Source organism: Mycobacterium sp. Marseille-P9652, from assembly GCF_902652685.1.
Taxonomy (GTDB): domain Bacteria; phylum Actinomycetota; class Actinomycetes; order Mycobacteriales; family Mycobacteriaceae; genus Mycobacterium.
The window spans coordinates 57205-113880 of record NZ_CACRUY010000005.1 but is presented as its reverse complement, the minus strand read 5'-3'; the positions used below and the strand labels follow the sequence as shown (position 1 = coordinate 113880).

General features: G+C 70.3%; 53 protein-coding genes and 1 tRNA gene (2 of these 54 cut by a window edge). 23 read left to right on the top strand and 31 right to left on the bottom strand.

Features of this window, described 5'->3' with window-relative positions:
- Window positions 1-627, top strand: partial view of a glycosyltransferase family 4 protein gene (locus GPY60_RS05135; RefSeq protein ID WP_156686588.1) — the 3' portion only. It extends 417 nt beyond the left edge of the window; 627 of the gene's 1044 nt are visible here — the last part of the coding sequence; its start codon lies beyond the left edge, outside the window; it ends in the stop codon at window positions 625-627.
- On the opposite strand, the gene GPY60_RS05130 is transcribed toward GPY60_RS05135, so the two are convergent.
- From GPY60_RS05130 to GPY60_RS05095, 8 genes are all read right to left on the bottom strand, one after another.
- Entirely contained in the window at window positions 624-2324 is a 1701-nt protein-coding gene (locus GPY60_RS05130; protein ID WP_156686551.1) for an FAD-dependent oxidoreductase, read from the bottom strand. The two genes, GPY60_RS05135 and GPY60_RS05130, sit on opposite strands and share 4 nt — an antisense overlap.
- Window positions 2321-3277: an aldo/keto reductase gene (locus tag GPY60_RS05125; RefSeq protein WP_197283537.1), complete on the bottom strand. Its 957-nt coding sequence runs from the start codon at window positions 3275-3277 to the stop codon at window positions 2321-2323. The genes GPY60_RS05130 and GPY60_RS05125 overlap by 4 nt, the downstream gene beginning before the upstream one ends.
- On the bottom strand, window positions 3264-4247 hold the full coding sequence (locus GPY60_RS05120) for a glycosyltransferase family 4 protein (protein ID WP_156686586.1): 984 nt from the start codon (window positions 4245-4247) through the stop codon (window positions 3264-3266). The genes GPY60_RS05125 and GPY60_RS05120 overlap by 14 nt, the downstream gene beginning before the upstream one ends.
- A 35-nt stretch (window positions 4248-4282) precedes the next feature.
- Entirely contained in the window at window positions 4283-5722 is a 1440-nt protein-coding gene (locus GPY60_RS05115) for an O-antigen ligase family protein (RefSeq protein WP_156686585.1), read from the bottom strand.
- A gap of 32 nt (window positions 5723-5754) precedes the next feature.
- Window positions 5755-7215: a polysaccharide biosynthesis tyrosine autokinase gene (locus GPY60_RS05110; RefSeq protein ID WP_156686550.1), complete on the bottom strand. Its 1461-nt coding sequence runs from the start codon at window positions 7213-7215 to the stop codon at window positions 5755-5757.
- A gap of 135 nt (window positions 7216-7350) precedes the next feature.
- A complete protein-coding gene (locus tag GPY60_RS05105) occupies window positions 7351-9030 on the bottom strand; it encodes a hypothetical protein (RefSeq protein ID WP_197283536.1) in 1680 nt (559 codons plus the stop codon).
- A gap of 1 nt (window position 9031) precedes the next feature.
- Window positions 9032-10699: a hypothetical protein gene (locus GPY60_RS05100; protein WP_197283535.1), complete on the bottom strand. Its 1668-nt coding sequence runs from the start codon at window positions 10697-10699 to the stop codon at window positions 9032-9034.
- An 11-nt stretch (window positions 10700-10710) separates the two neighbouring features.
- Window positions 10711-12585 (bottom strand): putative bifunctional diguanylate cyclase/phosphodiesterase, encoded by a 1875-nt coding sequence (locus tag GPY60_RS05095; RefSeq protein ID WP_156686549.1) that lies wholly within the window; start codon window positions 12583-12585, stop codon window positions 10711-10713.
- 301 nt (window positions 12586-12886) lie between these two features.
- Between GPY60_RS05095 and GPY60_RS05090 the strand changes: the two genes are divergently transcribed.
- The 4 genes from GPY60_RS05090 (at window position 12887) to GPY60_RS05075 (ending at window position 17530) form a co-directional block, all read left to right on the top strand.
- Window positions 12887-14074, top strand: a complete 1188-nt coding sequence (locus GPY60_RS05090) for an NAD(P)/FAD-dependent oxidoreductase (protein ID WP_156686548.1) — start codon at window positions 12887-12889, stop codon at window positions 14072-14074.
- A complete protein-coding gene (locus GPY60_RS05085) occupies window positions 14071-14982 on the top strand; it encodes an RNA polymerase sigma-70 factor (protein WP_156686547.1) in 912 nt (303 codons plus the stop codon). The genes GPY60_RS05090 and GPY60_RS05085 overlap by 4 nt, the downstream gene beginning before the upstream one ends.
- A gap of 34 nt (window positions 14983-15016) precedes the next feature.
- On the top strand, window positions 15017-16270 hold the full coding sequence (locus GPY60_RS05080) for an aminodeoxychorismate synthase component I (RefSeq protein ID WP_156686546.1): 1254 nt from the start codon (window positions 15017-15019) through the stop codon (window positions 16268-16270).
- Between the two features lie 135 nt (window positions 16271-16405).
- A complete protein-coding gene (locus GPY60_RS05075; protein ID WP_156686545.1) occupies window positions 16406-17530 on the top strand; it encodes a hypothetical protein in 1125 nt (374 codons plus the stop codon).
- A gap of 4 nt (window positions 17531-17534) precedes the next feature.
- Here GPY60_RS05075 and rsmI read toward each other — a convergent pair whose 3' ends face one another.
- On the bottom strand, window positions 17535-18371 hold the full coding sequence (gene rsmI / locus GPY60_RS05070; RefSeq protein WP_156686544.1) for a 16S rRNA (cytidine(1402)-2'-O)-methyltransferase: 837 nt from the start codon (window positions 18369-18371) through the stop codon (window positions 17535-17537).
- Between the two features lie 25 nt (window positions 18372-18396).
- On the opposite strand from rsmI, the gene GPY60_RS05065 reads away from it, so the two are divergent.
- Window positions 18397-19956: a dolichyl-phosphate-mannose--protein mannosyltransferase gene (locus GPY60_RS05065; RefSeq protein ID WP_156686543.1), complete on the top strand. Its 1560-nt coding sequence runs from the start codon at window positions 18397-18399 to the stop codon at window positions 19954-19956.
- A gap of 109 nt (window positions 19957-20065) precedes the next feature.
- Here the strand turns inward: GPY60_RS05065 and arcA are convergent, their stop codons facing one another.
- A complete protein-coding gene (gene arcA, locus GPY60_RS05060; protein ID WP_156686542.1) occupies window positions 20066-21277 on the bottom strand; it encodes an arginine deiminase in 1212 nt (403 codons plus the stop codon).
- 67 nt (window positions 21278-21344) lie between these two features.
- On the opposite strand from arcA, the gene GPY60_RS05055 reads away from it, so the two are divergent.
- Window positions 21345-21941: an alpha-ketoglutarate-dependent dioxygenase AlkB family protein gene (locus GPY60_RS05055; RefSeq protein ID WP_197283534.1), complete on the top strand. Its 597-nt coding sequence runs from the start codon at window positions 21345-21347 to the stop codon at window positions 21939-21941.
- Here the strand turns inward: GPY60_RS05055 and GPY60_RS05050 are convergent, their stop codons facing one another.
- From GPY60_RS05050 to GPY60_RS05040, 3 genes are read right to left on the bottom strand one after another with little or no spacing between them, the layout of a single operon-like run.
- Complete coding sequence (locus GPY60_RS05050) at window positions 21942-22595, bottom strand: DUF5642 family protein (protein ID WP_156686540.1); 654 nt, start codon at window positions 22593-22595, stop codon at window positions 21942-21944.
- A 27-nt stretch (window positions 22596-22622) separates the two neighbouring features.
- The gene (locus GPY60_RS05045) at window positions 22623-23297 is read right to left on the bottom strand and encodes a DUF5642 family protein (RefSeq protein WP_156686539.1); all 675 of its coding nucleotides are present in this window, start codon (window positions 23295-23297) and stop codon (window positions 22623-22625) included.
- A 20-nt stretch (window positions 23298-23317) separates the two neighbouring features.
- Window positions 23318-24310: a GNAT family N-acetyltransferase gene (locus GPY60_RS05040; RefSeq protein WP_156686538.1), complete on the bottom strand. Its 993-nt coding sequence runs from the start codon at window positions 24308-24310 to the stop codon at window positions 23318-23320.
- 198 nt (window positions 24311-24508) lie between these two features.
- Here GPY60_RS05040 and GPY60_RS05035 point away from each other — a divergent pair, with 198 nt between their 5' ends.
- On the top strand, window positions 24509-25321 hold the full coding sequence (locus GPY60_RS05035) for a WecB/TagA/CpsF family glycosyltransferase (protein ID WP_231639340.1): 813 nt from the start codon (window positions 24509-24511) through the stop codon (window positions 25319-25321).
- On the opposite strand, the gene GPY60_RS05030 is transcribed toward GPY60_RS05035, so the two are convergent.
- From GPY60_RS05030 to GPY60_RS05020, 3 genes are read right to left on the bottom strand one after another with little or no spacing between them, the layout of a single operon-like run.
- Window positions 25293-25853 carry a D-glycero-alpha-D-manno-heptose-1,7-bisphosphate 7-phosphatase gene (locus GPY60_RS05030; RefSeq protein ID WP_156686537.1) on the bottom strand — a complete coding sequence of 187 codons (561 nt, stop codon included), beginning with the start codon at window positions 25851-25853 and terminating at the stop codon, window positions 25293-25295. The genes GPY60_RS05035 and GPY60_RS05030 overlap by 29 nt on opposite strands.
- A complete protein-coding gene (locus GPY60_RS05025) occupies window positions 25854-26471 on the bottom strand; it encodes a D-sedoheptulose-7-phosphate isomerase (protein ID WP_197283533.1) in 618 nt (205 codons plus the stop codon).
- Window positions 26459-27475: a GHMP family kinase ATP-binding protein gene (locus GPY60_RS05020; protein WP_156686535.1), complete on the bottom strand. Its 1017-nt coding sequence runs from the start codon at window positions 27473-27475 to the stop codon at window positions 26459-26461. Before GPY60_RS05020 ends, GPY60_RS05025 begins: the two co-directional genes overlap by 13 nt.
- Before the next feature lie 157 nt (window positions 27476-27632).
- Here GPY60_RS05020 and GPY60_RS05015 point away from each other — a divergent pair, with 157 nt between their 5' ends.
- On the top strand, window positions 27633-28388 hold the full coding sequence (locus GPY60_RS05015; RefSeq protein ID WP_156686534.1) for a class I SAM-dependent methyltransferase: 756 nt from the start codon (window positions 27633-27635) through the stop codon (window positions 28386-28388).
- Here GPY60_RS05015 and GPY60_RS05010 read toward each other — a convergent pair.
- Entirely contained in the window at window positions 28385-28627 is a 243-nt protein-coding gene (locus tag GPY60_RS05010; protein WP_156686533.1) for a hypothetical protein, read from the bottom strand. The genes GPY60_RS05015 and GPY60_RS05010 overlap by 4 nt on opposite strands.
- Window positions 28628-28836: 209 nt before the next feature.
- Window positions 28837-29955, bottom strand: coding sequence for a M20/M25/M40 family metallo-hydrolase (locus tag GPY60_RS05005; RefSeq protein ID WP_156686532.1), 1119 nt, complete (start codon window positions 29953-29955; stop codon window positions 28837-28839).
- 108 nt (window positions 29956-30063) lie between these two features.
- Here GPY60_RS05005 and GPY60_RS05000 point away from each other — a divergent pair, with 108 nt between their 5' ends.
- Entirely contained in the window at window positions 30064-30672 is a 609-nt protein-coding gene (locus tag GPY60_RS05000) for a hypothetical protein (RefSeq protein ID WP_156686531.1), read from the top strand.
- 47 nt (window positions 30673-30719) lie between these two features.
- On the opposite strand, the gene odhI is transcribed toward GPY60_RS05000, so the two are convergent.
- From odhI to GPY60_RS04985, 3 genes are all read right to left on the bottom strand, one after another.
- Window positions 30720-31148, bottom strand: coding sequence for an oxoglutarate dehydrogenase inhibitor Odhl (gene odhI, locus GPY60_RS04995; protein ID WP_156686530.1), 429 nt, complete (start codon window positions 31146-31148; stop codon window positions 30720-30722).
- A gap of 139 nt (window positions 31149-31287) precedes the next feature.
- On the bottom strand, window positions 31288-33225 hold the full coding sequence (gene asnB / locus GPY60_RS04990; protein WP_156686529.1) for an asparagine synthase (glutamine-hydrolyzing): 1938 nt from the start codon (window positions 33223-33225) through the stop codon (window positions 31288-31290).
- Window positions 33226-33341: 116 nt separating this feature from the next.
- Window positions 33342-34043 (bottom strand): class II aldolase/adducin family protein, encoded by a 702-nt coding sequence (locus GPY60_RS04985; RefSeq protein WP_197283532.1) that lies wholly within the window; start codon window positions 34041-34043, stop codon window positions 33342-33344.
- A gap of 206 nt (window positions 34044-34249) precedes the next feature.
- On the opposite strand from GPY60_RS04985, the gene GPY60_RS04980 reads away from it, so the two are divergent.
- Both GPY60_RS04980 and GPY60_RS04975 read left to right on the top strand, forming a co-directional pair.
- Window positions 34250-35476, top strand: coding sequence for an amidohydrolase family protein (locus GPY60_RS04980; protein WP_156686527.1), 1227 nt, complete (start codon window positions 34250-34252; stop codon window positions 35474-35476).
- Between the two features lie 548 nt (window positions 35477-36024).
- A complete protein-coding gene (locus tag GPY60_RS04975) occupies window positions 36025-36372 on the top strand; it encodes a WhiB family transcriptional regulator (RefSeq protein WP_156686526.1) in 348 nt (115 codons plus the stop codon).
- Window positions 36373-36445: 73 nt separating this feature from the next.
- Here GPY60_RS04975 and GPY60_RS04970 read toward each other — a convergent pair.
- The 5 genes from GPY60_RS04970 to GPY60_RS04950 form a co-directional block, all read right to left on the bottom strand.
- Window positions 36446-36518, bottom strand: a tRNA-Ala gene (locus GPY60_RS04970).
- A 47-nt stretch (window positions 36519-36565) separates the two neighbouring features.
- Window positions 36566-37594, bottom strand: coding sequence for a divisome protein SepX/GlpR (sepX, locus tag GPY60_RS04965; protein ID WP_156686525.1), 1029 nt, complete (start codon window positions 37592-37594; stop codon window positions 36566-36568).
- A gap of 150 nt (window positions 37595-37744) precedes the next feature.
- Window positions 37745-38398 (bottom strand): GNAT family N-acetyltransferase, encoded by a 654-nt coding sequence (locus GPY60_RS04960; RefSeq protein ID WP_197283542.1) that lies wholly within the window; start codon window positions 38396-38398, stop codon window positions 37745-37747.
- 21 nt (window positions 38399-38419) lie between these two features.
- Window positions 38420-39709, bottom strand: a complete 1290-nt coding sequence (gene glp, locus GPY60_RS04955) for a molybdotransferase-like divisome protein Glp (protein WP_156686524.1) — start codon at window positions 39707-39709, stop codon at window positions 38420-38422.
- A 60-nt stretch (window positions 39710-39769) separates the two neighbouring features.
- On the bottom strand, window positions 39770-40678 hold the full coding sequence (locus GPY60_RS04950) for a UTP--glucose-1-phosphate uridylyltransferase (RefSeq protein ID WP_156686523.1): 909 nt from the start codon (window positions 40676-40678) through the stop codon (window positions 39770-39772).
- A gap of 76 nt (window positions 40679-40754) precedes the next feature.
- Between GPY60_RS04950 and GPY60_RS04945 the strand changes: the two genes are divergently transcribed.
- The 4 genes from GPY60_RS04945 to mscL all read left to right on the top strand — a co-directional run bounded on the left by GPY60_RS04945 (window position 40755) and on the right by mscL (window position 43064).
- On the top strand, window positions 40755-41345 hold the full coding sequence (locus GPY60_RS04945; protein ID WP_156686522.1) for a 5-formyltetrahydrofolate cyclo-ligase: 591 nt from the start codon (window positions 40755-40757) through the stop codon (window positions 41343-41345).
- 89 nt (window positions 41346-41434) lie between these two features.
- Window positions 41435-41773 (top strand): FmdB family zinc ribbon protein, encoded by a 339-nt coding sequence (locus tag GPY60_RS04940; protein WP_156686521.1) that lies wholly within the window; start codon window positions 41435-41437, stop codon window positions 41771-41773.
- A gap of 66 nt (window positions 41774-41839) precedes the next feature.
- On the top strand, window positions 41840-42520 hold the full coding sequence (locus GPY60_RS04935; RefSeq protein WP_156686520.1) for an SAF domain-containing protein: 681 nt from the start codon (window positions 41840-41842) through the stop codon (window positions 42518-42520).
- A gap of 70 nt (window positions 42521-42590) precedes the next feature.
- Window positions 42591-43064, top strand: a complete 474-nt coding sequence (mscL, locus tag GPY60_RS04930) for a large-conductance mechanosensitive channel protein MscL (protein ID WP_156686519.1) — start codon at window positions 42591-42593, stop codon at window positions 43062-43064.
- Here the strand turns inward: mscL and GPY60_RS04925 are convergent.
- The 5 genes from GPY60_RS04925 to rpmF form a co-directional block, all read right to left on the bottom strand.
- Window positions 43061-43561 (bottom strand): MogA/MoaB family molybdenum cofactor biosynthesis protein, encoded by a 501-nt coding sequence (locus GPY60_RS04925; RefSeq protein WP_156686518.1) that lies wholly within the window; start codon window positions 43559-43561, stop codon window positions 43061-43063. The two genes, mscL and GPY60_RS04925, sit on opposite strands and share 4 nt — an antisense overlap.
- A gap of 59 nt (window positions 43562-43620) precedes the next feature.
- Complete coding sequence (locus GPY60_RS04920; RefSeq protein ID WP_156686517.1) at window positions 43621-45075, bottom strand: S1C family serine protease; 1455 nt, start codon at window positions 45073-45075, stop codon at window positions 43621-43623.
- 81 nt (window positions 45076-45156) lie between these two features.
- Entirely contained in the window at window positions 45157-46686 is a 1530-nt protein-coding gene (locus tag GPY60_RS04915; protein ID WP_156686516.1) for a HAMP domain-containing sensor histidine kinase, read from the bottom strand.
- Window positions 46686-47372, bottom strand: coding sequence for a two-component system response regulator MprA (gene mprA / locus GPY60_RS04910; protein WP_156686515.1), 687 nt, complete (start codon window positions 47370-47372; stop codon window positions 46686-46688). The genes GPY60_RS04915 and mprA overlap by 1 nt, the downstream gene beginning before the upstream one ends.
- 117 nt (window positions 47373-47489) lie before the next feature.
- On the bottom strand, window positions 47490-47663 hold the full coding sequence (rpmF, locus tag GPY60_RS04905; RefSeq protein ID WP_156686580.1) for a 50S ribosomal protein L32: 174 nt from the start codon (window positions 47661-47663) through the stop codon (window positions 47490-47492).
- A 278-nt stretch (window positions 47664-47941) separates the two neighbouring features.
- Between rpmF and GPY60_RS04900 the strand changes: the two genes are divergently transcribed.
- The 7 genes in view from GPY60_RS04900 to GPY60_RS04870 are tightly spaced (at most 59 nt apart) and all read left to right on the top strand, a layout consistent with a single transcriptional unit that may run on beyond the window.
- Window positions 47942-49645 carry an acyclic terpene utilization AtuA family protein gene (locus GPY60_RS04900; protein WP_156686514.1) on the top strand — a complete coding sequence of 568 codons (1704 nt, stop codon included), beginning with the start codon at window positions 47942-47944 and terminating at the stop codon, window positions 49643-49645.
- Window positions 49642-50790: an acyl-CoA dehydrogenase family protein gene (locus GPY60_RS04895; protein ID WP_156686513.1), complete on the top strand. Its 1149-nt coding sequence runs from the start codon at window positions 49642-49644 to the stop codon at window positions 50788-50790. Before GPY60_RS04900 ends, GPY60_RS04895 begins: the two co-directional genes overlap by 4 nt.
- Window positions 50787-52382 (top strand): acyl-CoA carboxylase subunit beta, encoded by a 1596-nt coding sequence (locus GPY60_RS04890; protein WP_156686512.1) that lies wholly within the window; start codon window positions 50787-50789, stop codon window positions 52380-52382. The genes GPY60_RS04895 and GPY60_RS04890 overlap by 4 nt, the downstream gene beginning before the upstream one ends.
- Before the next feature lie 5 nt (window positions 52383-52387).
- Complete coding sequence (locus GPY60_RS04885) at window positions 52388-54364, top strand: acetyl/propionyl/methylcrotonyl-CoA carboxylase subunit alpha (protein ID WP_156686511.1); 1977 nt, start codon at window positions 52388-52390, stop codon at window positions 54362-54364.
- 11 nt (window positions 54365-54375) lie between these two features.
- Window positions 54376-55542, top strand: coding sequence for an acyl-CoA dehydrogenase family protein (locus GPY60_RS04880; protein ID WP_156686510.1), 1167 nt, complete (start codon window positions 54376-54378; stop codon window positions 55540-55542).
- Entirely contained in the window at window positions 55542-56369 is an 828-nt protein-coding gene (locus GPY60_RS04875) for an enoyl-CoA hydratase family protein (RefSeq protein ID WP_156686509.1), read from the top strand. The genes GPY60_RS04880 and GPY60_RS04875 overlap by 1 nt, the downstream gene beginning before the upstream one ends.
- A 59-nt stretch (window positions 56370-56428) precedes the next feature.
- Window positions 56429-56676: the 5' end (the start) of a DUF1707 SHOCT-like domain-containing protein gene (locus GPY60_RS04870; RefSeq protein WP_156686508.1), read on the top strand. It continues 361 nt past the right edge of the window; only the first 248 of its 609 coding nucleotides appear in the window; its start codon is at window positions 56429-56431; its stop codon lies beyond the right edge, outside the window.

Here is a 56676-nt window from a genome sequence, read left to right as displayed (position 1 = left end):
GCCGGGAACCGTGACGTCGCGGGCACGCCCGTGCACGTGGTCCCACTGGCCAGTGACATCGACCCGCACCGCGTGCCCCCACTGGTGGGCGCCGACGGGCGCCGGGACTTCGTGATGTTCGGCCGGCTCAACCCGTACAAGAACGCCGATGTGGTATTGCGGGCGTGGCAGCGGCACGTCACCGGCGGAGGCTGGCGCGGGGACAACCTGGTGCTCATCGGGGACGGCACCCTGGACGCCGGCGCCCTGCCCGAGCACACGGTCTGGCGCCGGGGCAGTTACCGCTACGCCGACGTCATCCCGATTCTGGCCGCCGCCAAGGGATCGGTCTCGCACTACCGACGCGCGTCGCAGAGCGGGGTCCAGGTGCTCTCGATGCAGCTGGGCGTGATGCCGATCGTATCCACGGCCGGCGCCCTGCCGGAGTATCAGCCCACGGAGTGCCCGCCGATCGGCATCGACGACGTCGCCGGCCTCGCCGCCGCGTTCGACCTGCTGGCCGACCCGGCCGTGGCGGCGCGCCAAGGCGCCGCGGCGGCGCAGCATTACGCCCGGCGGTGCGCCGTCGACCTGGTGGCCGAACGGTTCCTCGAAATCATCGCCGAGGTGCTGGCGCGCCGACGTTAACCCGCCGAACTCGTTGGCTTGCACGCCTTTCGAGCGTCCGCCAGGTGATCGGCCAGGCGCACCCCCAGCGCGATCCCCAGCAGCGTCGGATTGGCCTGACTGGACGTGGGCAGCACCGACGTGCTGGCCACGTAGAGGCCGCGCACCCCGTGGACCTGGAGGTCCGGATCCACCACGCCGCCGTCCGGCGTGGCGGCCATCCGCGTCGTCCCGGCCTGGTGGTAGCCGGCGTAGCCCTTCATGAACGCGCGCACCGAACCCTCGACGTCGTCGGTGAGCCACTCGACGTACCCGACGCCGTGGCGCCGCAGGTGCTCGTCGATCACGCCGATGACCGTGCGCACGCTCGCGTAGTCGGCCTCGGAGAAGTGCATGTGCGTGCGCACCCTGCGCATGCCCAGGGCGTCCCGCTCGTCGGTGAGCTCGATCCGGCTCTCCCGGTGCGGCAGGTGCTCGCCGTGAAAGTGCAGCAGGTAGCTGTTGTCGGCGCTCTTCACGAAGAACCCGGGCGCCTTGCGGCCCCTGCGCAGGAAGCGTGCATACGTGAAGGCGACCGCGAACCGGATGGACGGCAACAGGTCTCGCACGATGTTGCGCAGGTGCGCCAGCACGCGTGGCGGGCCGTCCGTCTTCGTGTGCGTCTCGCGGATGGCCTGGGCAAGCAGGAAGCGGCCGAGCGGCGAGATCAGCGTCAGGTAGACCCCGGAGAGGATCCCGCTGCCGTGGCCCGGGTCGCTGATCGGTGGATTCACCAGCCAGACGGCGGCATTCGGCACCCCCAGCTCACGCTGGGCCTCGGCACTGAGCGTGAAGCGCCGGCGGACGTACACCCCCTCGTCGTCCCGCTCGTGCTCGTGGATGACCGGGTCCGCGGTGAAATGCACCCGCGCGACCCGCCCCTCGACGTGCGACATGTACCAGCGCCCCAGGTGTCCGCCGGCGTTGCCGAGCCCCGCGGGATGGTGCCGGTCCGACGCCAGCAGCAGCCGGGTCGCCTCCACGCCGCCGGTCGCGATCACGTAGTCGGTCGCGACCACCCTGCCTTCCCGGCCGTCGAGGGCTTTCACGACGAGATGGTCGACCGAATCGCCGGTGTCGGTCGTGACGATCTCCGTGCACGTCAGGCCGGTCCACACGGTGAGGCGGGTGGCGTCGCGCAGGTCGTCGCGGTACGCGCGCCCGAAACGCGTTGGCAGCGCCCACCGTTCGAGGTCGGTCGTGCGCAGCGCTCCGTCGGGCAGGCCGGGAACCATGTCGTGGCCCGCGATCTCGGGGATGTCCCGCGCGTTGAACGCCGCCCTGCCGCACGCGGCCCAGTCGCAGGCCCGCTGCAGGTAGGGCTCGACATCCTCGTACCGGATCGGCCAGCGCGCCTGCGCGGTGATCGGACGGTCCTCGAAGTCGATGGGGTCGTAGGGGACACAGCGCCCGCCCCACAGCGCCGACGTGCCCCCGACCTGCCGGCGCACCATGAGCTCGCTGCGCGAATGGAAGTAGTCGTCCTGCCGCGAGTCGAAAGACGCCAACTTTTGCGCCGCGTGGTCGATGCGCGAAAGACCGCTTTCGATCAGCGCGACCCGCACGCCCGCGCGCGCCAGTTCGAGCGCCGTGGCGATCCCGATCGGGCCGGCGCCGACCACCACGACGTCGGTCTCGATCGTCGCGCCCGCGGCGAAGTCCTGCGGGGCGCGGATCACGCGGCGGTGCCCTCTCGAAACTCCTTGACCAAAGCCAGGAATCGGGTCAGGGTGTCGGCGTCCACCGGGGCGTCCACGGCGTCCGCCGCCTCGGCGACGCGGCGCGGACGGGTGGTGCTGTACAGGATGGCGCGGCACCCCGTCGCCGCCGCGGACGAGCCGAGGATCAGCTTGGGCAGCGCACCGGCGGCCAGCGGATCGAGCTGGAGTGCCTCGCGCCAGTGGGCCGCCAGCCGCGCGTCGGCGTGCAGCGCGCCCGACAAGGTGGCATACGACCGGTTGAGCACCCCGAAGACGAGATCGGCCGGGCGCGGCGGCGGACCGAGCAGGTCGCCGCGCACCTGGCTCACCCCCTGGGGGGCGAACTCCGCGGCGAAGTCGGTGTCGAGCCCCTCGTCCTGCGAGACGCCCCACGCCCGGATCTTGCCCTGCCGGTGGGCGCGTTCGAAGAACTCGCGCAACTCGCCGGCCGCGACCGTGTCGCCGGGCCGCGGGCCGTGCACGAACAGGATGTCGACGTGGTCGACGCCCAGCGCCGCCAGGCTCTGGTCCAGGCCGCGCGCGGCGGCCGCCGCGTCGTAGACCCGCGGTGCCTCCGGCGATCCCTGCCGCCGCTTGACGGCGCGGCGCAGCGCCGGCGCCGCGCGGAGCAGCGCCCGCGCCGGCGCCTGGAATCGCGCGAGCCTCGCCACGGCGCCGCCCACGTTGATGCCGAACTTGGTCGCGATGGTCACGGAGTCGCGGTCGACCGTGCGCAGGAACGCCCCGAGCTCCGACTCCGCCCGTCCGAGGCCGTACATGCGCGCGGTGTCGAAGTGGGTGATGCCGTTGGCGACGGCGGCGCCCAGCACCGCCATCCGCTCCCTGCGCGACGGCGACTGCAGCAGGCCGCCGCACCCGAAGCCGACCGCGCTGACCGTCAGCCCCGGTCCCGGGAGCTCAACTCGCCGCATCGAGGCAGCTCTCGTAGATCCGCCGGAGCTCCGCGCCGATGACCTCGGGGCTGCGGGTGGCCGCGATGTGCTGCTGGCCGCGCAGCCCGTCGCGCTCGGCGAGGTCCGGGTGGCGCAGGTAACGGGCGATGCCGCGGGCCAGCGCGGGGACGTCGCCGACGGGCACGAGCATGTGCGGGTCGGAGGCGATTTCCGTCGTGCCGCCGACGGGCGTCGCCACGATCGGGCGCGCGCCGGCCAGCGCCTCGGTGAGGATCATCGGCATGCCCTCGGCGAACGACGGCAGCGTCACCACCCGCACGGTCCGGAGCAGTTCGCGCACCCGGTCGGGGTGGACCGGCGGTTCGACCGACAGGCGTTCGGTTGGCGGCGGGGAGTAGTCGTCGATGGGACCGACGATGCGACACTGCCCTTCGATGCCCTCGGCGAGCAGCAGCCGCCACGCCGCGACGAGCTTGTCGACCCCTTTGCGTAAGCCGATGGTCCCGGCGAACAGCACGACGGGAGGCGTCGTGCTCGCGCCGGGGGCGTCGCGGTCGATCGGGATCGGGTTGGCCACCACCGAGGTGGGGACGTAGGGCGCCACCCACGCGGCCGCGGCGCGCGCCTCCTCCGACAGCAGGATCAGGTGGTCCGCATGACTCAGGATCGCGCCCACGAAATGCTTGTGGGACCAGGCGAACCGGTGAAAGTCGGATCCGTGGATCGTGATGACGACGCGCAGTCCGCGTGCGTCGGCCAGCCGGATCAGCGGTCCCTCACGCAGCCACGCTCCGCCGTTGGACATGTGAAAGTGCACGATCGTGGTGCGCGGGGTTCGGGCCAGCGCCGTCCCCGCGCCCCCGGTGAGGAGCAGGTTCTTCAGGTGCCGGCGCCCGTCCCACGTCGAGAGGACGCGGATCTCGTCGGCGCCGATCTGGTTGTCGCGGATCACCCGGATGACGGACTGCGTGCCGCCGAAGCTGTACATGTCCGGCCCCACGTGGGTGACCGCGAGGGGCGCCATCAGCGGACACCCGGCGCCCCGGCCTGAGCCGGCGAAGCGCCGGCGGGAGCCGCTTCGCGCTCCCGGCGCCGCAGGCCGGCGAATCCCATCGCGGCCCCCAGGCACAGCCCCAGCGCCAAGGCGTCCATCGGCATTTCCGGCAACGGCCAGACGGCGGTGATCGCCAGCAGGCCCGCGCTGACGGCCGCGCTGATCTTGGCCGGCACCGTCGCGCAGCGCACCGCACGAACCACCGGCGTCAGCGCGAACCACGCGAACGCCGCCAGGCCCACCGCCCCGGCCTTCGCCAGGAACCACTGGTAGAAGAGGTGCGAGTAGGTGGGCCCCAGCTTCCAGGCGAAGGAGTTCGGGTCCTTGCCGGACGGCAGCTGGTAGGCGTAGCCGAGGCCGTGCCCGAACACCGGCGCCTGGGCGATGGCCTCGTTGAGCCGCGCGACCTCCCGCAGCCGGTCGAGCGTGGATTCGTCGGTGGCCAGCGCACTCGCCGAAACCCCGCCCAGCACGCGCTGGTTGAACGCGGTGAACTGGTCGCTGAGCCACGCCCCCGCCTCGGAATGCTGCAGCACGAACAGCGACCCCGGCACCGTCACCGCGAAGACCGCGGCGCTGAAGACGGCCACCATGGCCGTCCGGCGCAGGGCCGCCCAGCCGAAGCTGGTGAGGAAGGCGACCAGGGCCGCGACGGCCACGGCGATCAGCGTGTTGCGGGCGAACGACAGGAGCGAGATGACGAGCGCGGGCGGCCCGAGGGACAGGTAGACGGCCGGCCTGACGCGGCCGATGATCGCGGCGGCGACGAGTCCGCTGAGCACGGCGGTCGCCGGTGTCTGGGTGGACAGGACGATGCGCAGGGCCTGGCCCGCGCCGGTCGACTCTTCCAGGCTTTCGGCGCGCCCGGCCAGCCGGATGGCGTGCAACGAACTCACGATCGCCATGCCCGCCGAGAACCACAGGATGGGCACCATCACGCGGATGATCCAGCGGACGTAGCCGCCGTACACGAGCAGCAACGCCAGCACGAACCCGACGATCATTTCGAACAAGGTCGTCGATTCGCGCATCACCATCGTGGCGTCGTGCCCCATCTGGAACCCGACGACGGTGAAGACCACGACCGTGAACGCGAACATCCCCGGTAGCAGCCAGTCGTAGGACCGGAGCTTGACGATCGGGAGCAGGTAGCAGATCGCGAGGATCGCGGCCACCTGGTAGGCGTAGACCGCCACCGGCCCGAACACCTTGCCGATGTGCAGCCCTTCGGGCAGCGCGGCGAACGCCCCGAACAGCATGACCGCCGTCATCCCTTCGGGCTTCACCCAGTACACGACCAGGCAGAACAGCGCCGCGATGAGCAGCACGCCCTCGGTCGTTCGGCGCACCGAGAGCACGCCGAACACGAAGCACCCGAACAGGAAGAGGGCAAGCGCGGCTCCGTCCATCGCCAGGCGATGTCGGCCCCGCAGCTCGAAGATCACGCCGTCCCCCGCACCTTTCCGCGGTACGCGCGTGCCGAGGCCCGGCTGCGCACCGACGGCCGGGCGTCGGTCAGCACGGTGCCGACGACGTTCGCGCCGCCCGCGCGCAGCGCGGTCAAGGCGTCGGTGAGCTCGTCGACGGTCGTGCGCCTCGCCCGGACCACCAGCACCGTGGCTTGCACGGCGCCGGCCAGCAGGACGCTGTCGGCCGTGGCCAGGATCGGTGGACCGTCGACCACCACGCGGTCGAACCGCGACGACAGCTCGCCGAGCACCCGGTCGATCGCCTCGGGGGCATACGCGCTGCACGGCAGGGCCTCGCGGCGGGCCGACCGAGCGGCGAGGATGAACAGGTTCGCGATCGCGGTCGGCTTCACGGCCTCCGCGGCGATGTCGGGGTTGCCCAGCGCGTTGGCCAGGCCCTCCCCCGATTCGACGTTCAGCAGGCCCGCGACCACCGGCCGGCGCGTGTCACCCTCGACGAGCAGCACGTCCTCGCCGATCTCGGCGAGCGCCCGCGAGAGGTTCAGCACCGTCGTCGTCGTTCCCTCGCCGCCGAAAGGGGCCGCCAGGAGCAACCGGCGGGCGTCGGGTCCGACGGCTCGGCGCAGCCGGGCCCGCATGCCGCGCACACCGTCGTCGAACGTGACGTCCGTACCGAATCTCGGTGCCGCGCCGCGCTTTCCGGGCAGCTCGGCCAGGGTCGGCAGCCCGGACAGCTCCTCCAGCTTCTCGCGCGTGCGCACGCTGCGGTCGGTGGCCTCGCGGACCAGGGCCACGGCGATGCCGAGCAGCAGTCCGGCGGCGAAGCCCATCACCATGTTGCGGGCCGGCACCGGCGTGATCGGGTGGTCGGGTACCCGGGGCGGTTCAACCACCTTCGCCCGGGCCACCGCCAGCGTCTTGCCGGCCGGCTGCCCGGGGGCGGCTTCGGGCGGCTGACCGGGGGCCGGGGTCGTCTCGCCCGGTTCGGTCCGCGGCCCGGCGGTGGCGGGAGCCGAAGGACCGGTGGACCCGACGGTGGCTCCCAGCGTCGGCACGATCGCCGCGAACTGATCCGCCATCGCCCCGGCCAGCGCCGCGGCGCGCCTGGCATCGGTGTCCTTGACGGTGATCGTGAACAGCAGGGACTTCGCGGTGTACTTGACCTGGGTCTGGGTCACCAGGTAGTCGGCGCTCATGGGCGCCTGCACCTGGTTCACCGCGCGTTCGGCCACGGTGCGGCCGCCCGCGATCTGGGCGTACGACGACAGCCGTTCCTGGGCCGCCAGCGTGCCGTTGTACAGCTCGGTCAGGTCGGTGGCGCCCGGGAAGGAGATCAGGATCGTGGCCGACGACTGGTAGTGCTTTGTTTGCACCGCCGTCAGTGCGGCGGCACCGATCGTGCACGCCAGCAGCGCGCCGACGGCGAGCTTCCAGTGCGCGAGGAGTATCCGGACAAAGGTACGGAAATCCATCGGCTGAAGACCTTTCTGAGAACGCAGCGGGAGAATTCGTCCTTTTATTCACTTAAAGGCGCGCTGCGCAATAATCCTGCATAGTACGCAGCGCGTCGTGTGGCCGGAAATCGAAATGGTTCGCCGCTCACCACGTCACTGTCCCGGGGCGGGGGTGAGCCCGGCGCGCGGAATATCGAGCGTCGCGATCGCGTACGAGCCCGATTCGTCGCGCCCGTCGCGAGCCAGCTGCATGGGCGGATAGTTGACGGTCTGAGTGGCGCCGGGCTTGTGTTGCTGCCAATCCGCGGACGCCCGAAGCGTGTACTGCCCGGGCGGCAATCCGGCCACGTCGACGCGGATCGATTCGCCGGCCGACGACGGAACCGGTTCCTTCGCCGAGGAGTCGCCGGATTCGTTGTGGACCAGCGTTCGCAGGTTGACCGTCGCCGGCACGGTCCGGACCACCGTTCCGGAGAAATCCACCAGCCGGTAGCCGGGAACCCACTTCTCCGTGGCGGCCGCCGAGCCGTAGTTGGTCCAGGTCACCGCCACCGACGCCACGCCGTCGCGCACTGTCTCCGATCCCCGCCGGGCCTGCACCGAGTACCGGTAGCCCGCCGAAACGTTGGCCTGGGCCCACAACAGGTAGAGGGCCGGATCCATCGCGGTGGTGGAGTCCGCATCCGGGAAGTTGAAACTCGCGGTCATCGCCACGTGGTAGCGGATGACGTCGCGCAGCGCCTTCTCGTAATAGGACCGGGGATCGATGCCGTTCATCAGCTGGCACCACTCGGAGATCACCAACGCCGTGGCGAGGCGGTCCTTGAGCTCGCCGACGAGCGGATCCTTGGTCTGGACGTAGTGCGACTGGTCGGATTCGGCCCAGACGGGCAGCGGCGCGTACACGCCCAGGCAGTCCGACCGGATGCCCACCGGCGCGGACAGCCGCGCGGTCACGTCGTCCGCCAGCAGCTGACGCACGATCTCGGGATTGAGCGCGGTGGTCACCAGCTGGGTGTGCGGGAAGGCGCTGACGTTCGCGGCAACCAGCCGGCGTACCGAGGCGGCGGTGATGCTCTGGTCGCGGAACTGGCTGTAATACCCCAGCGCCGCCACGCTGTCGTCCGGCGCGGGCCCCGGCGCACCGAGCTTGTCCCGCAGGAAAGCGATGTGGTTCTCGCTGAAGTCGCCGTACCCGGAGAACTCGAACACGCTGAGCCGCTCGTCGCCGTCGTAGCGGCGGCCCAGCGCCGCCAGCAGGTCGCCGAAGGCGTCCAGGTAGTGCGGGTCGTTCCAATTCGGCACCACCTGCGTCAGACCCGGGCCCCACCAGTACCGCACGGGCCCGACATAGTCGGTGGCCGCCGAGCGCATCCACTCCGGAATCGCGATGTTGGTGTTGTTCGGATACGTTGCGTCGCAACAGGAGTTGTAGGCGAACACGCGCAGCGTCAACCGCATGTTCCGGCTCGCCAGCTTGGCGAGCGCATCGTCGATGACGCTGAAGTCGTACTTCCGGTCGTCGGGCGCGTCGGGGGGAAGCCTGCGGAGGTCGGTGGGCTGCAGCTGCCGCCACGAGACACGCACGCTGGCATCGTAGGAGGCGGGCCACGGCGGGTACCGCTTCTGCGCGGGATTGCGTTGCGGGAAAAGCGGTTCCAACAGGTCCTCGTACTGCCCGCGCAAGGGGTTCGCAATCTCCTGGACGTTCATCGGTATGGGCGGGCGGTCCAGCGCGACCAACGGACCGGGGTCGGCCGGACGGCCGCACCCGCAGAGCAACAGCGACGCGCAGGCGACGACGAGCAGCGCGCGGCGGACACCCCGCGCCACGTCAGTGACCGCCGGCCGGCACCGCGTCGTCACGCGGGAGGTCAAGGGAGGCAATGGGATACATCCCGGAGGCGTCGCGGCCGTAACGGGCCAGTGCCATCGGGCCGTAGTTGACCGCGTGCGATGCGCCCGGCTTGTGCTGCTGCCACTCGACGGATGCGCAGAGCGTGTAGTGGCCCGGCGCCAGCCCCGACACGTCGACGTGCACGTCGTCGGTGGACGACGTAGGGACGGCCCCCTCGCGGGATTGGCTCGAGTCCTCGGGCGTCAGTGTCCTGAGGTTCACCGTGGCGGGAACGGTCCGCACCACCGCGCCGGAGAAATCGACCAGCTTGTAGCCGGGTGCCCAATTCTCGGTCGCGGCCGCCGAGCCGTAGTTGGTCCACACCACCCCTATCGTCGCCACCTTGCCCCGTCTGGATTGCGATCCCGGGCGGGCCTCCACGGAATACCGGTACCCGGCCTCCGTATTGGCCTGCGCCCACAGAGGATACAAGGTGCGGTCCATTGCGGAGGCGAAGTCGCGGTCGGGAAAGTTGGAGCTCGACGTCATCGACACGTGATACCGAACCACGTCGTGCAAGCCCTTCTCGTAGTACGACCGCGGGTCGGCCCCGCTGGGCAGTGGGCACCACTCGGTGATCACCGGCGCCGCGGAGAGCCGCCGCTTCAGCGCATCGACGACGCCGTCGTTGGTCCGCACGTAGTGCGAGTCGGCGGTGTCCGCCCAGCCGGGCAGCGGCGACTGGACGCCGAGGCAGTCCGAGCGGATGCCCACCGGCGCGGACAGCTTCTTGGTGACGTCGTCGGCGAGCAGCTGACGCACGATCTCGGGATTCTGTGGCGTCACCACCAGTTGGGTGTGCCGGAAGGCGTCGGCGTTGGCGGCGACGAGCCGGCGTATCGATGCCGCGGTGATGCTCTGGTCGCGGTACTGGCTGTAGTACCCCAGCGCCGCGGCGCTGTCGTCCGGCGCCGGACCCGCCGCGGCCAGCTTGTCGCGCAGGTAGGCCACTTGGTTCTCGTTGAAGTCGCCGTATCCGGAGAACTCGAAGACGCTCAGCCGCTCGTCGGCGTCGTATCGGCGGCCCAGCGCGGCGAGCAGCCGGCCGAAGCCGTCGAGGTAGCGCGGGTCGTTCCAGTTCGGCACCACCTGCGCCACCCCGCCGCCGTCGGGCGCACCCGGATAGGTGGTGGCGGCGGGGCGCATCCAGTCGGGTATCGCGATGTTCCCGTCGCCGCCGGACGAGTCGCCGCAGCAGGACCGGTAGGAGTACACGCCCAGGATCAACCGCATGTTGCGGTTGCCCAGTTTCGCCAGCGCGTCGTCGATCACACCGAAGTCGTACTTGCGATCGTCGGGGGCGTCGGGCGGCAGCGAGCCGGGATCCGTGGGCTGCAGCTGACGCCACGACACCCGCAGGCTGGCGTCGTAGGACGCCGGCCACGGCTGGTACTGCCGATCGGCCGGGTTTCCCTGCGGGAAAAGAGGATTGAGCAGATCCTCGTACTGCCCGCGCAGCGGGTTGGCGATCTCCTGAACGGTGGGCGGCACGGCCGGGAAGGCCATCGCCGACAGCGGTCCCGGGTCGACGTGTCGACCACAGCCGATGAGCGTCGCCGTCGCACAGGCGACCGCCAGCACGGCCTTGCTCCCCGAACCGAACATCGTGCCCAGGGCTAGATCGCGCCTAACGACAGGGCCTCGCGATCGGCGAGGAACGGCATGGGCATCCAGCGGGCGGCCAGCAGGGCCTCCATCGCGCCGGCCGGCACGGGCCGCGACAGCAGGAATCCCTGGGCCCGGTGGCAGCCGTGCTGCATCAAAGTCAGTGCGGCGGCGGGTGTCTCGACGCCCTCGGCGACCAGTTGCAGGCCGAACGCCTCGGCGAGACCGATGATCGCGCGGACGATGGCCAGGTCGCCGGCGTTCGTGCCCAGGTCGCGCACGAACGCGGTGTCGATCTTGAGCGTGTCGACCGGCAACGACTTCAGGTGCGACAGAACGGCATAGCCGGTGCCGAAGTCGTCGATCGCGATCTGCACGCCGACGTCTTTGAGTTCCGACAACGTCTTGCGGGTGGTTTCCATGTCGTGCACCACGGCGCGCTCGGTGATCTCGAGGCACACCGACCCGGCGTCGATGCCGAACTCGTCGATGGTGTCGGCGACGCTGCGCACGAAGCCCCGGGTGATCAACTGCACGGGCGACACGTTGATCCGCAGGGTGGCGCTCAGCCCGATGCCTTTCGACCGCCAGCGGCTGAAATCGGCACAGGCGGTTCGCATCACCCATCGGCCCAACTCACCGGCCAGGTTCGTCGACTCGGCCACCCCGATGAACGAGTCCGGCAGCAGCAGCCCCCAGATCGGGTGCCGCCACCGGACCAGCGCCTCGGCGGCGACGATGGCGCCGGTCCACAGGTCGACCTCGGGAAGGTAGTGCAACAGCAGCGCTTCGCTGTCGATGTCGCCCTGCAGATGCAGCTCGATGTCGTTGCGGAACGCGCTTTTCAGCGACATGTCGTCGGTGGACATCGCGACCTGGTTGCCGCCGCCACGCTTGGCGGTCAGCACGGCCTCGTCGGCCCGGCGCAGGAGGTCGGTGCTGTTGTCCCGGCCCGGGACGCCCACCGCGACGCCGATGCTGACGGTGCGGGTGATCATGTGCCCCCCGATGGCCAGTCGCTCGCGCAGCGTCGCGCACAGCCGCCGAGCGAGTGACTCCGCCGTCGCGGTCGACATCGGCTGTTCGGGGATGACGACGAACTCGTCACCGCCCAGCCGGGCGATCATGCTGCGGATGCCGGCGCAGGCCCGGAGCCGTTGCGCGAAGACCCTGATGAACCAGTCGCCGGCGGTGTGGCCGAGGTAATCGTTGATCGGCTTGAGCCGGTCCAGGTCGAGGTACAAAACGGAGACCGGGCCGGGGCTGCCCGCGATCAGCCTCTCGGTGAGGTGGGCGACCAGGGCCCGACGGTTGTACAGGCCGGTCAGGTCGTCGTGCTCGGCGAGGTAGCGGAGCTTTTCCTCGGCCGCGATCCGGGCCTGCAACTGGGCGAAGAGCGCGGCCGCCGCCTCGAGCGTGTTGATCTCCTCCTGCTTCCACTTGCGGGCGCCGTACCTGACGAAGCCGAGCACACCGGTGGTCGCCTCGCCCGAGACCAGCGGCGCGGCGGCCACCGACGGCGCGGCGGGCTGCTTGGTCGCCGCCCTGGGTCCCGACCAGAGGGCGAAGGAGCGAGTCGCCTGATCCGGCCGGATCACGACCGGTTTCCTGCCGTGCTCACCATCCCCGAAAACCGCGTCGACACTGGTGAAGTGGATGACGGCCATCGGATCCGGGTCGGGAACGTCCACCCGGCGCGGCCATTCGGCGACCAGCACCGACGCCCGGATGTCGTGATCGTGGTGCCGCAAGAAGGCGGCGTCGAGGTTGAACTGTTCGACGAGTTGCTCGAGAACCCGTTCACTCACCCGGGTGGCGGTGGCGCCGGTCGCCTCCATCAGTTGGGTGGCGACCGACGTGATGACGAGATCGAGGCTGCGCGGCACGGGCTCCTCCCATGTGCGGGGATCCTCGTCGTTCTGTGCGCTTCTCCGGATGCACTCCCGTGCGCACCGGCGAAGCTCCATCCTTCGGGGGTTCGGTATGGGCGTGAGTGGCCCCGTCAGCTAACTGATCGGTAGAGCGGAGCTTAACATGTGCGGCTCGCCCGCAATGGGTGCAGCGAGGCCCGCGACCGGCGGGAAGTCGCACTATGAGTGAGACGGGTCACACTCCCGCCGGCGCTGTCACGCTTCGCGGTCGGGCGGTGTCTGAAGGGCACAAGTCCGAACGAGAGCAGGAGGAGAAATGACCGAGGCGGGCACCCAGAGAACTCATGTCGTTGTCATCGGCGGCGGATACGCCGGGACCCTGGCGGCGAACCGTCTGCGGCAGCACCCGGACGTCGACATCACCCTGGTGAATCCCCGCCCGGTGTTCGTCGAGCGAATTCGGCTGCACCAGTGGGCCGCCGACACCGGCGCCGCGACCGCCGACTACGACACGCTGCTGGGCGAGGGCATCCGGCTGGTCGTCGACTCCGTCGACCGCATCGCGCCCGCCGACCGGCACGTACAGCTCGCGTCGGGCGCGGGGCTGGATTACGACTTCCTCATCTACGCCGTCGGCAGCACCGGCGCGATCCCCGCGTCCGTGCCGGGCGCGGCCGAATTCGCGTACTCCGTCGCCGATCTGGAAGGGGCGCAGCGGCTGCGGTATGCGCTGGCCGACCTGCCGACCGCCGCTCCCGTCACCGTGGTCGGCGGCGGACTGACCGGCATCGAGACGGCGGCCGAACTGGCCGGGTATGGACGGCCGGTGACCCTGCTGTGCGGCGACGTCCTGGGCCCGTCGCTCAGCGGCCGGGGCCGGCGGTCGGTCGCGAGGCGGCTGCGCAGGCTGGGCGTCAACGTGGTGGAATCCGTGGCCGCCCGCGAGGTCCGGTGGGATGCGGTGGTGCTTTCCGACGGCGGGGTGCTGCCCAGCGGGCTCACCGTGTGGACGGCGGGGTTCGCGGTGCCCGACCTGGCCACGCGCAGCGGGTTGCGCACCGACGCCCTGGGCCGCCTGCTCACCGACGAGACGCTCACGAGCATCGACGACGACCGGATTGTCGCCGCGGGTGACGCCGCCGCCCCGTCGGGCCAGCCGCTGCGGATGAGCTGCCAGGCCGCCGGCCCGCTGGGCGCCCAGGCCGCCGACACCGTGCTTAGCCGCCTCGCCGGGAAGGCGCCGGCGGCCCTGAACCAGGCGTTCGTGGGTCAGTGCATCAGCCTGGGGCGCTCCGATGCCGCGTACCAGGTCGCTCACACCGACGACACCCCGATGAACCTGGTGCTGGGCGGCCGCGCCGCCGCCTCGCTCAAGGAAACGATCTGCAAGGGGACGCTGTGGTCGATCCGGCGCGAGGCGGCCAAACCCGGCTCGTACTTCTGGCTCAAGGGCGGACGGCGGGCCGCGCGCCTGGCAGCCGCCGAACCGGTCGGCGTCCGATGACGCGGGCCGGCCAGGGGGCGGGCAGCGAGCACGCGGAACGGTTCACCCTGCTCCGGCCGCTGCTGTTCACGATCGCCTACGAGATCCTGGGCTCGGCGACCGAGGCCGACGACGTGTTGCAGGACAGCTACCTGCGCTGGGCGGCGGTCGACCTGACCACGGTGCAGGACACCAAGTCCTACCTGGCCCGGCTCGTCACCCGCCAGGCGTTGAACACGCTGCGGGCCGGCGCCCGCCGGCGCGAGGACTACGTGGGCCCGTGGCTGCCCGAGCCGCTTTTGCTCGAAGAGCATGACCCGTCGGCGGATATCGTTCTCGCCGAATCGGTTTCGACGGCCATGCTGGTGCTGCTCGAAACGCTGAGCCCCGACGAGCGGGCCGTGTTCGTGCTCCGCGAGGTGTTCGGCTTCGACTACGACGAAATCGCCGACGCGGTGGGCAAGCCGGTGCCCACCGTGCGGCAGGTCGCGCACCGCGCACGCGAGCACGTGCGGGCCCGGCGCAAGAGGTTCGACGCGACGGATCCGCAACGCAACGCCGAGCTCACCGAGCAATTCCTGCGGAGCGCGGTCAGCGGCGACGTGCAGGCGCTGATGACGATGCTCGCCCCGGATGTCACGTGGACCGCCGACAGCGGCGGCAAGGCGAGCGCCGCCCGCAGGCCCGTGGTCGGCGCCGATCGGGTGGCCCGGGCGATCGCGGGCCTGATGAGCCGGGCCGGCGCATACCTGCGCCTGGACCCGGTGACCTGCAACAGCGCTCCGGCGGTCTTGCTCTACCTCGGCGACCACCTCGAGGGTGTGATCACCGTCGAGATCGTCGAGGGCAAGATCACCAACTTCTACGTGATGCGCAATCCCGACAAGCTGACCAACCTCACCATCGCCCGCGACATCAGCCGCGGCTAGCGATCTCCTTCGCCGGCTCTGCCAAGCTAGGGCGGTGCGAATCGACCGGCTCGGCAACCTCGGCACCGCGCCCAGCGTGCTGCGCGCCGTCGGCGACGCCACCGAGCGGCTCTGCGCGCCGCCACCCGCCGCGCTGACGGGCGAGTGGTTCGGCGCGTCGGCGGTGATCGCTCCGAGCGTGCCGGTGCGGCCGGTGCCCGTCGGCGAGGCGTTCGCGGTCCCGCAGGACCGCCCGTCGCCCCGTCCGGAAGCGGTGGGCGGCGGCTGGATCGGTTACCTGTCCTACCCCGACCCGGGAGCCGACGGGCGACCGCCCCGGATCCCCGAGGCAGCCGGCGGGTGGACCGACTGCGTGCTGCGCTGCGACGGCGCCGGATGCTGGTGGTACGAAAGCCTTTCCGGCACGCCGATGCCGGAGTGGCTCGCTGCCGCGCTGGCGGCACGGCCGGTCCCGGCGCGCGAGTGCCGGATCGACTGGGACACCGCCGACCGGGCCGCGCACCGTGACGGCGTGCTGGCCTGCCTCGAGGCGATCGCCGCCGGCGAGGTGTATCAGGCGTGCGTGTGCACGCAGTTCGCCGGGACGGTCGACGGCGCCCCGCTCGACTTTTTCGTCGACGGCGTCGCCCGCACGTCGCCGGCTCGGGCCGCCTTTCTGGCCGGGCCGTGGGGCGCGGTCGCGTCGCTGTCCCCGGAGCTGTTCCTGCGGCGAAACGGAACGGTGGTGACCTCCAGCCCCATCAAGGGCACCCTGCCCCTGTACGCCTGGCCGTCGGCGCTGCGGGCGTCCGCGAAGGACGTGGCGGAGAACATCATGATCGTGGACCTGGTCCGCAACGACCTCGGCCGGGTCGCGGTGACCGGTACCGTCACGGTGCCCGAACTGCTGGTCGTGCGGCGTGCGCCGGGCGTGTGGCACCTGGTGTCGACGGTGTCGGCGCGCGTTCCCGCCGAGCTGCGGACGTCCGCGCTGCTCGACGCCACGTTTCCGCCGGCGTCGGTCACCGGGACGCCGAAAGCCCGGGCCCGCCAGCTGATTTCGGGCTGGGAGACTAGGAGGCGCGGAATTTATTGCGGCACAATGGGATTGGCCTCGCCGGTGGCCGGTACCGAGCTCAATGTCGCGATCCGCACCGTCGAATTCGACGCCACGGGCAACGCCGTGCTCGGGGTCGGCGGGGGCATCACCGCCGACTCCGAGCCCGACGCCGAGTGGGCGGAATGTCTGCACAAGGCCGCCCCCGTCGTGGACGTGCCGTGCATCGCCACCGCGGGAACGCCTCGCTAGCCGCGTTGACGCCGGAAACCGCAGGATAGGGCCCCCGGATTTCGCATTACACCCGCATCACATTCCGGTTGCGTCTAAGCTTTCGACCATTGACCCGCGCCGATCGCGTGTCGACTGCAAGATGGGGCTTCAGTCATGAGAATCGCTCTCCTGGGCGCCGCGGCATCCGCCCTGCTCGGTGGGACGCTGGCGGTGACGCCGCTGACCTCGGTCAGCACGCCGATCCCGACCTCGGGATCGTGCGGAATCGGCGCAAAATGCGAGCGTGTCGACTCGGTCCTGATGCCCGAGGCACCCAAGGCCGCCCCCGACGCGGGAACGCAGCCGGGATTCTCCGACGCGTCCAACGTGACACCGCCCGGACCTGCGGCTCCCGGCGCCGACGCGGCAGCGGCGGCCGGAGCGGGCACGAGCCCCGGATTCGTGGGTGGCGGTGGCGGCGGCGGTGGCGCCCCGGCCGCGGGCGGCCAGGGCGCGACCCTGCCCGCCCTGCCGGACGTCGGCGTACCGGACACCGGAAGCTCCGGCCCGCTTGACCCGGGCACCCTGCTGCCCGGACTCGCCGGGGCCATGGCCGCGCCCTACGGGATAAACGCCGCCTACTCGGTCGTCAACGGCGTCGTCGGCGTGGGCGGCAGCGTCGTCGGCGTGGCGAGCGCCGCCGTGGGCACCGTCACCAGCGCCGCGATCGCGATCGCCTACCTGCAGCAGATCGGCTTCCTGCCGAAGAACCTCGGCCTTCCGGGCGTCACCCTGCCGACGCTGCCAGGGATTCCCGGCCTCCCCGGAGTGCCCGCCGCGGCGCTCCCCGGGTTCGCGATGCCCGCACTGCCGGCCATCCCCGCGATGGGGCTCCCTTCGATACCGGGCCTCCCCGCGGCGGTCGGCCTTCCCGCGCTACCGAGCCTGCCCGCGATCGGCCTCCCCTCGCTACCGGGCATGCCCGCGCTGCCGGGCTTGCCGGGTGTCGACCCCGCGACGCTCGCCGCGTTGGCGCTGCCGTTGATCGGCTCGTTGCCCGCGGCCGGGCTTCCGGCGGGCCTGCCCCCGCTGCCGGGAGCTGTGCCGCTGCCCGCGTTGCCGGCACTGCCGGCCGGTCTGCCGCCGTTGCCGGCGCTACCCGCGTTGCCGGCGCTGCCGGCCGGTCTGCCGCCGCTGCCGGGACCGCCCCCGCTGCCCGCGTTGCCGCCGCTGCCGGGACCGCCGCCGCTGTCGGCGTTGCCCGGACCGCCGCCGATTCCGGGCCTGCCGCACCTGTAACGGCTCAGTCCCTGCGCGACTGCAGGACCGCCTCGTAGAGTTCCCGCGTCCGCACGCCCGGGTTCGCCGCGGCCACCTCGCCGCACGCGTCCTTGACGCGGGCGCCCGCGTCGACGAGATGCTGCACCTTCGCGACCAGCGACGGAACGTCGGCGCGCGGGGTCGCCCCCGCCAGCACCACGGTGACCTCGCCGAGCACGCCGTCGGCCGCCCAGGCGGCGAGCTCGTCCAGCGAACCGCGCACCACCTCCTCGTGCACCTTGGTCAACTCGCGGCAGACTGCGGCCCGGCGCGAACCGCCGAGCTGCTCGGCGGCGTCCCGCAGGCACGCGGGCAACCGGCGCGGCGACTCGAAGAACACGCACGTCCGCGGCTCGTCAGCCAGGGCGGCGAGCCAGGTGCGACGCGCCGACTTCTTCCGCGGCGCGAACCCCTCGAAGCAGAACCGCTCCGACGGCAGGCCCGACACCGCGAGCGCCGTCGTCACCGCCGACGGACCGGGCAGGCACTGCACCGGCAGACCGGCGTCCACGCACGCCGCCACCAGCCGGTAGCCCGGGTCGCTGATCAACGGCATGCCGGCATCGCTGACCACCAGCACCGTCGCCCCGGCGTGGATCGCCTCGATCAGGGGATCCACCCGCGCCGACTCGACCCGATCGAACAGGCTGACCACCCGGCCGGTGATCCGCACCTCGAGCGCGCGGGCCAGCGTCCGGATCCGGCGGGTGTCCTCGGCGGCCACCACGTCGGCGCGCGTCAGGGCGTCAACGAGGCGCGGTGATGCGTCCGCCGGCTGGCCCAACGGGGTCGCGGCCAGCAATAGGCGACCGGAGGTCATGACGGACAGCCTACGATCGACACCGATGTCCGCCCCGCCCCGCGAAGCCTCCGTCGCCCACGAGGAGGAGCGCGTCGTCCCCGTCGTCACGCCGGGACCGCTCGTCCCCGTGCCGGACTTCGGGCCCACGGACACCATCCGGGGCTGGGTCGTCACCGGCGTGATCACGCTGCTGGCCGCCGTGACGCGGTTCTTGAACCTCGGCTCGCCGACCGACGCCGGCACGCCGATCTTCGACGAGAAGCACTACGCCCCGCAGGCCTGGCAGGTGCTGCACAACCACGGCGTGGAGGACAACCCCGGCTTCGGCCTGGTCGTCCACCCGCCCGTCGGCAAACAGCTGATCGCCGTCGGCGAGGCGATCTTCGGCTACGACGGGGTCGGCTGGCGATTCACCGGCGCGCTGCTGGGCGTGGTGCTGGTGACGCTGGTGATGCGGATCGTGCGGCGGATCAGCCGCTCGACGCTGGTCGGCGCGATCGCCGGCGTGCTGGTCATCTGCGACGGCGTGAGCTTCGTCGCGGCCCGGACGGCGTTGCTCGACGGCATCCTCACCTTTTTCGTGGTCGCCGCCTTCGGCGCGTTGATCGTTGACCGCGACCAGGTGCGTCTACGCCTGCACGTCGCCCTGATGGAGGGCCGCAACGCCGACACCGTCTGGGGTCCGCGGCTCGGTGTGCGCTGGTGGCGCTTCCTCGCGGGACTGATGCTCGGATTGGCTTGCGGCACAAAGTGGTCCGGGCTGTACTTCGTGGTGTTCTTCGGCGCCATGTCGTTGGCGTTCGACCTGGCGGCGCGGCGGCAGTACCAGGTCACCCGGCCGTGGCTGGGTGTGCTGCGGCGCGACCTGCTCCCCACCGCGTACGCGCTCGCGCTGATCCCCCTGGGGGTCTACCTCGCCAGCTACGCGCCGTGGTTCGCGTCGGAGACCGCCATCGACAGGCACGAGGTGGGCCAGTCGATCGGCCCGCACTCGTTGGTCCCCGTGCCCGACGCGATCCGCTCGCTGTGGCACTACACCGCCAAGGCGTTCGAATTCCATGCGGGACTGACGAATTCCGCCGGCAACTACCACCCTTGGGAATCCAAGCCCTGGAGCTGGCCGATGTCGTTGCGGCCGGTGCTCTACGCCATCGACCAGCAGAACGTGCCGGGTTGCGGCGCTCAGTCGTGCGTCAAGGCCGAGATGATGGTCGGCACTCCGGCGATGTGGTGGCTGGCCGTTCCGGTGCTGCTGTACTCGGCGTGGCGCATGCTGGTGCGGCGCGACTGGCGCTACGCGGTGGTCCTGACCGGGTATTGCGCCGGGTGGCTGCCCTGGTTCGCCGACATCGACCGGCAGATGTACTTCTTCTACGCGGCGACAATGGGGCCCTTTCTGACCATGGCCATCGCCTTGATCTGCGGCGACATCCTCTTCGCGCGTGGGCAAGGCCGGGAGCGCCGCACGCTGGGGCTGATCGCCGTGTCCTGCTACGTCGCGTTGGTGGTGACGAACTTCGCGTGGTTGTATCCCGTCCTCACCGGTCTGCCCATTTCGCAGGAGACGTGGAACATGGAGATCTGGCTGCCCAGCTGGCGTTGAGTTCTTCTCATCTCGTCTCATCGAGACTGCATCCAGTGCGCGTCAAACGCCCATTTGTCCGCGCTGAGCGCAGGATCGATGCCACCACTGCAGACTCGGCGAGCCGACGCTACACGGCGTCGCGGGCGACGGGACACGACATGCAGCGGGGTCCGCCGCGACCCGTCCCCAGTTCGGACCCCGCGATCGTCAGCACTTCGATGCCGGCGTCCTCGAGGCGCGCATTGGTCTGCACGTTGCGCTCGTAGGCGACGACGACGCCCGGCGACAGCGCGAGCGTGTTGTTGCCGTCGTCCCATTGCTCGCGCTCGGCGACCAGCGGATCCAGGCCGGTGTCGATCACCCGCAACTTGTCGATCCCCATCGCCCTGGCCGCCGCCTCGCGGAAGGGCGCCTCGTCGCCGATGGTCACGCCGTCGGGCGTGCGCTGGATCGTGAACGCGGAGAGCGTGTCGACGACGTTGGCGTACATCACCACGGTGTCGACGTCGACCATCGTGCACACCGTGTCCAGGTGCATCTGCGCCCGCCGCTGCGCGATGGGCACGGCCAGCACCGTGTGCGCGAGGTCGTCGTCAAACAAGCTGCGCGCCAACGCCTCCGCGCCGGCCGGCGTCGTCCGCTCCCCCACGCCGACGGCCACGACGCCCGGAGCCAGCAGCAGCACGTCACCGCCCTCGACGGGGGCGGTCCGCGACTCGTACGCGCGGCGCACCCCGGTGAACCGCGGGTGGTGCGCGTAGATCAGGTCGGTCAGCGACGCCTCGCGGGCACGGGCCCGCAGCGCCAGCGTCGGGATCACCACCCGCGGGCCGATCCATATCGACGAGTCGCGGGTGAACACCAGGTTGGGCAGCGGTTCGATGACGAAATCCGCCCCGTGGTGCATGCGCAGCACCAGGGACACGTCGGTGCGCGTGTCGGCCGGCAGCTCGTTGAACGTCATGCCGGCCATCAGCACCTCGGCGAGCCTGCCCGGCTCCAGGCTCCGCAGGTAGGCCGAGAGTTCCTGCGCCAGCGGCACTCCCAGCCGACGCGCGTCGACCGCGGCGGCGACGCCCTGCATGCGGGCGGCCCCGCTGTGGTTGAGCGCCTCGGTCAGCAGGTCCGCCAGCAGCAGCACCTCGACGCCGCGCGACCGCAGCAGCTCGGCGAACTGGTCGTGTTCCTCCTGCGCGCGGGCGACCCAGGGCAGCCCGTCGAACAGCAGCTGATCCACGTTGCGCGGATGCAGTCGGCGCAACTCGGCGCCGGGGCGATGCAGGATCACGACGCGCAGCGCGCCCACTTCGGAATTGGTGCTCAGCTCGACGACACCCACACGACAAACCGTAGCGGCTCGCTCCGCCGGCCCGGGGATCGAACGAGTGTGCGATAAGGTGGGTGGCGTGGAGATCGCGGTCCAGGGCTCCCTCTTCCAGCACACCGAGCGCAGGCAGCTCGGCGACGGCGCCTTCGTCGAGATGCGCGCCGGCTGGCTGACGTGCGCCGACGAGCTGCTCGAGGCGCTGCTGCAGCAGGTGCCCTGGCGGGCCGAGCGTCGCCAGATGTACGACCGCGTGGTCGACGTGCCCAGGCTGGTCAGCTTCCACGACCTGACGGTCGAGGAGCCACCGCACCCGATGCTGGCGCGGCTGCGCCGGCGGCTCAACGACATCTACGCCGGCGAGCTCGGTGAGCCGTTCACCACGGTCGGGTTGTGCTGCTACCGCGACGGATCGGACAGCGTGGCCTGGCACGGCGACACGATCGGCCGCAGCAGCACCGAGGACACCATGGTCGCGATCGTCAGCCTCGGCGCCACACGCACTTTCGCGATGAGGCGGCGGGGCGGTGGGCCGTCGTTGCGGTTGCCGCAGGCGCACGGCGACCTGCTGGTGATGGGCGGGTCGTGCCAGCGCACCTGGGAGCACTCGGTGCCCAAGACGTCGGCGCCGACGGGGCCGCGCGTCAGCATCCAATTCCGGCCCCGCGGCGTGCGTTAGCTAACTCCTGACCGCGCTCACGGCCTTGACGAGCAGGTCGCGCGCCAGCCCGGTGTCGACGTGGGCGACGGGCTGGTCGGGCACCACCAGCGGATTGGCGATCACGATCACCTGGTAGTCCCCGAATTGCGCGGAGTAGTCGTACAGTTCGCCGGTCCGGGCGCCGCCGGGCAGGACCGCCTGCAACACCCGGTGCACGCCGAGGGTGCGCGCCCCGTCGATGCGCGGCGCGTCGACCACCTCGATGCCGCCGCGGACCCCCCCTCCGGTGAACGCGATCTTCGCGCACTCCTTGCCGGGGTCGTTGAAGGGCAAGGCTTTTGAGGTCTCCACGGCGATGACGACGAAGCGGTTGCCCTTGCCCTCGGCCGAGACGGCGGCCATGTTGCCCTGCACGTCAGGCGGCATGTCCGGGCCCACCGCCGCCTTACCGCAGTTGGGCGGGTCGAAGGTGAGCCCGTCGGGCAGCTTCCGGGCCGAGAACAGTTTCGGGTCGATCGCCCGCTCGCTGGTGTCGGTGACCTTGAATTCGGGCCCGAAGCTCGACTTCACCTCGCTGACCTTGGCGATGTCGGCCTTCACCGCGGGATCGGAGCCCGACGAGCAGCCGGCGAGCGCGCACACGGACGCGAGCGCGAGCGGCAGCTTGAACATCGTGGCCAATCTACCCAAGGCGGGGGCTCAGCCGCGCAACGTGGACACCGTTTTGACGAGCAAGTCGGCGGCGTAGCTCGCCGGCAGCGCGGGCAGCGCCGACCCCGGGTCGGTGGTCAGCGTCGTGAAGGCGTAGTAGTCACCCAGGTAGGCGACGAATGTCCATGTGCGCGAGCCGATTTCGGTGCCCGATTCGACCGATGACCTGATCTCGGCCACCATGCCCACGGTGTCCGCGTCGTCGACGTGCGGGGCGTCGACGAGGCGGACATCGGCGGTGGTGCGCCCGGCGGCCATCGACCACTGACCGCACGCCGGGAGTAGGTCGCGGTCCAGTTGCGCCGGCGCGGGCACGGCCACGACGACCGCGTGGACGATGCCGCCCGCGCCCGAGGCGGACACGCCCTGGGCGGAGTGCCCACGGCCGTCGCCCGGGTCGGCGAGCGCGGCGCACTGCGGCGGGGTGGCCGCCGCGCCCGGCAGGCTCCAGATCACCGTCGGCGATGCGGCGTCCGGCACGCCGGTGGTCACCTCGTAGCCGGGCGGCATGTCGCCGACGACGCGCTTGATCCGCGCCGGGTTGACGGCAACGTGCTGCGCGCGCGGCGATTTCGACGCGGGCGACGGCCGCGCGGGTGCGGGCGCGTGCGTGCATGCGGCCAGCGCCAGGCACGCCGCGAAACCAGCCCCGAACGGCCGCATTCGTCGGTCCTCCCGCCGGCTCAGCCGACCGCCTCGATCACCTGCCGCGCGACGCGCTGGATCTGCTCGGTGAGGTCGCGCCGGAACGGCAGGTCGCGCCTGCGGGGTACGTCGATGACGGTGGTGATCACACCGATGTCCTCGCGCTGCCATTCCGCGCCGTGCCGGTCCATGATCGTCCGCATCGGTGCGTTGTCGGAAAGCATTCGCGCGCTGAACTTTTCGATCCCGTTGAGCCGGGCCGCGATGGACAGCGCGTTGAGCAGGAAGGTGCCGATCCCCCGGCCCTGGTAGTCGTCGGCGACGGTGAAGGCGATCTCGGCAACCGTGGCATCCCGGTCGTCGCGCACGAAGCGGGCGTCGGCCACCGGGTCGCTGCCGTCGGTCACCACCCACACGAAGTGGTCGACGTAGTCGACCTCGGACAGATAGTGCATCAACGCGGGGGTGGGCTGACGCGCCGACATGAACCGCCGGTACAGCGTCTCGCTGGAGAAGTGGATGTGCCCGTGCACGGTGCGCTCGGTGTCGCCGGGAAGCACCGGGCGCAGCATCAGGTGGGTGCCGTCGTGCAGGCGGATGGGGATCGGCGTGATGAAGGCGGCCAGGCGCTGACGCACCGTCCGCAGCAGCCGCGGCATGATCCCGGGGATGTGCGCCAACCGGACGAACGCGTCGCCGTCCCCGATCCACCCGGCCAGTGGCTCCGCGGTGGTGACCGTCGCGGTGCGCGGGATGTCGCGCAGCAGGGCGATCTCGCCGACGATCATGCCGGGCGACGCCTGCTCGACGACCACCGCGCCGTCGTCGCCGACGTGCGTGACCTCCGCGGTGCCCGACGAGATCAGCAGGAACGAGACGGCCTGCTCACCCTGCTGCATCAAGACCTGGCCGGCCGCGGCGCGCAGCGGTTGCAACGCCGACGCCAGCGGCACCAGGTCGTCGAGGGGACATCCCTCGAAGATGTCCATCGCCGCAAGCTCTTCCGCGCGCGCGCCGGTCAATTCGGCCATTGCGTCAGCCCGCCCGTCACGGCATTGCGGCACCGGTCCGCGCGTCGCGCTGACCCCTGTGCCATGTGCTGCCCGCCTGCGTTGCCACTGTCGACTGCGTCCACCCGTGCCGATGTTGCCCAGGTTATGGCGTGCGTTCCGGCCGCGGCAAGCAGCACGCTGCGGCATGATGATCGGCGAAGTTCTGACAGGAGGGGGATGGCCGTTAGCCCACCGAACCCCACGGGCATGGGGCCGGACAGGATCCGGCTCGGCGACCTCCGGTTCGACGCGCTGCCGCAACGCGAGGTCGTCGACGCCGTGCGCAAAGCGTGGGCCGGGGGTGACGGCGGAACCATCATCCCGGTGAATGTCGATGTGGCCCTGGCCGCCTCCCGGGATCCCGCGCTCGCGAGGCTGGTCGACCGCGGATCGTTGGTCGTCGCCGACGGGATGCCCCTGGCCTGGGCGGCGCGGGTCGCGGGGCTGGGGCTGTCGGAACGCGTCGCCGGCTCGTGCCTGATCACGGCGTTGAGCGAGGCGGCGGCCGCCGACGGGAAGTCGCTCTACCTGCTCGGAGGGGCCGAGGGGGTACCGGGGAAGGCGGCCGAGGAGCTCGTCGCGCGATTCCCCACCCTGCGCATCGCCGGCACGCAGTCGCCGGCGTTCGGCTTCGACGCCACCGAGGAGGGCACGCGGCAGGCGGTGTCCGCCGTCGTCGCGGCCGCACCCGACCTGGTGTTCGTCGGCCTGGGCTTCCCCCGGCAGGAACGCCTCATCGAGCGGCTACGCGCCGAACTGCCGGGCGCCTGGTTCCTGGCCTGCGGCGGCGGCATCGCGATGGCCGCCGGGATCGTCCCGCGGGCGTCGCCGGTGCTGCAACGGCTGGGGCTGGAGTGGGTGCACCGGTTGGCGCTCGAGCCGCGGCGCCTGGCCCGCCGGTATCTGTGGGACGACCTGCCGTTCGCGCTGGCCCTGCTGGCCCGGTCGCTGGCCCACCGGCTCAGGCGTGGCCGGCCTCACGGGCGCTGAGGATCAGTCGCGCGGCGGCGGCGAGGTCTGGGACCACGAAGTCGGCCCCGTCGGTCGGCGTGCCGGCCGGGCCCAGCAGGATGGTCGCCGCCCCGGCCGCCCGGCCCGCCGCCACGTCGGCGGGGCTGTCGCCGATCATCACCGAGCGGCCGAGGTCCACGCCGTGTTCGGCCGCAGCGCGCAGCAACATGCCGGCCAGCGGCTTGCGGCAGTCGCAGCTGTCCGCCGCATGGGGACAGTGGTAGGCCGCGTCGAGTCGCGCGCCCTCTGTGGCGAGGAGTTCCGCCAGGCGATCGTGGGTGGCGGCGTAGCGGGCCGGGTCCGCGGACGGTTGAGAAAGCCACCGCTGGTTGGTGATCAGGATCGTGCGCAGGCCGGCGGCGTTCAGGGCGGCCACCGCCCCGGCCGCCCCGGGCAGGAGGACCATTTCCTCCGGTGACCGGATGTACTCGCCTTCGGGGGCCTTGACGTTGATGGTCCCGTCCCGGTCGAGGAAGACGGTGCTCACCCCGCGCAGGGCGAGAGGCGCCATTTACGACGGTCGCGGGAACAGGGCCGCCTCGACCATCTCGCACATCGAATGGCCCAGGTGCAGGCAGGCTTCCTGGATTCGCCCGGTGTCCTCACTGGGCACCCGGATACAGATCTCGGCGACGTCGGCCACCTTGCCGCCGCGCGCACCGGTCAGGGCCACCGTGGTCATGCCGGCCCGGCCGGCCGCCTCGAGCGCCCGCACGACGTTGGGCGAGTTGCCCGACGTGGTGAGCCCGACGACGACGTCGCCGGGGCGGCCGGCGGCCAGCACCTGGCGGGCGAACACCTCGTCGTAGGAGTAGTCGTTGCCGATCGCCGTCATGGCCGCGGTGGCGTCCGGAAGGCTGAACGCGGCCAGGCCCGGGCGGTCGAAGGCGAAGCGGCCCATGAGCTCGGCGGCCAGATGCCCGGCGTCCTGGGCCGACCCGCCGTTGCCGAAGAAGATCACCTTCCCACCCGCGCGCAGCGAGTCGAGCATCCGCTGCGCGACGTCGACGGTTTGCGCCAGGCACGCGCCGGCGAGCATCTCCTGCTTGACCGCGATCGCCTGCGCGAGCCTTTCCTGAACCAGCTCCACGCTCGGCGTCACGACGTCCGAGCTGCTCATGCCACCCATGTGGTCAATCCCTTGCTCTCGAAGGCGAATTCGGTGATCGTGCCCCCCGCGGCCTCGAGGCTCTCGATCAGGCGGTGCTTCCGGGCGAAGTCGCAGAACAGCAGGATGTAGCCGCCACCGCCGGCGCCGGTGATCTTGCCGCCCAGCGCGCCGTTGCGCAGGGCCAGGTCGTACAGCTCGTCGATGCGCTCGTTGCTGATGTAGGGCGACATGCGTTTCTTCTGGATCCACGCCTCGCCCAGCAGGGCGCCGAAGTCGTTGAGCTTTCCGCGCAGCAGCGCGGCCTTCATCGCGACCGCCAGTTCCTTCTGCGCGCGCAGCCCGGCGAGGGTGTCGTCGGCGCCGCTGGTGGCGCGGCGCGTCTGGTCCTCGATCACCCGCGCGGAGTCACGGGTGATGCCCGTGAAGCACAGCAGCAGGCTGAGCTCGAGCTCGAAGGCGATCTCGTCACGAATGCGCAGCGGGTTGACGATGACGTGGTCGGTGAACTCGATGAAGTTGAATCCGCCGAACGTGGCGGCGTAGAGGTCCTGCATGCCGCCCGTGATGCCCAGGTCCTCGCGCTCGATGGCGCACGCCAGCTGCGCGGTCTCGTACTCCCCCAGCGGCACGCCGTAGTGGTCGGCGAGCAGGCCGGTAAGGGCGACCATCATGGTCGACGACGAACCCAACCCCGAGCCGGGCGGCGCGCTGGACCGCAACACCAGGTCGTAACCCTCGGTGCCCTCTCGGCCGAACCGGCGCACCGCGGCCTTGATCAGGTCGAGGCTGCCGTCGTACAGGATTTCGCTGTCGAGGGTCATCTCGTGGGTGGTCTTGAAGTCCACCGACTCGATGGTGACCATGCGGTCGGTGCGCGGGGAGAGCGATCCCTGCGCGTAGCGGTCGATGGTCGCCGACAGGACGCAGCCACCCTCGGTGGCCGGAAACGGGGGGACGTCGGTGCCGCCGCCCGCGAACGAGATTCGCAGCGGGGCGCGGGCGCGAATGCGCGGGCGTGTCACCGGGTCGGCTTCCGACGCGCCACGTGCAATCCCCATCGTCGGTGATTCAGCGTCCATCACAGAACCGGCACAGAATAACAGTTTTACCAGCGGACTTTCGGCGATCCGCTAGCCTGCCCAGAGGTCACCCGCGCACGAAGCGGCCGCAACGAAAGCCATGCCATTGAGCCCCGATCCGGTCGAGTCAACCCGCGGTCTGCTCACCGAGTCCGCCGCGCTGCGCCACGGTTTCCTCGACGTGCTCGGGGAATCGACGAGCGCTCCGGTGCCGACGTTCGCCCAGCGCGCGATGAACAGTCCGTTCGTCGCGACCGTCTACGAGCGGCTGTGGCGCCCGACGTCGTTCTACGTCGCCAGCGGCGTCACCACCGGCGCCGAACAGCGCCGCGCGGCGACGGCCCTGCGCCTGTCGACGGCGCGGCGGCTACTCGACGTCGCCTGCGGCCCCGGCAATTTCACCGGGCCGCTGGCCGAAGAGCTGCCGGACGGCGGCCTGGCGGTCGGGTTCGACATCTCCGAGCCGATGCTGACGCGCGCGGTGCACGACAACAGCGGGCCGCGGACCTGTTACGTGCGCGGCGACGCGCGCAGCCTGCCGTTCGCCGACGCGACGTTCGACGCCGTCTGCTGCTTCGGTGCGCTGTACCTCATACCCGAACCGTTCGGCGTCGCCCGGGAGATGGTGCGGGTGCTCCGGCCCGGGGGGCGCATCGCGATCCTGACGAGCTTCGCCCCGGACCTGCCGCCGGTCCGGTACGCACTGACCTCCGGCGCGCGCGTGATCGGGCTGACGATGTTCGACCGCCACGCGTTCGTCGACCTGTTCACGGGCGCCGGCCTGGGCGACATCGAACAGCAGACGCAGCGCGCGCTGCAGTTCGTCGCGGCCACGAAGCCGCAGGGCGCCGGCTAGGACGCCGCCTTGCAGACGGCGAGCAGGCGGACCACCGGCGTGCCCGCCTCGAGCTCGACGACCCAGGGGCGGCCGCCTTCCGCCGTCAGCGTGACCATCACCGGTCGTCCGGCGCGCTCGGACATCTGTTTGCAGTCGACGCGGAAGAGGCGGTAGTCGCCGTCTTGCGGCATGGCCAGGGAAAAGCCGGGCCGCACCGATTCGACGGGAATTCGTTGCAAGTAGTACTCGGTATGCATGCATCGACAGTAGAAGCGGCGCGCGGCGATATTGATAGCGCCACGCCGGTCTTCAGTGAATATTCAGGCAGTTATTGGGCCGGCATCAGCGTCGCGCGAAAAGCCCTGCGCCGCTGGTGGAGACGGTGGGCGCGGCCGATGCCGCGCAATCTAAATTTGCATTGAGAATTTCTTGACAGCTCGAAATCGACTGGTATAAATGGCGACGTTTACGGCGTATTCCGCGTCGGATCCAGAAGGAAGTCGACGATCACGGTGGCCATGTCGTCGATCGCCCGGCGGGCGATGACCTCATAGCCGTGCGTGCTCAGCGTCGGCAGGCACAGCAGCCCCGCGCGCGGCGTCACGCCGTTGGCCTTGGAGTGCGACGCGTCCGACTCGAAGGCGCCCAGCACCGCCGCCTGCGGGGACAGCCCGCGGTCGGTGGCGATCTGCATCAGCCGGTCGGCCACGTCCTTGTCGTAGATGCACAGGGCGTCGCTGTAGCCGACGATCGGGCCGCCGCTGACGGTGGTCGCGTACTCCTGCTCGGTGGGTCCGACCTCCAGGGCGAGCGTGAGGCTGCCGGGCAGCGTGGCGCTGGCATAGGTTCCGCCGACACCGCCGATCTCCTCGCTGGTGGTGAACGCCAGAAAGACGTCCTCGGCCGGACGCTGGCCGCCTTCGCGCAGTCGGCGGGCGGCACGCAGCAGGGCGGTCGCGGCGGCCCGGTCGTCGAGAAAGTAGCAGCCCACGTAGTCGCCGAACTCGACGAGCGTTCTCTTGCTGCGGTCGACGCACACCCGGGTGCCGGGCCGCACCCCGGCGGCGTCGAGCTCCTCGCGGCTGCGTCCGGTGAAGACGTAGACGTGGCTCCAGTCGAGCGCCTGGTCGCCCTGATCGGGCTTGGTCTGCCAGATCCGCGGGCTCTCCTTGGTGGTGTGCTCGGACCCGAGGGTGAGCACCGCGGTGAACGTCTCGTGCTCCCCGAGCACCGCGACCGGGCCGAGGCCGAAGTTGCCGGGATACATGGTGCCCAGCTGCGTGACGTGCAGCGAGCCGTCGGGCTCGACCCGCTTGACGAGCATGGACAGCTCGTCCATGTGCGCCATCACCCGGGTGGCGCCCCCCAACCCGGCCGTGACGGTCGACCGGTGATGCTGATCGTTCGTCATCGCTGATTCGTCCGCGGCGATGTAGCCGATCAGGTTTCCCGCGGCGTCGATCCAGATGTCGTCGACGAACGGTTGCAGTTCGCGGGCGCACACCTGCCGCACCGCTTCCTCCTGGCCGCACGGCCCGTAGGCCCACAGCAGTTCCTGCAGCAGGCCATCGGTGGAGTCGGCCATGGGTTCCCTTCCCTTCGTCGCCGTGCGGACACCGGCAGCAGTACCCCGAAAGGCGGGGCGCGACTCGTCGTGGGTGCATGGCCGCCGCCGCGCGCCTACTATGCCGCCATGCCGATTCTCGGGAACGCGGTCGCGGTCGCCGCGCAGGTGAGCAGGTCGATGTCCAACGCGCTGCGTCTGCAGCTCACCACCCCCGACGGCACCGAGCTCGCGCACGCGCAGCAAAAGGGCGGCGCCGCTGTGCTTCTCGGGTTCAAGAACGGCGGCAAAAGCGACTACACCCTGACCGGCGCTGCGGGCGACGAACTCGCGATCGCGGTGGCCTCGACGACCACGGTCGCCAGCCAGGGCAGGCCGGTGGGGCGCATCGCCCCGGCCGACGGCGCGGCGCGCATCGAGGACGGCGCGGGCGCCGTGCTCGCGGTGATCCGTCCGCACACCGGGTTCAAGGCGGACTCCGCCTGGCGGCATCCGATCCTCTCCCCCGGCGGCGACGAGATCGGGGTGCTGACGTTGATGACGGTGCACACCGGCTGGAGTGACATCGAGTCCGACGCCCTCAACCTGATGTTCAACCGCAACGTCGCAAGCCTGAAGGCGCCGTCGGCGGGCGCGTTGCTGCAACTGCGGGCGCCGGTGTCGGCGCAGCTCGGGGATCTGCTGGCCGCGGCGTGCGTCGACTTCTCCGTGCTGCCGCGGGGGTACATCGCGCCCTAGATGAGGGGCCGTCGGCCGCGAACCGACGGCCCGCACACACGCGAGGATCATCCGGTCAGAAAAACCAGCCGGAACGTACCGATCTGCACCTGATCGTTGTTGGCCAGCACCGTTGAGTCCGCCGGTTGACGGTTGACGTAGGTGCCGTTGAGGCTGCCTACGTCGACGACGGTCCAGTTACCCTCCTCGTCGAGGCGGAACTCGGCGTGACGGCGGCTCACGGTGATGTCATCGAGAAGAATGTCGCTGTCGGGATGGCGTCCCGCCGAGGTGACTGGCTGATCGAGGAGAAATCGAGAACCGGCGTTAGGGCCACGTCTGACAATCAGCAACGCCGACCCGCTCGGCAACGCTTCCGCGGTCTCCGCCACGGGTGCGGCCGAACCGTCTTCGACATCGTCAAGAAGCTGGTCGCCGAAGTCTGAAGTGGTTTCCCCGACCGCTTCAGTCAGTCTTCGGTCGTCGTCGCGGTTCATGTGTTGGTTCCACCGCTCGCCCGGTTTGCATCGCGCCAGCCCACCTGGACGGCTCCTCGTACTTGGGCATATCAAAACCCGTAAGCAAGCAATACCCGGGTTCTGGCGGTTCTACGCCCCGGGCGACCTGACCGACTTTTCAACCCGTCATTGAGAACCGTTGGTGCATCAATGTGAAGCTCAGCACGCGGTTCCACAGCCCGTCGAGGGCCGTGCGCTCATCCGGGGTGCGCTCGGGCAGCGAGGCGAACAGCTTGCGGACCGCGGCCGCATCGAAGATCGGCTGCTCGTCGAGCAGCCGGGAGGCGAAGACGTCGCCCATCAGCTCGAGCATCGCGTCCTCTTCGCCGACCTTGGCGGGCGGCGTCACGAACGGGTGCTTCTCGCGGTTGTAGACGGGCTCGATCAGCACGTCGCGCGTCGCCTCCCGCAGGACGTGCTTCTCGCGCATGCCGTTGATCTTCATGTGGATCGGCAGGCCGGCTGCGTACTCGGCGACGCGGTGGTCGAGGAACGGGAGGCGGCCCTCGACCGAGTGGGCCATCTCCATGCGGTCGGAGAGGAAGGTCAGGATGAAGTTCGGCAGATGGATCCGCGACCAGAGGTAGAGCGCCTGGTTGAGTGGATCGCGGCCCGCGAGCCGCTCGTCGACCGGCAGCCGGGAGAGCGTCAGCTCGTAGGGATCGATCCCGGCGACGCTCTCGGCCATGCCCGCGCTGAAGAACTCGGTCGCCTGCGCGCCCGTCGCGCCGAACGTCTTGATCCAGGATGGAATCCAGCCGAGCCGGCGCGCGACGGTATCCAGCTGCGGGATCGGTGCGTCTTCGGTCGGGGTGAGCATCGGCACGGCGCGGTTCGAGCTCGACTCCCGCATCTCCGCGAGGAGCTTCGCGACGATCTCGGGTTCCTGGCTCGCGCTGTTGTAGAGGAGGACGTCCCGGCGAAAGGGCGCATAACCCGCGAGCATCTCGTCCGACCCCTCGCCCGTGAACACCACCTTGATGCCCGCGTCACGCACCGCGCGCGACAGGAGGAATTTCGCCACACCGTGGGCGTTCACAAACGGCGTCTCCGCGTGCCAGACGGCGTCGGAATACGCCTCGGCAAGGGCGCGCGGGGGCACGGGCACCGGGTGAAAGCTCGATCCCGAGCGCTCGGCCTGCGCACGCGCGAACCCCGACTCGTCGTAGGCCGCGTCCTCGAAGCAGAGCGTGAACGCGCGGATGGGACGGTCCAGGTGCAGCTGGGCCAGGCCCAGCACCGAGCAGGAGTCGATCCCGCCCGACAGATAGCTTGCGACCTCGACGTCGGCGATCAGGCGCTCGCGCACGGCGTCGTCGAGCACGTCGCGGAAGCCCGCGACGACCTCGGCGTCGGTCCGGTCGTCGGCCGCGATCTCGGCCGCGGTCGGAAATTCCAGGTCCCAGTACGGGTAAGTGCTCACCTCGCCGTGTTGCGCGATCGCATAGTGGCCCGGCGGAACCGAGTAGATGCCGTCGAAGACCGAGCGCGAGTGCGGGCGGAAGTGGAAGCATTCGCCGAGCACCGCCTCGCGGTTCCACCGCGCGGGAATGCCGAGCGCGAGCAGCGCCTTCACCTCTGACGCGAAGTACACGTTCCCGCGGTGCACGGTGTAGAAGAGCGGCTTGATCCCGAAGCGGTCGCGGATTGCGAGCATCGCCCGGTTGCGGCGGTCGGCGATGACGACCGCGAACTCGCCGCGCAGGTGGCGCGCCATGGTCATGCCCTCGCGCAGGTAGAGGTGCAGCGCGATTTCGCTGTCGGATTCGGTGGTGAACGCGCAGCCCTCTGCGCGAAGGCGGTCGCGAATCGCGCGGTATCCATAGAGCTCGCCGTTCACGACGATCTGGACGTCACCGGCCGCGTTGGCGATCGGCTGGTCTCCGTTGTTCAGTCCGATGATCGAGAGGCGCGTGTGGCCGAGGAACCAGCGCCGATCAGGCGACATCCATTGGCCGACGGCGTCCGGGCCCCGGTGGTGGAGCGTCTCGAGCGCGCGGTCGACGCGCTCGGGGTCCGCCGCGTCGCGAAGCAGACCGGCTACGAATCCGCACATGGTCGCCTCCCGTCAGGGCGGGGGGCCAGCCCCCGTTCGGTCGGGATCATCCTGCCCCACCGGGAAACGCGGGTGTAGGCAATTCACCACCTGGGCCGACGGGGCAACCAGTTCTCTCAGTCCAGCAGCATCGGGTCACGTCGCAGCTCGCGGCGCGACATCGCCGCAAAGAGGCCAGGGAACGAGGTTTTCGAGAACAGCGCCCCAAACTGCGCGGCCATGCGAGCGTCCATGGGCCGTCCGCCTCCGGCCACCGCCACCTCCCAGGCGCGGCGGCAGCGCCACTCGAACGACATCGCGCGCAAATACACTTCCTGCACGCTGGAGCCGAGCACGATCACGCCGTGATTGGCCAGCAGACACACGTTGGCGTCACCGATCGCCCTCGCCGCCGCGGCCGCATTGGCGGGATCGTTGACGGGACCGTCGTATTCGGAATAGACGGCGACGTCGCCGCCGTACTGCGCACCCGTTTGGTCGAAGATGTCCGGCGCGCGTCCCAGGTCAGCCCAGATCGTCGACCAGCGGGGGTGGTTGTGAACGGCAAACGTGATGTCACCTCGCACGGCGTGGATGGCTAGATGCAGCGTGATCGCCGGTGTGACCGTCCACTTGCCTTCGATCTCATTGCCCTGGGCGTCTATCCGCATCACGTCGCTGGCCCGCAACTCGTCCCAGGTCAGGCCGAAGGGATTGACCAGCAGTGTTCCGTCGGGCTGCTTGTAGGTGATGTGTCCCGCCAGGTGATCGTCGTAACCCTCCGAGAACAGGCACCGTGCGAGCAGCGCCAACTCCTGCGCCGGTGTGAGGTCGGGCAACGGCGGCGCGATCGCCTTGGCCGCTTCGGGGCCGGTTTGTCGCAGCGTTTCAACGGATCCCATGGATCACCCCCGGGGTTCGGCCGGTCAGCATCCGCATCACGGTAGCCATGAAAGCTAATAATAACTATTTTATAGAAATAGGGGTAAGCGCTGTCCGATCCTGAGCCGCGTTCGGGACGCTGAACCGGCTCGAAGGAGGGAACATGACGGAGACCGAGCTTCCGGAAATCCCGCCGATCATCTCGGTCGACGACCACGTCGTCGAACCCCCTGACCTGTTCCTGCGTTGGTTGCCCTCCAGGTTCCGCGAATCCGCACCCCATGTGGTGAGCCTGCCGTGGGAATACCACCCCGAGGGTCGGCACTGGCCGTTTCGGCCCGCGGCCGACGGCCCTCACACCGACTTCTGGGCTTTCGAAGATCTGCGGGTCGTCATCTGCGGGGCAACGGCGTGCGCGGGTAAGCCGCCCGCGGAGATGAGCAGCGCCCCAGTGCGTTTCGCGGAGATGCGGCGCGGTTACTTCTCGCTGCCGGAACGGCTGGCCGATATGGACACCAACCACGTCGAGCGTTCGTTGTGCTTCCCCACCTTTCCCCGGTTCTGTGGTCAGACGTTCAACGAAGCACACGACAAAGAGCTGGCCATGGCATGCGTGATCGCCTACAACGACTGGATGGTCGAGGAGTGGTGTGGCGACAGCGGCGGACGCATGATCCCGCTCTGCCTCATCCCGTTGTGGGACCCGCGGGCCGCCGCGGCCGAGATCTATCGCAACGCTGCACGGGGTGTACGAGCCGTGTCATTCTCGGAGATGCCGGCGGCGATCGGGCTGCCGAGTATCCACGACGCCAAGCGGTATTGGGATCCCGTCTTCCAGGCATGCGACGACACCGGCACCGTGGTCTGCATACATATCGGTTCGTCGTCGCAATTCCCGACGAGCTCCCCGGACGCCCCACCCGCTGTCACCGTTTCGCTGACCAACCTGAATAGCCAGATGGCGCTTGCCGATTGGTTGATGTCGGGGGTGATGGCGCGGTTTCCGCGCCTGAAGATGGCGTTGTCCGAGAGCCAGATCGGCTGGATGCCCTTCCTTCTGGAGCGGATGGACCGCATCTTTCACCGCAACACCGCGACGGATCGGTTGGACCCCTCCATCACCCAACCGCCGAGCAGCTACGTCCGCGGGCGGGTGTACGGGTGCTTCTTCGCCGACGACTTCGGTGTCAAAGTGCGCGACTACATCGGCGTCGATCAGATCACTTTCGAAACGGACTACCCACACAACGACTCGACGTTCCCCAATTCGCGCGCCTACGCGCAGAAAGCGCTCGAAGGTTTATCCGCGGAGGAGATTTACAGGATCATCCGGGGCAACGCCATCGAGATGCTCGGCTTGCCTGAGGCACTGCCGACGGTCCCGGTCTGATTCTCAAAGCACTTGCCGGCTGGTCGAGACCTAATCAGGACGGGTGCGGCCGCTGCTATACCGGCTTGCGGTCAGTGGCGCCAAGCTAGGCCGTCAGCTCCACATCCTCGCCCCAACGCAACCGGAACAGGGGTCAGCCGGTTCGCCCGGCCATCCGCCGCTTCTCATTAGCTGATTCGCTCAAAGTGCCGACTCCAGGATCTTCAGATCACTCAATGAACTCCCGCGCTGCGGTGCCGCCGTCCTTCTGCCCCCCAATCCCTCTGGGACCGACGCGCACGGCGCGGTGACCGCGGGCAACGCCCCGGAGCGACCGGGCGACCGTCGGGCAACGGCAGGATGATCCCTGCGTGCAGGCCATAGGCCGCGCTGGACGGCGACCACTTAAAGGTACGGCTGTGCCAGAAAGTTGCGGAATCGATACCCGATCGCTAACTTGGTCATCGGGGGGATTCACGTCACACGTACGGGCCGATGTGGCGCACATCCCAGTGGCAGGGGAAGCGGTCGCACGAGTTTGCGGCCGCCTGTGACAAAGGATTAGCTCGTTGTCAGGAACTAAACGGGCCGTTCGGCCTGTAAGTCTGGTGCCCGCAAACAGCACTGCGCGCCCATTGACCGCGGAGCAGCGCGCTTGGACCTCCGAAGCGCTATGTCGCCGAACCGATCCCGACGAAATGTTCGTGCGCGGGCCCAAACAACGCGAGGCTGCCGTCCTGTGCAGGCAGTGCCCGGTGATACGGGAATGTTTGGCCGACGCGCTCGACAGCAAAGTCGAGTTCGGTGTCTGGGGTGGCATGACTGAGCGCCAGCGCAGGGCTCTGCTCAAACAGAACCCCGGGGTTGTGTCGTGGGCGGATTACCTGAAGAGACGCAACGCCCGATCCGTCGGATAGCAGCATTCCCCTGAGGCCGACTCGACGCCCGCAGGAGCATGAGTCAGGGCAGGCGGCGAGGGCGCCATTCCTGTGGAGCTAAGGGGATTCGAACCCCTGACCTACTCGATGCGAACGAGTCGCGCTACCAACTGCGCCATAGCCCCTGATCGCTAGCAGGCTACCAGCCGCGGGCCCAACCGCCGAAACGTGACTACTGCCCGACGGCCCGTGGCAAGTCCCGCGGCCAGCCGCCGTAGGCCCGCATCGCCGCCACGTCGTCCAGGTGCTCGAAGATCGGGTCCTCGTCGTCGATCTCCAGCACCACGGCGCCCGGGCGCCGCAGCCGCGACGGCACCACGTCGTAGTCGCGGTCGTAGGCGTTCTCCACACCGAGCCGCGCGCGGGCCATCCGCTGCATCCGGCGACGACGTATCCGTTCCTCGATGCGCGTCTGCCGGCGCAGGTAGGCCAGGTACAGGACGGTCACCGCGGTGGCGGTGCCGCAGAGCCACCACGCGGTCGGTGAGACCTCGAACGCCGCCGTCGCCGAGCCGACGAGCACGACGGCCATCACCATCAGCACGCGCTTGCGGAACGCGTACTTGCGGGCGTCGATCGCGGCGGCCTTCTTGGGGTCGAAGCGGCGCCGCCGCGAGCGGTGGGGCACGTTTGCCCAGGCGCCGTCGTCCTCCTCCGCGTGCTCGTCGGCGTCCGCCTCGGGCTCCAGGCCGGACGAGTCGTCGACGTACTCGTATTCGTCTGCGGCCGAATCGTTTTCGTCGCGACCAGAGTCCTCCTCGTCCACCGCCACCAACGCGGAGTCCGCCTCGCTGGCCGCCGCAGGCAGGGCCGCCGAGTCTTCGATCACGTCGACGTCGAGGTAGTCGGGCTCCGAATTCTCGGGCGCCGCCATCTTCATCGCGACCGGCGCCCGTTCGTCGGAGTCCGTGGCGGCGTCGGCAGCGGCCGCGGCCCGCAGGTCCTGAGTTTCGGCGTCGGCCAACTCGTCGTCGACCGGCTCGTCCTCCGGCTTCCAGTTCGGGTCGCTGCGGTGCCCGGCCGCCGGACCGCTGCGCTTGATCAGCCGAGACCCGGCCCCGCCGTTGAGAACCCGCGTCGCCAACGCCACGTCGCTGGTGCGCCGCACCGCGTCCCGTTTGCTGATGAGCATGGGAACCAAGACGAACAGCCAGAGCACCACGAGCGATATCCACAACAGCGATTGCGGGATGCTGGGCATGTGACCTGCTCCTTACTGGTCCCGGCTCCCCGCGAGGCCGATTGGTGGCAGGGGCGGCCGGGTCGTGTGACCAGCACAATTACACACCTGTAATTTGCCTCTCACAAGCACCACTCGTCACTCGTGTCGCGGCAACCACAGCCCGGACGACTACGCCCAGCGCGCGTGCCCGGCCCGGACCAGCGACGACGCCACCGACCCCTGCACTTCCTCGGCCGTGATCGCCATCAGCAGGTGGTCCCTCCAGGCCTTGTCGACTTCGAGATAGCGCAGCAGCAGCCCCTCCTGCCGAAAGCCCACCTTTGCCAGCACGGCCCGGCTGGCGGCGTTCTCCGGGCGCACGGTGGCCTCGACGCGGTGCAGCATGACCGGTCCGAAGCAGTGGTCGAGACCGAGCGCGAGCGCGGCGGTCGCCACGCCAGCCCCGGTCGCCGACTTCGGCACCCAGTAGCCGATCCACGCCGACCGCAGCGCGCCGTGGGTGACGTTGCCGACGGTCAGCTGGCCACAGAACTGCCCGTTGAGCTCGATGACGTACGGCAGCATGCGCCCCTGACGCGCCTCGGATCGCAGTCCCGAGCACAGCGCCGGCCACGCGGCCACGCTGTGCCGGATGGTCCAGTCACCCTCGGCGCTCGGTTCCCACGGCTCCAGGTGCGCGCGGTCGGCCAGCCGGATCCGGCTCCACTGCGCCCCGTCCCGCATGCGGACCGCGCGCAGCCGCACCACGCCCGCCGGGACGCGCAACGATCCCACGTTCTGCGGCCAGCCGGGATGACGGGAATTGGAACGCAACAGGTTCACCAGCGTGGACAACGGTCCCCCTCAGCCGCGCTGGGCCAGGAATGCGACGTCGACGATCTCCCCGGTGCGGATCTGCTCGGCGCCGGTGGGAACCACCACCAGACAGTTGGCCTCGGCCAGCGTCGCCAGCAGGTGCGACGCGCCGGGGGCTCCCCCCAGCGCCTGCACCAGATACTCGCCGGTCTCCTGGTCGCGCATCAGCTGACCGCGCAGGTAGCCCTTGCGCCCGGCGACCGACGTGATCGGCGACAGGGTGCGCGCCTGAATGACCCGGCGCATGGGCTGGCGCTTGCCCAGCGAGAGCCGGATCAGCGGCCGGACCATGACCTCGAACACCACCAGGGCGCTGACGGGGTTGGCCGGCAGCAGAAACGTCGGCACGCCGTCGCGGCCCAGCTGCCCGAACCCCTGGACGGAGCCGGGATGCATGGCGACGCGGACGACTTCCATGTCGCCGAGGTCGGAAAGCACCGACCGCACCGCCTCGGCCGCCGCGCCCCCGACGCCGCCGGCGATCACGACCACCTCGGCGCGGCTGATCTGCCCCTCGACGATCTCGCGCAGCTCCTTGGGGTCCTTGCTGACGATGCCAATGCGGTTCACCTCCGCGCCGGCATCGCGGGCCGCGGCGGCCAGGGCGTAGGAGTTGACGTCGTAGACCTGCCCGTTGCCGGGGGTGCGCGAGATGTCGACGAGCTCGCCGCCGACCGCCATCACCGACACCCGCGGGCGGGGATGCACGAGGACGCGCTCGCGCCCGACCGCCGCCAGCAGCCCCACCTGCGCGGCGCCGACGACCGTGCCGGCGCGCACCGCGACGTCCCCGGGCTGCACGTCGTCCCCGGTGCGGCGCACATAGGCCCCCGACGGGGCCCCGCGATAGATCCGCACCTGCTTCGTCCCGCCGTCGGTCCACCGCAGGGGCAGGACGGCGTCGGCGAGCGTGGGCAGCGGCGCGCCGGTCTGCACCCGGACGGCCTGGCGCGGCTGCAGCCGACTCGGTGTCCGCGCGCCCGCCTCGATGGTCCCCATCACCGGCAGGACCAGGCCGTCGCGCGCGTCCTCACCGGAGCCCGAGTCGTCGACTGGCGCCGGCAGCCCGTCGACCCCGACCTCGCCGACACCGAGCACATCCACGCTGCGGACCGCATAGCCGTCGATCGCGGCCTGGTCGAACCCGGGCATCGGCCGCTCGGTCACCACTTCCTCGGCGCACAGCAGGCCCTGCGCCTCGGCGATCGCAACGCGGATCGGCCGCGGGGCGACCGCGGCGGCCGTTATCCGGGCCTGTTGCTCCTCCACAGAACGCACAAGCGAGCCTCTCTGCCCTCCATAAGCCCTGACGGGCGTACCCGGGCCGCGTACCGTCGGCTAGCGCTCGGCCAGGCCCAGTCGCGCCACCAACCACCGCCGCAATTCGGGGCCGTAATCGTCACGGTCCAACGCAAAGTCAACCGCAGCCTTGAGATAGCCGCCGGGATTTCCCAGGTCGTGTCGGGACCCGCGATGCACGACGACATGCACCGGGTGGCCCTCCGAGATGAGCAGGGCGATCGCGTCGGTCAGCTGTACCTCGCCGCCGGCCCCGCGCTCGATCCGGCGCAGCGCGCCGAAGACGGCGCGGTCGAGGATGTACCGGCCCGCGGCGGCGTACAGCGACGGCGCGTCCTCGGCCTTGGGCTTCTCGACCATGCCCCTGACCTTGAGGACGTCCGGGTTGTCGTCACCGGGCACCGCCTCGACATCGAAGACTCCGTAGGCGCTGATCTCCTCGCGCGGAACCTCGATCGCGCACAGCACCGAGCCCCCGTAGTCGGCGCGCACCTTCGACATCGTCTCGAGCACACCCGTGGGCAGCACCAGGTCGTCGGGCAACAGCACCGCCACGGCGTCCTCGTCGGCCGACAGCGTCGGCTCCACGCAGCCGATCGCGTGCCCGAGCCCCAGGGGCTCGAACTGCACGACGGACTCCACCTTGATCAGCTGCGGCGCCCGGCGCACCTTCGCGAGCATCGCCTTCTTGCCGCGCGCCTCGAGCGTGCCCTCCAGCACCAGGTCCTCGACGAAATGCGCGACCACGCCGTCCTTGCCCTCGGAGGTGACGATCACCAGCCGCTCCGCGCCGGCCTCGGCCGCCTCGGCGGCGACCAGCTCGATGCCGGGAGTGTCGACGACCGGCAACAACTCCTTGGGCACCGTCTTGGTCGCGGGCAGAAAGCGCGTACCAAGTCCGGCGGCGGGGACGATCGCCGTCCGCGGAATCCCCACATTTGGGCGCATCGATAACACGATAACCGCCAACGGCTCACGAACTCGATGTGGCGGCGCCAAAGCCGCGCCTGTCATCGTTGACACCATGCCGACCATCACCAAGGCGGAACTCCGCGAACGGCTGCTGTCGGCCCGGCGCGGAGTTGCCGACGCCGTCCGCGCCGAAGAGGCCCGACGGCTCACCGGCGCGCTGCAGGAGACCGTGACCGGGGGTGACACCGTCTGCGCCTACGTGCCGGTGGGCACCGAGCCCGGATCGGTAGACATGCTCGACATGTTGCTGCGCCGGTCGGTGCGGGTGCTGCTGCCCGTCGCCCGCACCGACCCGGCGAACACGCCGTTGCCGCTGCGGTGGGGCGAGTACCGGCGTGGCGCGCTCGAACGCGGGCGCTGGGGGCTGCTGGAGCCGCCCGAACCGCACCTGCCCCCATCGGCCGTCGGGCAGGCGGCCATGGTGCTCGTCCCGACCCTGGCGGTCGACCGGTCCGGCGTGCGGCTCGGGCGCGGCAGCGGCTTCTACGACCGGTCACTGGGCGCGAGGGATCCCCAGGCGCGGCTCATCGCGGTCGTGCGCGACGACGAGGTGCTCGACGAGTTGCCGGGCGAACCCCACGACGTGCGGATGACGCACGCGCTCACCCCGGGCGGCGGCCTGGTTGCCCTGTTTCGCGGGTGACGCGCCGGGGAATGCGACAGGTCACGTGGCGGTTCTAGCACTTGAGACGTTAGAGTGCTAACCAGGTTTCAGATCTTCCGGAGGTTTTTGTGCCGACTTACAGCTACCAGTGCACCGAGTGCGGCAACCGCTTCGACATCGTGCAGTCCTTCACCGATGACGCGCTGACCACCTGCGAACAGTGCTCCGGCAGGCTGCGCAAGCTCTTCAACTCGGTCGGTGTGGTGTTCAAGGGCAGCGGCTTCTACCGCACGGACAGTCGTGAGTCCGCCAAGACCGGCACCAACGGCTCCTCCAAGAGCGAATCCACCTCCGGGTCAAGCGAGAAGTCCGGTTCGGCCGAGAAGTCGGCAGCGTCGGACAAGCCGGCATCGTCCGACAAGTCGAGCAGCACGTCCACGCCGTCCACCGCCGCCGCCACCACGTAACGCGTTATCCACAGCGCCGGTCCGCGACCGGCGTGTTCTGCGCGCCGCCCGGCCTACCGTGGCCGAGTGCGCGAACCGTCACTGAACCCCACACTGGTGCGCCGGTTGACGACGTCGCTGCGGCCCGACTGGACCCGGACCGTCCTGGCCCGACGACTCGCCGCGGGCGGCCTCGTCGTCCTGGCCGGCGTGGCGGCGCTACGTTCCAACCCGTCCGCCGATCACGCGCAGGTGGTGGTCGCCGCGCGCGACCTGCGACCCGGCACCGCGTTGACCGCCGAGGATGTCAAGCTCGAAACCCGTTCAGCCACAACGATTCCCGACGGCGCGCGGGCCGACGTCGGCGCGGTGGTCGGCTCGACGGTGGCGGGGCCGGCCAGGCGCGGCGAGGTGCTGACCGACGTGCGGTTGCTGGGCAGCCGGCTGGCCGATGCCGCGATCGGATCCAAGGCGGGCCCGGGCGCGCGCATCGTTCCGCTACACCTGGCCGACGGCGCGCTCGTCGAGCTGCTCCGCGTCGGTGACGTCGTCGACGTGCTCGCCGCGCCAGCCTCCGACACGCCGGGGACGACCCCGCCCGCGCCGCGGGTCGTGGCCACCGACGCCGTCGTCGTCCTCGTGTCGGCCAGGCCAAAAGCCCAGGCCGCCGACGGCGACCGCGTAGTGTTGGTTGCGCTGCCGGCTCGCGTGGCGAACACGGTGGCGGGCGCGGCGCTGGGTCAGGAGGTCACCCTCACCCTGCACTGATCGCCTGACCGCTATCTCGTCCCGGGATCCGCAGCAAACTTCTGTCCAATCCAGGAAGGACATTCGGAGAGTGCTCAAAGGATTCAAGGAGTTTCTGGCCCGGGGCAACATCGTCGACCTGGCGGTCGCGGTGGTCATCGGTACGGCCTTCACCGCCTTGGTCACCAAGTTCACCGACAGCATCATCCAGCCGTTGATCAACCGGGTCGGCGTCAAGCAACAGTCGGACGTCGGCATCCTGAAGATCAGCATCGGCGGCGGTCAGACCATCGACCTGAACATCCTGCTGTCGGCCGCGATCAACTTCATCCTGATCGCGTTCGTCGTGTACTTCTTCGTCGTGCTGCCCTACAACACGCTGCGCAAACGCGGTGAAGTCGAGCAGGCCGACGACGCCCAGGTGGTGCTGCTGACCGAGATTCGCGACCTGCTGGCGCAGAGCAATGGAGACTCCTCCGGCCGGCACGGCACGGCGGTCACCACGCCGCCTCCGGAACACGGACCCCGCGCGGACGCCGAAGGCCTGAAAGGCGGCGCGGGCTAGATCTCCAGGCTGGACAGCTGGCCGATGATCTGCGCGGCCAGCGGGTTCAGCGTCGCCATCCCGTCGCGAACCGCGTAACGGGAACCGGCGAGGTTGACCACCAACGTGCTTCCGGACACGCCGGCCAGGCCGCGCGACAGGCCGGCGTCGATGATGCCCGCGGCCAGTCCCGACGCCCGGATGGCCTCGGCGATGCCGAGGATCTCGCGGTCCAGGATCTCGCGCGTGGCCTCGGGCGTGACGTCGCGCGGGGTGACGCCCGTGCCGCCCACCGACACCACCAGGTCCACCCCGCCGATCACCGCCGTATTCAGCGCATTGCGGATCTCGACCTCGTCCGCCGCGACCGCCACCACCCCGTCGACGACGAAGCCCGCCTCGGTGAGCAGCTCGGTGACCAGCGGACCGCTGTGGTCCTCTTCGTCCCCGTGGGCCGTGCGGTCGTCGACCACCACGACCAGCGCGCGGCCGACTACCAGCTCCGCACCCGCTTCCATGGGAGCCACGCTATATCCCAGCTCCGACAACGATTCGTTCAGTGGCTCGTCGACCCTCACTACTGATCCGCCTTCCCCAGGGTGACCGGAAGGGTGCGGCTGCCACCAGCGGGATCCTGGAAGGTCAGCGTCACCTTGTCGCCGGGCGATTTCGAACGCACGGCCGCGACCAGCGCGTCGGCGCTGCTGATCGGGCGATCGTCACACTTAGTGACCACGACGCCCTTGGGCACGCCGGCGGCCGCGGCCGCGCCGTTCGGCACGACGTCGACCACCTTGGCGCCGGGGGTGCCCTTGTCGTTGGTCACCTGCACGCCCAGCGAGGCGTGCGTCGCCTTGCCCGTGCTGATCAACTCGTCGGCGATGCGCTTGGCCTGGTCGACCGGAATGGCGAAGCCCAGCCCGATCGAGCCGCTCTGCGCGTCCGGCGAGTCGGCGCCCAGGGTGGCGATCGCCGAGTTGACCCCCACCAGCTGACCGCTCATGTTGACCAACGCGCCGCCCGAGTTACCGGGGTTGATCGCGGCGTCGGTCTGGATCGCGTCCAGCACGGTGTTCTGGTTACCCGACTCACCGGTGGTGGACACCGGACGGTTGAGCGCGCTGACGATGCCGGTGGTCACCGTGCCCGACAGTCCCAACGGCGAGCCGATGGCGACCACCGGCTGGCCCACCCGCAGGTCCGACGAGGATCCCAGCGATATCGGGGTGAGGCCGGAGACGCCCTGCACGCGGATCACCGCGATGTCGCTCGTGGGGTCGGCGCCGACGACCGTGAACGGCGCCGTGCGGCCGTCGGAGAACGTGACCGTCGTCTTCGGCGGCGGCGAGCCGGCGGGCGCACCGGGCGGGCCGCCCGGCGGGCCGCCCGGCTTCGCGGCCGCGGCCACCACGTGGTTGTTGGTCAGGATCAGGCCGTCGGCCGAGAGCACGATGCCCGAGCCCTCTTCGGACTGGCGGCCCAGGTCGGTCTCCAGCATCACCACGCTGGGCACCACCTTCGAGGCGACCTGCTCGACGCTGCCCGGAGGCATGTTCGCCGCAGGGACACTCGGCGCGCCCGCGATGATCCCGCCGTTCTTGCCGCCCTGCGTGTGCGTGCCCAATTCGACGGCGGTGGCGGCAACGCCGCCGATGCCCGCCGAGACGACGGCGATGGCCAGCGCACCCACCGTCAAAAGCCCTGCGCGCGAACGCCTTTGCGGCCCGTGCGGTGGCGGACCCAGCGGCGGCATCATCCCGGTGATCGGGCCCGTCCCGGTGCCACCGGGGATGGGGCCGGTGCCCCCGGGGATCCGCCCGGGCCCCGTGCCACCGAACGGCTCGTAGGGCTGACGGTAGGGACCCGCCTGCGCCTGCTGCGACGACTGGTAGCGCCAGTCGTACTGCTGGCCATAGGGCTGCGGGCGCCCCTGGGCATACCCAGGGGACGTCGCGTGTCCGGGGGCCTGGCTCGGCGCCGCCGGATATCCCGGCTGCTGCGGCGGTGGCGAATACCTCGGGTCATTCGTCATGTCGCTACGTCGCTCTTCCTCTATTTCGGCATTCGGCTCGTCGTCGGGCTCGACTTGCTGATCCAACAGTAACGTGCAGGCCTACGTTGCCTGCGCGGACTGAGAGTCCACTGAGACAACGTTCGCTGGTTCCCGAGAGTTCTCGGGGGCCGAATCGAACGGCTCGGTCATGGCGTCCGGCGCCTCGGAGGGCCGGTACGCCGGAGCCGGGATCCGGCGGCCCGGCAGGAGAACGTAGATGGACGTACCCGGGGGCTGCCCGCCCGGCACGGTGTCCTCGATCCGGATCATCCCGCCGTGGTTGAGCACCACCTTCTTGACGATCGCCAGCCCCAGGCCCGAGCCGGGCATCGCGCGCGCCGTGGTCGATCGATAGAACCGCTCGAACACCAGGCGCCGCTCGTGCAGCGGGATCCCCGGGCCTTGGTCGCACACCACCAGTTCGGCGTGCGACGAATCGAGTTGGCGCATCGTGACGCCGACGCGGCCGCCGGCCGGACTCCACTTCGCGGCGTTGTCCATCAGGTTCAGCACCGCGCGCGACAGCCCCGCCGCGTCGCCGTAGACCTGCCAGGGGATCGCCTCGACGTCGAAGTGAATGTCGTTGCGCCGCCGCTTGACTCGCTCCAGGCTGCGGTCGATCACCTCGGACATGTCGACCGGCTCGTGCACCACCTGGCCGGCGTCGTCGCGCGTCAGGTCCACCAAATCGCCCACCAGCGTGGACAATTCCTCGATCTGGGCGAGCACGTCCTCACGCAGCCCGACCATCTCCTGCTCGGGCAGCCGCGGCGCGCCGGGCTCCATCGCCGCCATCAGCAGTTCGACGTTGGTGCGCAGCGACGTCAGCGGGGTACGCAGCTCGTGCCCGGCGTCGGTGACCAGTCGCGCCTGCCGCTCCCGGGATTCGGCCAAAGCGCGCAGCATCAGGTTGAAAGCCTCGGTGAGCCTTGCCAATTCGTCACTGCCGAAGACCGGGATGGGGCGCAGGTCGTCGGTGCGGGCCACCCGCTCGGCGGCCTCGGTCAAGCGGGCCACGGGCCGCAGCCCGGCCCGGGTCACCATGCCGCCCGCCACGGCGGCCACCGCGACGCCGACCCCGCCGACGATCAACAGCACCCAGCGCAGCCTGGTCATCACCGCCTCGGTGGGCCTGAGGCTCTTGGAGATCAGCAACGAACAGCCGTTGGGCAGGTGGACGGCCAGGATCCGCTGGTCGCCCGCCGTGCGCCGAGACATGAACAGGTCGCCGCGGATGACCGCCTTCTCCGGGTCGCCCATCGGCAGCGTCTGGCCCGGTTGCTGGGCCGTGTAGACGGAATGCCCCGGGTTCACGAGCATCGCGTTGACGTCCGAATAGGCCGTGCCCTCGATGGCCTTTCCGGGATCGGCGGCCAGCGAACCGCTGGCGATCAGCAGTTGCGCCCGGCTCTGCAGTTGGTTGTCGATGTCGCTGTAGAGCGCGGCGGCGATCACGGCGTAGACGGCGAAGGACATCAACACGACGACCATCGCCACCATGGACATCGCCAGCAGCATCACCCTCCACCGCAGGGACAATGACGTGCTGGCCCGCCGCGGGGGGCGCCGGCGCCGGTCGAAGCGGATCATTACGGCGGCGTCTCCCGCAGGACGTATCCCACCCCGCGCACGGTGTGGATCAGCCGCGGCTCGCCGTCGGCCTCGGTCTTGCGGCGCAGGTAGCCCACGTAGACCTCAAGGGCGTTGCCCGACGTGGGGAAGTCGAAGCCCCACACCTCTTCGAGGATGCGGCTGCGGGTCAACACGCGGCGCGGGTTGGCGATCAGCATCTCGAGCAACGAGAACTCGGTGCGGGTGAGGCTGATCCGGCGCTGCCCGCGGGTGACTTCGCGGGTGACCGGATCCAGGGTCAGGTCGGAGAACGTCATGGCCACGGATTCGGCGTCGTCGTCGGGCTTGGTGCGACGCAGCAGGGCGCGCATGCGGGCCAGCAGTTCCTCGAGGGCGAACGGCTTCGGCAGGTAGTCGTCGGCGCCGGCGTCCAGCCCGGCGACCCGCTCGGACACCGAATCGCGGGCGGTCAGCACGAGGATCGGCAGGTCGTCGCCGGTGCTGCGGAGCTGCCGACACACCTCCAGCCCGTCCAGCCGCGGCATCATCACGTCCAGCACGAGCGCGTCGGGCCGGTCGCTGGCGATCATCTCGAGGGCCTCGAGGCCGTCGTGGGCCAACTCGACGGAGTAGCCGTTGAAGGAGAGCGACCGGCGCAGCGACTCGCGCACCGCGCGATCGTCATCGACGACAAGTATGCGCACGGCCACTAGTTTCGTCCTAGCGCCTGAGAGCGGCCTGAGAGGCGCGCCGCAAGTTTGCCGAGATCCGCCCGACGACGATGCGGGCCGAACGGCCCGAGGAGAAGTCGGGCAGTCTGCTTAACGGCGGTCGAGGTCGATGAGACCAAGCCGGGCAGCCTTGAGCAGCCTCCGGGGCACCTTGTGCTTCTGACCCGCGACCGTGACGCCGACGAGCTCGGTCGGCTTGGCCTTCCACTGCGCGCGACGGCTTCGGGTGTTCGCGCGCGACATTCTGCGCTTGGGTACGGCCATGGTCGGGCCTAACTCCTCGGGGGGTTGGGTCGGTGTGTCGCGCGGCATGGCCGTGAGGCCGAACGGCGACGATTGCCTTCCAGAATAGTCGGTGACCTGGTTGCGGCCAAAACCGCGCTTCGCCGACAGTGCCCTGGGGATCGCGCTCGGGGCGCTTGGCGCGACCCTGGCGGCAATCTCGGCGGCGACGCCGGGCACCTTGACGCGGCACCGGCGACACCGGCTAACCTACCGGTTGGTTGGTTGCGCTCATGGTGATCCCTGAAGGGAGGATGCGCATGGCGTCACTCGACGCCGTCCGGATCGCGAACTGCTCGGGCTTCTACGGCGACCGCCTCTCGGCGATGCGCGAGATGCTCACCGGCGGTGACGTCGACTTCCTCACCGGCGATTACCTGGCCGAACTGACCATGCTGATCCTTGGCCGCGACCGGATGAAGCATCCCGAGCGCGGCTACGCCAAGACCTTCCTAAACCAGCTCGAGGACTGCCTGGGCGAGGCGCGCGACCGCGGCGTGCGCATCGTCGCAAACGCCGGCGGCCTCAACCCGGCCGGGCTGGCCGACGCGATCCGCGCGCTGGCCGAACGCCTCGGCGTCGACGCCCGCGTCGCCCACGTCGAGGGCGACGACCTGCTGGCCCGCGCGGCCGACCTCGGCCTGGGCTCCCCGCTGACCGCGAACGCCTACCTGGGGGCGTGGGGCATCGTCGACTGCCTGAACGACGGCGCCGACGTCGTCGTCACCGGCCGGGTGACCGACGCCTCGGTGATCGTCGGCGCCGCGGCGGCGCACTTCGGCTGGGTACCCACGGACTACGACGCGCTGGCCGGAGCGGTGGTCGCCGGCCACGTCATCGAATGCGGCGTGCAGGCCACCGGCGGCAACTACTCGTTCTTCACCGAGGTTCCGGACCTGACGCACGCCGGCTTCCCGCTGGCCGAGGTGCACGCCGACGGCTCCTCGGTGATCACCAAGCACCCCGGCACCGGTGGCCTCGTCAGCGTCGACACGGTCACCGCGCAACTGCTCTACGAGATCACCGGCGCGCGCTACGCCAACCCCGACGTGACCGCGCGGATGGACTCGATCCAATTGGCCTCGGACGGCACCGACCGCGTGCGCATCACCGGCGTGCGCGGCGAACCGCCGCCACCCACGCTCAAGGTGTCGCTCAACAGCATCGGTGGGTTCCGCAACTCCATGACGTTCGTGCTGACGGGATTGGACATCGAGGCCAAGGCCGAACTGGTGCGCCGGCAGCTGGAATCCGCCTTGACGGTGAAGCCCGCCGAGCTGCAGTGGTCGCTGGCCCGCACCGACCACGCCGACGCCGACACCGAGGAGGCCGCGAGCGCGCTGCTGCACTGCGTGGTCCGCGACCCCGACCCCGCGAACGTCGGCCGCCAATTCTCCTCCGCGGCGGTCGAACTGGCGCTCGCGAGCTATCCGGGCTTCCACGTGACGGCCCCGCCGGGCGACGGCCAGGTATACGGGGTGTTCAGCCCCGGCTACGTCGACGCGCACGACGTCCCGCACGTCGCGGTGCACGCCGACGGCACCCGCGTCGAAATCCCCTGCGCCACGGACACTCTGGCGCTGAAGCCGGCCGGGGACCCGGCACCGCCGGAACCGCTACCCGCCGAGCCGACGCGGCGCGTCCCGCTGGGCCGCATCGCAGGGGCCCGCAGCGGCGACAAGGGCGGCTCGGCCAACGTCGGGGTCTGGGTCCGCACCGACGACCAGTGGCGCTGGCTGGCCAACACGCTGACCGTCGAGCTGCTCAAAGAACTCCTGCCAGAGGCCGCCGACCTCGAGGTCACCCGTCATCTTTTGCCCAACCTGCGCGCGGTCAACTTCGTCATCGACGGCATCCTCGGCCAGGGGGTCGCCTACCAGGCGCGTTTCGACCCGCAAGCCAAGGGGCTGGGCGAATGGCTGCGCAGCCGCCACCTCGACATTCCGGAGAGCCTGCTGTCATGAACCTGTGGACCACGCCGGAGCGCGAGCAACTGCGAAAGACAGTGCGCTCCTTCACCGAACGCGAGATCCTGCCCCACGTCGACGAGTGGGAACACGCCGGTGAGCTGCCGCGCGACCTGCACCGGCGCGCCGGGGCGGCGGGGCTGCTCGGCGCGGGCTTCCCCGAGGCGGTCGGCGGCGGCGGAGGCGACGGCGCCGACTCGGTGATCATCTGTGAGGAGGTGCACCAGTCCGGCGCTCCCGGAGGCGTTTTCGCGTCGCTGTTCACCTGCGGCATCGCGGTGCCCCACATGATCGCCTCCGGCGACGCGCGGCTGATCGACGAGTTCGTGCGCCCGACGCTGGCCGGCGAGAAGATCGGCGCGCTCGCCATCACCGAGCCCGGCGGCGGCTCGGACGTCGGACACCTGCGCACCTCGGCGGTCAAGGACGGCGACCACTACGTCGTCAACGGCGCCAAGACCTACATCACCTCCGGCGTGCGCGCCGACTTCGTCGTCACCGCGGTACGCACCGGAGGCCCCGGGGCGGGCGGGGTTTCGCTGCTCGTCGTCGAGAAGGGCACGCCGGGCTTCGAGGTGAGCCGCAAGCTGGACAAGATGGGGTGGCGCTCCTCGGACACCGCGGAGCTGTCGTTCACCGACGTGCGCGTGCCGGCGGCCAACCTGGTCGGCGCGGAGAACAGCGGATTCCTCCAAATCGCGCGCGCGTTCGTCTCCGAGCGCATCGGCCTTGCCGCGCAGGCGTATTCGAGCGCCCAGCGCTGTCTGGACCTGACGGTGCAGTGGTGCCGCGACCGGGAGACGTTCGGGCGCCCCCTGATATCGCGCCAGTCGGTGCAGAACACCCTGGCCGAGATGGCTCGCCGCATCGACGTCGCGCGGGTGTACGCCCGTCACGTGGTCGAGCGCGAGCTCGCAGGCGAGACCAATCTGATCGCGGAGGTGTGCTTCGCCAAGAACACCGCCGTCGAGGCCGGCGAATGGGTGGCCAACCAGGCCGTCCAACTGTTCGGGGGGATGGGGTACATGGCCGAGTCCGAGGTCGAGCGCCAATACCGGGACATGCGGATCCTGGGCATCGGGGGCGGAACCACCGAGATCCTCACCTCCCTGGCCGCGAAAACCCTGGGGTATCAGTCGTGACCGTCCTGCGCTCCACCCTCGACGCGAACGCGTCCGCCTACGACGAGGCAGCGTCGGCGTGCGCGGCGAAGCTCACCGAGATCGAGGGCGAGCTCGCGAAGGCGCTCGCGGGCGGCGGGCCCAAGTACGTCGAGCGGCACCACGCCCGCGGCAAGCTCACCGCGCGCGAACGCATCGAGCTGCTCGTCGACCCCGACTCCCCCTTCCTCGAGCTGTGCCCGCTCGCCGCCTACGGCAGCCAATTCCAGGTCGGCGCCAGCATCGTCACCGGGATCGGCGCGGTCTGCGGCGTCGAGTGCATGGTCGTGGCCAACGACCCCACGGTCAAGGGCGGCACCAGCAACCCGTGGACACTGCGGAAGATATTGCGCGCCAACAAGATCGCATTCGAGAACCGGTTGCCGGTGATCTCGCTGGTGGAGTCCGGCGGTGCCGACCTGCCCACCCAGAAAGAGGTGTTCATCCCCGGCGGCCAGATGTTCCGCGACCTCACGCGGCTGTCGGCCGCCGGAATCCCCACCGTCGCGCTGGTCTTCGGCAACTCCACCGCGGGCGGCGCCTACGTTCCCGGGATGTCCGATCACGTCGTGATGATCAAGGAGCGCTCCAAGGTGTTCCTCGCCGGGCCGCCGCTGGTGAAGATGGCCACCGGCGAGGAGTCCGACGACGAGTCGTTGGGCGGCGCCGAAATGCACGCCCGCATCTCGGGTCTGGCCGACTACTTCGCCGTCGACGAACTCGACGCCATCCGTATCGGCCGCCGCATCGTGGCGCGCCTGAACTGGACCAAACAGGGACCCGCCCCCGGCCCGGTCACCGAGCCGCTGTTCGACGCCGAGGAACTGATCGGCATCGTGCCGGCCGATCTGCGCATCCCGTTCGACCCGCGCGAGGTGATCGCCCGCATCGTCGACGGCTCGGAATTCGACGAGTTCAAGCCGATGTACGGCTCGTCGCTGGTGACCGGCTGGGCCCGGCTGCACGGCTACCCGCTCGGCATCCTGGCCAACGCCCGCGGCGTGCTGTTCAGCGAGGAGTCGCAGAAGGCCACGCAGTTCATCCAGCTGGCCAACCGCTCCGACACGCCACTGTTGTTCCTGCACAACACCACCGGTTACATGGTGGGTAAGGACTACGAGGAGGGCGGCATGATCAAGCACGGCTCGATGATGATCAACGCCGTCTCCAACTCCACCGTCCCGCACATCTCGCTGCTGATCGGCGCGTCCTACGGCGCCGGCCATTATGGGATGTGCGGGCGCGCCTACGATCCCCGGTTCCTGTTCGCCTGGCCCAGCGCCAAATCGGCGGTGATGGGCGGTGCGCAATTGGCGGGCGTGCTGTCGATCGTCGCCCGCGCCGCCTCCGAGGCCCGCGGCCAACAGGTCGACGAGGCGGCGGACGCGGCGATGCGCGCCGCGGTCGAGGGCCAGATCGAGGCCGAGTCGCTGCCGCTGGTGTTGTCGGGAATGCTCTACGACGACGGGGTGATCGACCCGCGCGACACCCGCACCGTGCTGGGAATGTGCCTGTCCGCCATCGCCAATGGCCCGATCGAGGGGACGTCGAACTTCGGCGTCTTCCGGATGTGAGTCGCATGGTCACTCGAGTGCTGGTCGCCAACCGGGGCGAGATCGCCCGCCGGGTGTTCGCCACCTGCCGCCGGCTGGGCCTGGGCACCGTCGCCGTGTACACCGACCCGGACGCCGGCGCCCCCCACGTCGCCGAGGCCGACGCCCGGGTGCGGCTGCCGAAGACCAACGACTACCTCAACGCCGAGGCCCTCATCGCCGCGGCCCGGGCGGCCGGCGCCGACGCCATCCATCCCGGCTACGGATTCCTCTCGGAGAACGCCGACTTCGCCGCCGCCGTGCAGGACGCGGGGCTGGTGTGGGTGGGGCCGCCGGTGGACGCGGTGCGCGCGATGGGCTCGAAGATCGAGTCCAAGAAGCTGATGGCCGCCGCCGGGGTGCCGGTGCTCGACGAGCTCGACCCGGATTCGGTCACCGAGGCCCAACTGCCGGTGCTGGTCAAGGCGTCGGCCGGCGGCGGCGGCCGCGGGATGCGGGTCGTCCGCGAATTGTCGGCGCTGGCAAGCGAAGTGGCCGCGGCCCGGCGCGAGGCGCAGTCCGCGTTCGGCGACCCGACCGTCTTCTGCGAGCGCTACCTGCCCACCGGACATCACGTCGAGGTGCAGGTCCTCGCCGACAATCATGGCACCGTGTGGGCCGTCGGGGAACGCGAATGCTCCATCCAGCGCCGCCACCAGAAGATCATCGAGGAGGCCCCCTCCCCCCTGGTCGAGCGCATACCGGGCATGCGGGACAAGCTGTTCGAGGCGGCGCGGCTGGCAGCCGCCGCCATCGGCTACGCGGGGGCGGGGACCGTCGAGTTCCTCGCCGACGACGCGGGCGAGTTCTACTTCCTCGAGATGAACACCCGGCTGCAGGTGGAGCACCCCGTCACCGAGGAGACCACCGGGCTCGACCTGGTCGAGTTGCAGCTGGCGGTCGCCGACGGCGAACGCCTCGACGCCGAACCCCCTGCCGCACGGGGACATTCGATCGAGGCCCGGCTCTACGCCGAAGACCCCGCGCAGGGCTGGCAGCCGCAGGCCGGCCCGGTGCACCGCATCGAGATCCCCTCGCTGCGAACTCAATTCACCACACTGGGGCACCGCACCGGGATCCGGCTGGACTCGGGGGTCGTCGACGGCTTCACCGTGTCGATCCACTACGACCCGATGCTGGCCAAGGTCATCTCCTACGCGCCCACGCGCCGGCAGGCGGCGCTCGTGCTCGCCGATGCCCTGGCCCGCGCCCGGGTGCACGGCGTGCGCACCAACCGCGAGCTGCTCGTCAACGTCCTGCGGCACAAGGCGTTTCTCGACGGCGACACCGACACCGCGTTCTTCGACACGCACGGGCTGGCGGAGTTGTCCGCGCCGCTCGCCGACGCCGGCACCGTCCGGCTTTCGGCGCTGGCCGCCGCACTGGCCGACGCCGCCCACAACCGCGCGAGCGCCACCGTCTTCCGCTCTGCACCCAGCGGCTGGCGCAACCTCCCGTCCGGCTATCAGACCAAGGCGTACCGCGACGACGCGGACACCGAACACCGCGTCGAATACCGTTTCACCAGAGCCGGATTGGAACTGCCCGGTGGCGAGCCGCTGCACCTGTTGGCGTCCGCGCCCGACGAGGTGGTACTGGCCGGCGCTGACGGAGTGTCCTATCGCTTTCAGGTCGACCGGTACGGCTCAAAAGATCCAGACGTCTACGTCGACTCCCCGCGCGGACCCGTCCACCTCGTCGCGCTGCCCCGGTTCCCCGAGCCGGGCTCCGCCGTCGAACAGGGCTCGCTCATCGCGCCCATGCCGGGCAACGTCATCCGGCTCGCCGCCACGGTCGGGGACACCGTCACCGCCGGCCAGCCCCTGATCTGGCTGGAGGCGATGAAGATGGAACACACCATCACCGCGCCGTCCGACGGCGTCCTCGCCGAACTCAACGTCCAGACCGGCCAGCAAGTGGAAGTCGGCGCCGTCCTGGCACGGGTCGACGCGCCCGAAACATAGGGAGATCAAACATGGTTGAGACCAGCTTCATCGAGAGCGAGGACCGCCGGGCGCTGCGCAAGGCGGTGGCCGAGTGGGCGTCCAACTACGGCAGCGAGTACTACCTCAAGAAGGCGCGCGCCCACGAGCACACCACCGAATTGTGGTCCGAGGCGGGCAAACTCGGCTTCCTCGGGGTGAACCTGCCCGAGGAGTACGGCGGCGGCGGCGCCGGCATGTACGAGCTGTCCCTTGTGATGGAGGAGATGGCCGCGGCGGGCAGCGCGCTGCTGCTGATGGTGGTGTCGCCGGCCATCAACGGCACGATCATCGCCAAATTCGGCACCGACGAGCAGAAGCAGCGCTGGCTGCCCGGGATCGCCGACGGCACCCTGACGATGGCGTTCGCCATCACCGAGCCGGACGCCGGCTCCAACTCGCACAGGATCACCACCACCGCGCGCCGCGACGGCGGCGACTGGATCCTCAAGGGGCAGAAGGTCTACATCTCCGGTGTCGACCAGGCGCAGGCCGTTCTCGTCGTGGGCCGCACCGAGGAGGCCAAGACCGGCAAGCTGCGCCCCGCGCTGTTCGTCGTCCCCACCGACGCGCCGGGCTTCACCTACACCGCGATCGACATGGAGCTCATCAGCCCCGAACGCCAGTTTCAGGTGTTCCTCGACGACGTCCGGCTGCCGGCTGACGCGCTCGTCGGCGCACAGGACGCCGCCATCGCTCAGCTGTTCGCGGGCCTGAACCCCGAGCGCATCATGGGCGCGGCCAGTGCCGTCGGCATGGGCCGGTTCGCCCTCAACAAGGCGGCCGACTACGTCAAGACCCGGCAGGTCTGGGGCACGCCGATCGGCGCGCACCAGGGCCTGTCACATCCGTTGGCGCAGTGCCACATCGAGGTCGAGCTGGCCAAGCTGATGATGCAGAAGGCCGCCACGCTGTACGACAGCGGCGACGACGCGGGCGCGGCCGAGGCCGCCAACATGGCCAAGTACGCCGCCGCGGAGGCGTCCACCCGCTCGGTGGACCAGGCCGTGCAGTCGATGGGCGGCAACGGCCTGACCAAGGAGTACGGCGTGGCCGCCATGCTCGCCTCGGCGCGGCTCGGGCGCATCGCCCCGGTGAGCCGCGAGATGGTGCTGAACTTCGTGGCGCAGACGTCGCTGGGCCTGCCCCGGTCGTACTGATGGACACCGTCGTCGAGTATTCCGTCGACGGGCATGTCGCCCGGCTCACGCTGAACTCGCCGCACAACCGCAACGCGTTGTCGACGGCCCTGGTCGATCAATTGCATCGGGGACTGCGCGAGGCCGCCTCCGACTCGAAGGTGCGGGTGGTCGTGCTAGGTCACACGGGGAACACGTTCTGCGCGGGCGCGGACCTCGGTGAGGCCGGCGGCGGCAGCCCACGTGGCGATCGCGAGCGCGGCGAAGCCGGGCGAGGCGGGTCGCCACCATCGGCTTACGAGATGGCTGAGGCGCGCGCCCGGGAGATGACCGCCCTGTTGCGCGCGATCGTCGCCTCGCCGCTGCCGGTGGTCGCCGCCGTCGACGGCCACGTCCGCGCGGGCGGCTTCGGCTTGGTCGGCGCGTGCGACATCGCGGTCGCCGGTCCGCGCAGCACGTTCGCCTTGACCGAGGCCCGCATCGGCGTCGCCCCGGCGATCATCTCCCTGACGCTGCTGCCCAAAATGTCGCCGCGGGCCGCGGCCCGCTACTACCTGACCGGCGAGACGTTCGACGCGGCGACGGCCGCGGACATCGGACTGGTCACGATGGCGGTCGACGACGTCGACGCCGCCGTCGGGAAGATCGTCGCCGACGTCGGCCGCGGATCACCGCAGGGCCTCGCGGCCTCGAAAGCGCTGACGACCGCCGCGGTGCTCGAGGGATTCGACCGCGACGCCGAGCGGCTCACCGAGGAGTCGGCCCGGCTGTTCGTGTCCGACGAGGCGCGCGAGGGCATGATGGCGTTTCTCCAGAAGCGCCCACCGCGGTGGGCCGCCGACGGCTGAACGTTGCAGTTTGACCAACCCCCTTGCAGCAAAAGTTCTACGTCGTACGCTCGTGGGTGATGAGCAACTCGGCGCAGCGTGGTGCGAAGGAAGCGCGTGACGAATCGTCGCGCGCGGCCGACACCGATCGCATCCAGCTCGCGCAGTTGCTGGCCTACGCGGCCGAGCAGGGGCGCCTCCAGCTCAAGGACTACGAGGACCGGCTCGCTAAGGCGTATGCCGCAACGACGTACGAGGAACTCGACGAGCTGCGGGCGGATCTGCTGGGCGCCCCGATCAGCCCGCGACGCGGCGGCAAACCCAACCC

Excerpts from the sequence above, each read along its gene's own strand:
- GPY60_RS05125 (WP_197283537.1), bottom strand. The coding sequence starts at position 3,277 with ATGCGGCGAGTTGAGCTCCCGGGACCGGGGCTGACGGTCAGCGCGGTC.
- GPY60_RS05120 (WP_156686586.1), bottom strand. The coding sequence starts at position 4,247 with ATGTACAGCTTCGGCGGCACGCAGTCCGTCATCCGGGTGATCCGCGAC.
- GPY60_RS05115 (WP_156686585.1), bottom strand. The coding sequence starts at position 5,722 with ATGGACGGAGCCGCGCTTGCCCTCTTCCTGTTCGGGTGCTTCGTGTTC.
- GPY60_RS05110 (WP_156686550.1), bottom strand. The coding sequence starts at position 7,215 with ATGGATTTCCGTACCTTTGTCCGGATACTCCTCGCGCACTGGAAGCTC.
- GPY60_RS05100 (WP_197283535.1), bottom strand. The coding sequence starts at position 10,699 with ATGTTCGGTTCGGGGAGCAAGGCCGTGCTGGCGGTCGCCTGTGCGACG.
- GPY60_RS05090 (WP_156686548.1), top strand. The coding sequence starts at position 12,887 with ATGACCGAGGCGGGCACCCAGAGAACTCATGTCGTTGTCATCGGCGGC.
- GPY60_RS05085 (WP_156686547.1), top strand. The coding sequence starts at position 14,071 with ATGACGCGGGCCGGCCAGGGGGCGGGCAGCGAGCACGCGGAACGGTTC.
- GPY60_RS05075 (WP_156686545.1), top strand. The coding sequence starts at position 16,406 with ATGAGAATCGCTCTCCTGGGCGCCGCGGCATCCGCCCTGCTCGGTGGG.
- rsmI (WP_156686544.1), bottom strand. The coding sequence starts at position 18,371 with ATGACCTCCGGTCGCCTATTGCTGGCCGCGACCCCGTTGGGCCAGCCG.
- GPY60_RS05065 (WP_156686543.1), top strand. The coding sequence starts at position 18,397 with ATGTCCGCCCCGCCCCGCGAAGCCTCCGTCGCCCACGAGGAGGAGCGC.
- GPY60_RS05050 (WP_156686540.1), bottom strand. The coding sequence starts at position 22,595 with ATGTTCAAGCTGCCGCTCGCGCTCGCGTCCGTGTGCGCGCTCGCCGGC.
- GPY60_RS05045 (WP_156686539.1), bottom strand. The coding sequence starts at position 23,297 with ATGCGGCCGTTCGGGGCTGGTTTCGCGGCGTGCCTGGCGCTGGCCGCA.
- GPY60_RS05040 (WP_156686538.1), bottom strand. The coding sequence starts at position 24,310 with ATGGCCGAATTGACCGGCGCGCGCGCGGAAGAGCTTGCGGCGATGGAC.
- GPY60_RS05035 (WP_231639340.1), top strand. The coding sequence starts at position 24,509 with ATGGCCGTTAGCCCACCGAACCCCACGGGCATGGGGCCGGACAGGATC.
- GPY60_RS05030 (WP_156686537.1), bottom strand. The coding sequence starts at position 25,853 with ATGGCGCCTCTCGCCCTGCGCGGGGTGAGCACCGTCTTCCTCGACCGG.
- GPY60_RS05025 (WP_197283533.1), bottom strand. The coding sequence starts at position 26,471 with ATGGGTGGCATGAGCAGCTCGGACGTCGTGACGCCGAGCGTGGAGCTG.
- GPY60_RS05015 (WP_156686534.1), top strand. The coding sequence starts at position 27,633 with ATGCCATTGAGCCCCGATCCGGTCGAGTCAACCCGCGGTCTGCTCACC.
- GPY60_RS05010 (WP_156686533.1), bottom strand. The coding sequence starts at position 28,627 with ATGCATACCGAGTACTACTTGCAACGAATTCCCGTCGAATCGGTGCGG.
- GPY60_RS05005 (WP_156686532.1), bottom strand. The coding sequence starts at position 29,955 with ATGGCCGACTCCACCGATGGCCTGCTGCAGGAACTGCTGTGGGCCTAC.
- GPY60_RS05000 (WP_156686531.1), top strand. The coding sequence starts at position 30,064 with ATGCCGATTCTCGGGAACGCGGTCGCGGTCGCCGCGCAGGTGAGCAGG.
- odhI (WP_156686530.1), bottom strand. The coding sequence starts at position 31,148 with ATGAACCGCGACGACGACCGAAGACTGACTGAAGCGGTCGGGGAAACC.
- asnB (WP_156686529.1), bottom strand. The coding sequence starts at position 33,225 with ATGTGCGGATTCGTAGCCGGTCTGCTTCGCGACGCGGCGGACCCCGAG.
- GPY60_RS04980 (WP_156686527.1), top strand. The coding sequence starts at position 34,250 with ATGACGGAGACCGAGCTTCCGGAAATCCCGCCGATCATCTCGGTCGAC.
- sepX (WP_156686525.1), bottom strand. The coding sequence starts at position 37,594 with ATGCCCAGCATCCCGCAATCGCTGTTGTGGATATCGCTCGTGGTGCTC.
- GPY60_RS04950 (WP_156686523.1), bottom strand. The coding sequence starts at position 40,678 with ATGCGCCCAAATGTGGGGATTCCGCGGACGGCGATCGTCCCCGCCGCC.
- GPY60_RS04945 (WP_156686522.1), top strand. The coding sequence starts at position 40,755 with ATGCCGACCATCACCAAGGCGGAACTCCGCGAACGGCTGCTGTCGGCC.
- GPY60_RS04925 (WP_156686518.1), bottom strand. The coding sequence starts at position 43,561 with ATGGAAGCGGGTGCGGAGCTGGTAGTCGGCCGCGCGCTGGTCGTGGTG.
- GPY60_RS04920 (WP_156686517.1), bottom strand. The coding sequence starts at position 45,075 with ATGACGAATGACCCGAGGTATTCGCCACCGCCGCAGCAGCCGGGATAT.
- GPY60_RS04915 (WP_156686516.1), bottom strand. The coding sequence starts at position 46,686 with ATGATCCGCTTCGACCGGCGCCGGCGCCCCCCGCGGCGGGCCAGCACG.
- rpmF (WP_156686580.1), bottom strand. The coding sequence starts at position 47,663 with ATGGCCGTACCCAAGCGCAGAATGTCGCGCGCGAACACCCGAAGCCGT.
- GPY60_RS04900 (WP_156686514.1), top strand. The coding sequence starts at position 47,942 with ATGGCGTCACTCGACGCCGTCCGGATCGCGAACTGCTCGGGCTTCTAC.
- GPY60_RS04895 (WP_156686513.1), top strand. The coding sequence starts at position 49,642 with ATGAACCTGTGGACCACGCCGGAGCGCGAGCAACTGCGAAAGACAGTG.
- GPY60_RS04885 (WP_156686511.1), top strand. The coding sequence starts at position 52,388 with ATGGTCACTCGAGTGCTGGTCGCCAACCGGGGCGAGATCGCCCGCCGG.
- GPY60_RS04880 (WP_156686510.1), top strand. The coding sequence starts at position 54,376 with ATGGTTGAGACCAGCTTCATCGAGAGCGAGGACCGCCGGGCGCTGCGC.
- GPY60_RS04875 (WP_156686509.1), top strand. The coding sequence starts at position 55,542 with ATGGACACCGTCGTCGAGTATTCCGTCGACGGGCATGTCGCCCGGCTC.